Annotated in this window: 46 protein-coding genes, 3 tRNA genes, 1 pseudogene and 1 riboswitch (1 of these 51 running past the window's edge); of the genes and pseudogenes, 24 read left to right on the forward strand and 26 right to left on the reverse strand. The window is 72.9% G+C overall.

Annotated features, from left to right (window positions below):
• Positions 1-422, reverse strand: a pseudogene (locus ACFYQQ_RS00005) (citramalate synthase); the annotation flags it as partial.
• A gap of 369 nt (positions 423-791) precedes the next feature.
• Between ACFYQQ_RS00005 and ACFYQQ_RS00010 the strand changes: the two are divergent.
• The 6 genes from ACFYQQ_RS00010 to glpK all read left to right on the forward strand — a co-directional run bounded on the left by ACFYQQ_RS00010 (position 792) and on the right by glpK (position 8619).
• A complete protein-coding gene (locus tag ACFYQQ_RS00010) occupies positions 792-1043 on the forward strand; it encodes a hypothetical protein (RefSeq protein WP_355786610.1) in 252 nt (83 codons plus the stop codon).
• Positions 1044-1309: 266 nt separating this feature from the next.
• The gene (locus tag ACFYQQ_RS00015) at positions 1310-2434 is read left to right on the forward strand and encodes a mechanosensitive ion channel family protein (RefSeq protein ID WP_355786609.1); all 1125 of its coding nucleotides are present in this window, start codon (positions 1310-1312) and stop codon (positions 2432-2434) included.
• A gap of 161 nt (positions 2435-2595) precedes the next feature.
• Complete coding sequence (locus ACFYQQ_RS00020; RefSeq protein WP_388902558.1) at positions 2596-4815, forward strand: NADP-dependent isocitrate dehydrogenase; 2220 nt, start codon at positions 2596-2598, stop codon at positions 4813-4815.
• Between the two features lie 336 nt (positions 4816-5151).
• A complete protein-coding gene (locus ACFYQQ_RS00025; protein ID WP_356165974.1) occupies positions 5152-6096 on the forward strand; it encodes a TauD/TfdA family dioxygenase in 945 nt (314 codons plus the stop codon).
• A gap of 132 nt (positions 6097-6228) precedes the next feature.
• On the forward strand, positions 6229-7077 hold the full coding sequence (locus tag ACFYQQ_RS00030) for an MIP/aquaporin family protein (protein WP_355793240.1): 849 nt from the start codon (positions 6229-6231) through the stop codon (positions 7075-7077).
• A gap of 24 nt (positions 7078-7101) precedes the next feature.
• The gene (gene glpK / locus ACFYQQ_RS00035) at positions 7102-8619 is read left to right on the forward strand and encodes a glycerol kinase GlpK (protein WP_356165977.1); all 1518 of its coding nucleotides are present in this window, start codon (positions 7102-7104) and stop codon (positions 8617-8619) included.
• An 82-nt stretch (positions 8620-8701) separates the two neighbouring features.
• On the opposite strand, the gene ACFYQQ_RS00040 is transcribed toward glpK, so the two are convergent.
• The 3 genes from ACFYQQ_RS00040 to ACFYQQ_RS00050 form a co-directional block, all read right to left on the reverse strand.
• Positions 8702-8775, reverse strand: a tRNA-Pro gene (locus ACFYQQ_RS00040).
• Positions 8776-8858: 83 nt separating this feature from the next.
• A complete protein-coding gene (locus ACFYQQ_RS00045; protein WP_356237961.1) occupies positions 8859-9626 on the reverse strand; it encodes an NPP1 family protein in 768 nt (255 codons plus the stop codon).
• Between the two features lie 524 nt (positions 9627-10150).
• Positions 10151-10633: a MarR family transcriptional regulator gene (locus ACFYQQ_RS00050; protein ID WP_355795835.1), complete on the reverse strand. Its 483-nt coding sequence runs from the start codon at positions 10631-10633 to the stop codon at positions 10151-10153.
• Positions 10634-10696: 63 nt separating this feature from the next.
• On the opposite strand from ACFYQQ_RS00050, the gene ACFYQQ_RS00055 reads away from it, so the two are divergent.
• Entirely contained in the window at positions 10697-11278 is a 582-nt protein-coding gene (locus ACFYQQ_RS00055; protein ID WP_356165983.1) for an anthrone oxygenase family protein, read from the forward strand.
• Entirely contained in the window at positions 11275-12132 is an 858-nt protein-coding gene (locus ACFYQQ_RS00060; RefSeq protein WP_388902564.1) for an alpha/beta fold hydrolase, read from the forward strand. Before ACFYQQ_RS00055 ends, ACFYQQ_RS00060 begins: the two co-directional genes overlap by 4 nt.
• Before the next feature lie 50 nt (positions 12133-12182).
• Here ACFYQQ_RS00060 and ACFYQQ_RS00065 read toward each other — a convergent pair whose 3' ends face one another.
• The gene (locus tag ACFYQQ_RS00065) at positions 12183-13382 is read right to left on the reverse strand and encodes a serine hydrolase domain-containing protein (RefSeq protein WP_355787056.1); all 1200 of its coding nucleotides are present in this window, start codon (positions 13380-13382) and stop codon (positions 12183-12185) included.
• Between the two features lie 367 nt (positions 13383-13749).
• Between ACFYQQ_RS00065 and ACFYQQ_RS00070 the strand changes: the two genes are divergently transcribed.
• Positions 13750-14472 carry a DUF4232 domain-containing protein gene (locus tag ACFYQQ_RS00070; RefSeq protein ID WP_388902567.1) on the forward strand — a complete coding sequence of 241 codons (723 nt, stop codon included), beginning with the start codon at positions 13750-13752 and terminating at the stop codon, positions 14470-14472.
• 24 nt (positions 14473-14496) lie between these two features.
• Here ACFYQQ_RS00070 and thiD read toward each other — a convergent pair whose 3' ends face one another.
• The 5 genes from thiD to ACFYQQ_RS00095 form a co-directional block, all read right to left on the reverse strand.
• Positions 14497-15324 (reverse strand): bifunctional hydroxymethylpyrimidine kinase/phosphomethylpyrimidine kinase, encoded by an 828-nt coding sequence (gene thiD / locus ACFYQQ_RS00075; protein ID WP_355794922.1) that lies wholly within the window; start codon positions 15322-15324, stop codon positions 14497-14499.
• Positions 15325-15374: 50 nt separating this feature from the next.
• Positions 15375-16775 carry a purine-cytosine permease family protein gene (locus tag ACFYQQ_RS00080; RefSeq protein WP_388902569.1) on the reverse strand — a complete coding sequence of 467 codons (1401 nt, stop codon included), beginning with the start codon at positions 16773-16775 and terminating at the stop codon, positions 15375-15377.
• Positions 16765-16859: riboswitch (TPP riboswitch) on the reverse strand. It overlaps the preceding gene by 11 nt.
• A gap of 153 nt (positions 16860-17012) precedes the next feature.
• Positions 17013-20387 carry a pyruvate carboxylase gene (locus ACFYQQ_RS00085; RefSeq protein ID WP_355786727.1) on the reverse strand — a complete coding sequence of 1125 codons (3375 nt, stop codon included), beginning with the start codon at positions 20385-20387 and terminating at the stop codon, positions 17013-17015.
• 133 nt (positions 20388-20520) lie between these two features.
• Positions 20521-22335: an ABC transporter ATP-binding protein gene (locus ACFYQQ_RS00090; RefSeq protein WP_356237953.1), complete on the reverse strand. Its 1815-nt coding sequence runs from the start codon at positions 22333-22335 to the stop codon at positions 20521-20523.
• A gap of 301 nt (positions 22336-22636) precedes the next feature.
• Positions 22637-22710, reverse strand: a tRNA-Pro gene (locus tag ACFYQQ_RS00095).
• A gap of 115 nt (positions 22711-22825) precedes the next feature.
• Here ACFYQQ_RS00095 and ACFYQQ_RS00100 point away from each other — a divergent pair.
• The 3 genes from ACFYQQ_RS00100 to ACFYQQ_RS00110 all read left to right on the forward strand — a co-directional run bounded on the left by ACFYQQ_RS00100 (position 22826) and on the right by ACFYQQ_RS00110 (position 26390).
• Entirely contained in the window at positions 22826-23353 is a 528-nt protein-coding gene (locus ACFYQQ_RS00100) for a DUF309 domain-containing protein (protein WP_356166007.1), read from the forward strand.
• A 100-nt stretch (positions 23354-23453) separates the two neighbouring features.
• Entirely contained in the window at positions 23454-24224 is a 771-nt protein-coding gene (gene cobF / locus ACFYQQ_RS00105) for a precorrin-6A synthase (deacetylating) (RefSeq protein ID WP_388902572.1), read from the forward strand.
• Between the two features lie 57 nt (positions 24225-24281).
• Positions 24282-26390 carry an MDR family MFS transporter gene (locus ACFYQQ_RS00110; RefSeq protein WP_388902574.1) on the forward strand — a complete coding sequence of 703 codons (2109 nt, stop codon included), beginning with the start codon at positions 24282-24284 and terminating at the stop codon, positions 26388-26390.
• Between the two features lie 24 nt (positions 26391-26414).
• On the opposite strand, the gene ACFYQQ_RS00115 is transcribed toward ACFYQQ_RS00110, so the two are convergent.
• The 4 genes from ACFYQQ_RS00115 to ACFYQQ_RS00130 form a co-directional block, all read right to left on the reverse strand.
• Entirely contained in the window at positions 26415-27158 is a 744-nt protein-coding gene (locus tag ACFYQQ_RS00115; RefSeq protein ID WP_388902576.1) for a cobalt-precorrin-6A reductase, read from the reverse strand.
• A 59-nt stretch (positions 27159-27217) separates the two neighbouring features.
• The gene (locus ACFYQQ_RS00120; protein WP_356166019.1) at positions 27218-27991 is read right to left on the reverse strand and encodes a sulfite exporter TauE/SafE family protein; all 774 of its coding nucleotides are present in this window, start codon (positions 27989-27991) and stop codon (positions 27218-27220) included.
• Between the two features lie 846 nt (positions 27992-28837).
• The gene (locus tag ACFYQQ_RS00125; RefSeq protein WP_355792855.1) at positions 28838-30346 is read right to left on the reverse strand and encodes a long-chain fatty acid--CoA ligase; all 1509 of its coding nucleotides are present in this window, start codon (positions 30344-30346) and stop codon (positions 28838-28840) included.
• Between the two features lie 67 nt (positions 30347-30413).
• Positions 30414-31601 (reverse strand): thiolase family protein, encoded by a 1188-nt coding sequence (locus ACFYQQ_RS00130; protein WP_388902580.1) that lies wholly within the window; start codon positions 31599-31601, stop codon positions 30414-30416.
• Between the two features lie 273 nt (positions 31602-31874).
• Here ACFYQQ_RS00130 and ACFYQQ_RS00135 point away from each other — a divergent pair, with 273 nt between their 5' ends.
• The gene (locus tag ACFYQQ_RS00135; protein ID WP_388902583.1) at positions 31875-32213 is read left to right on the forward strand and encodes a DUF3140 domain-containing protein; all 339 of its coding nucleotides are present in this window, start codon (positions 31875-31877) and stop codon (positions 32211-32213) included.
• Positions 32214-32221: 8 nt separating this feature from the next.
• Complete coding sequence (locus ACFYQQ_RS00140; protein WP_388902586.1) at positions 32222-32872, forward strand: endonuclease; 651 nt, start codon at positions 32222-32224, stop codon at positions 32870-32872.
• 56 nt (positions 32873-32928) lie between these two features.
• Here the strand turns inward: ACFYQQ_RS00140 and ACFYQQ_RS00145 are convergent, their stop codons facing one another.
• Both ACFYQQ_RS00145 and ACFYQQ_RS00150 read right to left on the reverse strand, forming a co-directional pair.
• A complete protein-coding gene (locus tag ACFYQQ_RS00145; RefSeq protein WP_355794977.1) occupies positions 32929-33282 on the reverse strand; it encodes a hypothetical protein in 354 nt (117 codons plus the stop codon).
• 93 nt (positions 33283-33375) lie between these two features.
• Positions 33376-33741, reverse strand: coding sequence for a hypothetical protein (locus tag ACFYQQ_RS00150; protein ID WP_355794979.1), 366 nt, complete (start codon positions 33739-33741; stop codon positions 33376-33378).
• A gap of 142 nt (positions 33742-33883) precedes the next feature.
• Here ACFYQQ_RS00150 and ACFYQQ_RS00155 point away from each other — a divergent pair, with 142 nt between their 5' ends.
• Positions 33884-34420 carry a hypothetical protein gene (locus ACFYQQ_RS00155; RefSeq protein ID WP_355794981.1) on the forward strand — a complete coding sequence of 179 codons (537 nt, stop codon included), beginning with the start codon at positions 33884-33886 and terminating at the stop codon, positions 34418-34420.
• A 328-nt stretch (positions 34421-34748) separates the two neighbouring features.
• On the opposite strand, the gene fusA is transcribed toward ACFYQQ_RS00155, so the two are convergent.
• The gene (gene fusA / locus ACFYQQ_RS00160) at positions 34749-36836 is read right to left on the reverse strand and encodes an elongation factor G (RefSeq protein WP_388902590.1); all 2088 of its coding nucleotides are present in this window, start codon (positions 36834-36836) and stop codon (positions 34749-34751) included.
• Between the two features lie 472 nt (positions 36837-37308).
• Here fusA and ACFYQQ_RS00165 point away from each other — a divergent pair, with 472 nt between their 5' ends.
• The gene (locus tag ACFYQQ_RS00165; protein ID WP_388902593.1) at positions 37309-38988 is read left to right on the forward strand and encodes an FAD-dependent monooxygenase; all 1680 of its coding nucleotides are present in this window, start codon (positions 37309-37311) and stop codon (positions 38986-38988) included.
• A 526-nt stretch (positions 38989-39514) separates the two neighbouring features.
• On the forward strand, positions 39515-41413 hold the full coding sequence (locus tag ACFYQQ_RS00170; protein WP_388903370.1) for an NAD-binding lipoprotein: 1899 nt from the start codon (positions 39515-39517) through the stop codon (positions 41411-41413).
• Positions 41414-41470: 57 nt separating this feature from the next.
• On the opposite strand, the gene ACFYQQ_RS00175 is transcribed toward ACFYQQ_RS00170, so the two are convergent.
• The gene (locus ACFYQQ_RS00175) at positions 41471-41995 is read right to left on the reverse strand and encodes a GNAT family N-acetyltransferase (RefSeq protein WP_388902596.1); all 525 of its coding nucleotides are present in this window, start codon (positions 41993-41995) and stop codon (positions 41471-41473) included.
• Between the two features lie 290 nt (positions 41996-42285).
• On the opposite strand from ACFYQQ_RS00175, the gene ACFYQQ_RS00180 reads away from it, so the two are divergent.
• Positions 42286-42933, forward strand: a complete 648-nt coding sequence (locus ACFYQQ_RS00180) for an HAD family hydrolase (protein ID WP_355790263.1) — start codon at positions 42286-42288, stop codon at positions 42931-42933.
• Between the two features lie 80 nt (positions 42934-43013).
• Here the strand turns inward: ACFYQQ_RS00180 and ACFYQQ_RS00185 are convergent, their stop codons facing one another.
• Positions 43014-43661, reverse strand: coding sequence for a type III effector protein (locus ACFYQQ_RS00185; protein ID WP_355790266.1), 648 nt, complete (start codon positions 43659-43661; stop codon positions 43014-43016).
• A 147-nt stretch (positions 43662-43808) separates the two neighbouring features.
• On the opposite strand from ACFYQQ_RS00185, the gene ACFYQQ_RS00190 reads away from it, so the two are divergent.
• Together ACFYQQ_RS00190 and ACFYQQ_RS00195 are read left to right on the forward strand one after the other, a co-directional pair.
• Positions 43809-44240 (forward strand): Hsp20/alpha crystallin family protein, encoded by a 432-nt coding sequence (locus ACFYQQ_RS00190; RefSeq protein WP_355790269.1) that lies wholly within the window; start codon positions 43809-43811, stop codon positions 44238-44240.
• Positions 44241-44413: 173 nt separating this feature from the next.
• The gene (locus ACFYQQ_RS00195; protein WP_355790272.1) at positions 44414-44860 is read left to right on the forward strand and encodes a DUF2267 domain-containing protein; all 447 of its coding nucleotides are present in this window, start codon (positions 44414-44416) and stop codon (positions 44858-44860) included.
• Positions 44861-45023: 163 nt separating this feature from the next.
• Here ACFYQQ_RS00195 and ACFYQQ_RS00200 read toward each other — a convergent pair whose 3' ends face one another.
• The 3 genes from ACFYQQ_RS00200 to ACFYQQ_RS00210 form a co-directional block, all read right to left on the reverse strand.
• A complete protein-coding gene (locus ACFYQQ_RS00200; protein ID WP_355794645.1) occupies positions 45024-46469 on the reverse strand; it encodes a glyceraldehyde-3-phosphate dehydrogenase in 1446 nt (481 codons plus the stop codon).
• A 140-nt stretch (positions 46470-46609) separates the two neighbouring features.
• A complete protein-coding gene (locus ACFYQQ_RS00205; RefSeq protein ID WP_356166054.1) occupies positions 46610-47056 on the reverse strand; it encodes a hypothetical protein in 447 nt (148 codons plus the stop codon).
• Between the two features lie 97 nt (positions 47057-47153).
• A complete protein-coding gene (locus tag ACFYQQ_RS00210; RefSeq protein ID WP_356237946.1) occupies positions 47154-48539 on the reverse strand; it encodes a serine/threonine-protein kinase in 1386 nt (461 codons plus the stop codon).
• Between the two features lie 392 nt (positions 48540-48931).
• On the opposite strand from ACFYQQ_RS00210, the gene ACFYQQ_RS00215 reads away from it, so the two are divergent.
• A complete protein-coding gene (locus tag ACFYQQ_RS00215; RefSeq protein ID WP_355787513.1) occupies positions 48932-49477 on the forward strand; it encodes an isochorismatase family cysteine hydrolase in 546 nt (181 codons plus the stop codon).
• Positions 49478-49508: 31 nt separating this feature from the next.
• Here the strand turns inward: ACFYQQ_RS00215 and ACFYQQ_RS00220 are convergent, their stop codons facing one another.
• The 3 genes from ACFYQQ_RS00220 to ACFYQQ_RS00230 form a co-directional block, all read right to left on the reverse strand.
• Positions 49509-50501, reverse strand: coding sequence for a helix-turn-helix domain-containing protein (locus tag ACFYQQ_RS00220; protein WP_355787510.1), 993 nt, complete (start codon positions 50499-50501; stop codon positions 49509-49511).
• 137 nt (positions 50502-50638) lie between these two features.
• Positions 50639-54373 carry a S8 family serine peptidase gene (locus ACFYQQ_RS00225; RefSeq protein ID WP_355787507.1) on the reverse strand — a complete coding sequence of 1245 codons (3735 nt, stop codon included), beginning with the start codon at positions 54371-54373 and terminating at the stop codon, positions 50639-50641.
• A gap of 652 nt (positions 54374-55025) precedes the next feature.
• Positions 55026-55099: transfer RNA gene (locus ACFYQQ_RS00230), tRNA-Pro, on the reverse strand.
• Positions 55100-55260: 161 nt separating this feature from the next.
• On the opposite strand from ACFYQQ_RS00230, the gene ACFYQQ_RS00235 reads away from it, so the two are divergent.
• Together ACFYQQ_RS00235 and ACFYQQ_RS00240 are read left to right on the forward strand one after the other, a co-directional pair.
• On the forward strand, positions 55261-55971 hold the full coding sequence (locus ACFYQQ_RS00235) for a transketolase (protein ID WP_388902604.1): 711 nt from the start codon (positions 55261-55263) through the stop codon (positions 55969-55971).
• Positions 55972-56093: 122 nt separating this feature from the next.
• Positions 56094-57011 (forward strand): transketolase, encoded by a 918-nt coding sequence (locus ACFYQQ_RS00240; RefSeq protein ID WP_355789430.1) that lies wholly within the window; start codon positions 56094-56096, stop codon positions 57009-57011.
• Between the two features lie 40 nt (positions 57012-57051).
• Here ACFYQQ_RS00240 and ACFYQQ_RS00245 read toward each other — a convergent pair whose 3' ends face one another.
• Entirely contained in the window at positions 57052-57411 is a 360-nt protein-coding gene (locus ACFYQQ_RS00245) for an MmcQ/YjbR family DNA-binding protein (RefSeq protein WP_355789427.1), read from the reverse strand.
• Between the two features lie 165 nt (positions 57412-57576).
• Here ACFYQQ_RS00245 and ACFYQQ_RS00250 point away from each other — a divergent pair, with 165 nt between their 5' ends.
• Positions 57577-57671: the beginning of a VOC family protein gene (locus ACFYQQ_RS00250; protein WP_355789425.1), read on the forward strand. The gene runs 649 nt beyond the window's last position; the window shows 95 of its 744 coding nt (coding positions 1-95); the start codon lies at positions 57577-57579; the stop codon falls past the right edge of the window.

The raw sequence follows: 57671 nt of genomic DNA on the forward strand, positions 1-57671 counted from the left end.
TCGCGCACCATCTCCAGGTTCTCCTCCAGGGTGGTGCGCAGCGCCAGCTCGACATGCCGGTCGTGGGACTTCGCGACGAGGGTGATCACCGGGGCACCCGAGTCGAGCAGCGCCTGCACCTGCCGGTCGAGTGCCGCCTCGGCTCCGGGGCGGCGGGTGCAGCCGAAGGCCACGAGCCGGGCGTGCCGGAAGTCGATCTCCTGCCGGGCACGGGCGAAGAACTCCGTGTCCCGGGGACTCGCGCCGGGCCAGCCGCCCTCGATGAAGCCCACGCCGAAGTCGTCCAGGTGCCGCGCGATGGCCAGCTTGTCCGCGACCGTGAGGTTGATGCCCTTACGCTGCGCGCCGTCGCGCAGCGTCGTGTCGAAGACGTGGAACGAATCGTCGAGTCCGCGGTCGCGTCCGCTCGGGCTGCTGCTCATGATCGGGCTCCTGTAGGGGATCTCGGTCCACCGGTACGACCCGGCCCGGCATCCATCTATGCGCCCTCGCGCTCGCTTCCCGGTCGAGGATGAGCCGCGTGGCAGGCCGGGGCGCGGAGGCATGTGCTCGTGCGCCACGGGGGCGGGCGGGTGCCCGCGCGGCTCCGGTGCGCGCCGAGCCGCCGCGGATGGCGTGCGCCTGTGTCCCTAGCCACTCCCTCGCGTCCGGTCAACTGACGTATGACATACGTCCACTGACGCTCCGTCATTGTTCGAGTGCTTCTCGTTCGCGGGCGTCCAGGGTGGCTGGCGACACCGGTGTCCTCGCTCCCGCCTCTGGCGCCCTCGGCCGCAACCGTCTGGAGAGCCATGTCTCCTCGTCCGTCCGTCTCGGAGTCCGTCGTCGAGGGACGTTCCGGAGAGTCCGGCGACCGGTTCGGTGGTCCCGTCCTCGACGCGCTCCCGCGCGAGGCCCGTTCACCGCGCGCGGCCGACGAGTTCACCGCACGCCCCTGCGTGCCGATCGCCCAGCTCGTGCGCCGCAGGTCCCGGCATCGGCTGCGGCTCCTGCGCCGGGACCTGCGGCGGCGCTTCCTGCACCCCTCGGCCGTGGAGAAGTGACGAAGGCGGCCGACCAGGCGTGACCGATCAGGCGTGCGTGAGACGAACTCCCCCGCCGTGACCTCGGCATGCGTGCGGGGTCAATGGCCGTTTCCCGTGGGCCTGGTGACGGTCGTACGCCCGGATGCGGCAGGATGAGCGGTCGTCCCGGACGGCGATCCACCGTCCGGCGTGACCGTGCATTCCCCGGATTCGAGCAGGTGGCAAGTGACGACACATCACACCGGGCCCGCGAGCCCTTCCCTCGGCCGCACGGGAGGCGACCGGTGAACCGAGCCCTCACCGTGGACGATCTGGTCGTCGCCGGAATCGCCCTGGCCGCGGGCCTCGCGACGGCCGTCCTGCTGCGGATGCTGCTGCGCTGGCTGGGCAAGCACGCCCTGCGCACCCGCTGGAGCGGCGACGACGTCATCGTCGACGCGCTGCGCACCCTGGTGCCGTGGGCGGCGGTGTCCGCGGGCGTCGCCGCCGCGGCCACGGCGCTGCCCCTGACCACGTCGGTCGGGCGGAACGTCAACCGTGTCCTGACCGTGGTGCTCATCCTGGTCGCGACGATCACCGCGGCCCGCGTCATCACGGGTCTGGTCCGCAGTGTCGCGCAGTCCCGGTCGGGAGTCGCGGGCTCCGCGACGATCTTCGTCAACATCACGCGGGTCGTGGTGCTGGCGATGGGCTTCCTGGTCATGCTGCAGACCCTGGGCATCTCCATAGCCCCGCTGCTCACGGCCCTCGGCGTGGGGGGTCTCGCGGTCGCGCTGGCACTTCAGGACACCCTGGCCAACCTCTTCGCGGGCGTCCACATCCTCGCCTCGAAGACGATCCAGCCCGGCGACTACATCCGCCTCAGCAGCGGCGAGGAGGGCTACGTCGTCGACATCAACTGGCGCAACACGACCGTGCGCCAGCTCTCCAACAATCTGGTCATCATCCCGAACGCCCAGCTCGCGGGCACGAACATGACCAACTTCACGCGTCCCGAGCAGGAGATGACGCTCCTCGTGCAGGTCGGCGTGGGCTACGACAGCGACCTGGAGCACGTCGAGCGGGTGACCACCGAGGTGGTGGCCGAGGTGATGACGGAGATCACCGGCGCCGTCCCGGAGCACGAACCCGCCGTCCGCTTCCACACCTTCGGCGACTCGCGCATCGGCTTCACCGTGATCCTCGGCGTGGGCGAGTTCAGCGACCAGTACCGGATCAAGCACGAGTTCATCAAGCGGCTGCACCGGCGGTACCGGGACGAGGGCATCAGGATTCCGGCGCCCACCAGGACGGTCGCGCTCCAGCAGGGCGCGTCGGCGCTGCCCGACTCGGTCGGCCCCGACACGGTGCTGCCCGAGTCCGGCCCCGGCATCCCGCACCAGCGCGAGGCGCGCACGCGGCTGCCGTAGAGCCCCGGCCGGGGGTGTCCCGCCGGGGTCCGGCGTCCGGCGGCGGGCCGCCGCCGTCCCGGGTCCCGGTGGGCGGACGGGCGGCAGGGTCCTGTCGAGTGGGGGCCGGTCACGAGGTATCTTGATGTCGAGCAATGTTGCAGACGTGGAGCGGAGCACCGGTGACTGACTCGACCATCATCTATACGCACACTGACGAGGCCCCGGCCCTGGCGACCCATTCGTTCTTGCCGGTGGTCCAGGCATACGCGTCGCAGGCCGGTGTCACTGTGGAAACCCGTGACATCTCGCTTGCCGGGCGCATCATCGCCCTCTTCCCCGAGTACCTGGAGGAGGGGCAGCGCATCCCGGACGCCCTGGCGGAGCTCGGTGAGCTGGCCAAGACGCCCGAGGCCAACATCATCAAGCTGCCGAACATCTCGGCCTCGATCCCGCAGCTGAAGGCCGCGGTCGCCGAGCTGCAGGAGCAGGGCTACGCGCTGCCGGCCTACCCGGACGACCCGAAGAGCGACGAGGAGCGGGAGATCCGCGCCCGTTACGACAAGGTCAAGGGCTCCGCCGTGAACCCGGTCCTGCGCGAGGGCAACTCCGACCGCCGCGCCCCCGCCTCGGTGAAGAACTACGCCAAGGCCCACCCGCACCGCATGGGCGCCTGGACCTCCGAGTCGAAGACGAACGTCGCCACCATGGGCGTGGACGACTTCCGCTCCACCGAGAAGTCCGCCGTGATCTCCGAGCCGACGGCGCTGCGCATCGAGCTGGTGGGCGACGACGGCTCCACCACCGTGCTGCGCGAGTCCGTACCCGTCCTGGCGGGCGAGGTCGTGGACGCCTCCGTGATGCACGTCGCGCCGCTGCGGGAGTTCCTCACCGCGCAGATCGCCCGCGCCAAGGCCGAGGGCGTGCTCTTCTCGGTGCACCTCAAGGCCACGATGATGAAGGTCTCCGACCCGATCATCTTCGGCCACGTCGTACGCGCCTTCTTCCCGAAGACGTTCGCGAAGTACGGCGAGACCCTCGCCGCCGCCGGACTGTCCCCGAACGACGGCCTGGGCGGCCTCTACAAGGGCCTGGAGGCGCTGCCCGAGGGCGCCGAGATCAAGGCGTCCTTCGACGCGGAGCTCGCCGAGGGCCCGGAGCTCGCGATGGTCGACTCCGACAAGGGCATCACCAACCTGCACGTCCCGTCGGACGTCATCGTCGACGCCTCCATGCCGGCGATGATCCGCACCTCCGGCCACATGTGGGGCCCGGACGGCCAGGAGGCCGACACCCTCGCGGTCCTCCCCGACAGCAGCTACTCCGGCGTGTACCAGGTCGTCATCGACGACTGCCGCGCCAACGGCGCCTTCGACCCGGCGACGATGGGCTCGGTCCCGAACGTCGGTCTGATGGCGCAGAAGGCCGAGGAGTACGGCAGCCACGACAAGACCTTCGAGATCCCGGCCACCGGCACGGTCCGCCTCGTCGACCAGGCCGGGAACGTCGTCCTGGAGCAGACCGTCTCGGCCGGCGACATCTTCCGCGCCTGCCAGACCAAGGACGCCCCGATCAAGGACTGGGTCAAGCTCGCGGTCACCCGCGCCCGCGCCACCGGCGACACGGCCGTCTTCTGGCTGGACGAGACCCGCGCGCACGACGCCCAGCTGATCGAGAAGGTCAAGCGGTACCTGCCCGAGCACGACACCGAGGGCCTGGACATCAAGATCCTGTCCCCGGTCGAGGCGACCGCGTTCTCCCTGGAGCGCATCCGCCGCGGCGAGAACACGATCTCGGTCACCGGCAACGTCCTGCGTGACTACCTGACCGACCTGTTCCCGATCCTGGAGCTCGGCACCAGCGCCAAGATGCTCTCGATCGTGCCCCTCATGAACGGCGGCGGCCTCTTCGAGACGGGCGCCGGTGGTTCCGCCCCGAAGCACGTGCAGCAGCTGGTCAAGGAGAACTACCTGCGCTGGGACAGCCTGGGCGAGTTCCTGGCTCTGGCGTCCAGCTTCGAGCACCTCGCGACGACCACGGGCAACGCGCGCGCCCAGGTGCTCGCCGACACCCTGGACCGCGCGACGGCCTCGTTCCTGGAGAACGACAAGTCGCCGACCCGTCGCGTCGGCGGCATCGACAACCGCGGCAGCCACTTCTACCTGTCCCTGTACTGGGCCCAGGAGCTGGCCGCGCAGACCGAGGACGCCGACCTGGCCAAGGCCTTCGGCCCGCTCGCCGAGACGCTCGCCGACAAGGAGCAGACGATCGTCGACGAGCTGATCGCCGCGCAGGGCAAGCCGGCCGACATCGGCGGCTACTACCAGCCCGACGTCTCCAAGGCCTCGGCCGTCATGCGTCCGTCGAAGACGTGGAACGAGGCGCTGGCGATCCTCGCCTGACGCACCTTCGCGGACCCGCGGGTCCGCAGCGCCGCCCCGGCCGGGTCCTCCCGGCCGGGGCGGTGGCGTTCCGGGGGCCGGGTGCCGACGCGGGGCGCGCGGCGCTGGGCGGGGCTCGGCGGCGCGGGCCCGGTGGTGGCGGGGCGCAGGTCCGGCGCCGGCCGGTCGGGGTCGGCGGGCCGCTCCCGGCGTACAGGGCGCCTACGCGTACGGCCTGCGGACGGGGCGTCCACGCGTACGCGTTCGACCGGGCCGGGCAGGGTAGCGATCACGTGGGCTTCGGCCCGACGACCGGGGCGCACCTGTGCCCGGGGACACGACGGAGCGGAGACGGACGTGACGACGGACGCCGGTATCGAGGTGCGGCCGGCCTCGGGCCACACGGGGGCGGAGATCGGCGGCGTCGACCTCGCCGGGCCCTTGGACGACGCGGTCGTCGCCGCGATCCGGGCGGCCCTGCTGCGCTGGAAGGTGCTCTTCTTCCGGGACCAGCGCCTCGACCACGCCGCCCATGTGGCGCTCGCCCGGCGCTTCGGCGAGCCGGTCACCCTGCGCTCCCGCGGCAAGGCGTCGCCCCCGGACTTCCCGCAGGTGGAGACGACGGCCGACCGGCTGGAGCTGGCCGGCCGCTACGGCATGGACCGCGACGAGTGGCTGGAGCGGCGCCGGCACACCCTGCTGCGGGGGTGGCACTGCGACCACGGCGCCCGGATCGACCCGCCGGCGGCGACCGTCCTGCGCGCGGAGACCGTCCCGCCGTACGGCGGCGACACCACCTGGTCCAACCTGGCCGCCGCGTACGCGGGCCTGTCCGAGCCGGTGCGGCGGTTCGCCGACGGGCTGCGGGCGGAGCACCGGCTCGGCGTCGGATACCGGCCGCGAGCGGACCAGGACGCCTACGTCCGGCACCTCCAGGACCATCAGGTCGCCTCGGTGCACCCGCTGGTGCGCGTGCACCCGGAGACGGGCGAGCGGCTGCTCTTCGTCAACGGTTACTACGTCGACCAGATCCTGGACGTGTCCCGCGCGGAGAGCCTGCGCCTGCTGGAGATGTTCGTCGAGCAGGCGACCCGCCCCGAGTACACGGTCCGCTTCCGCTGGGAGCCCGGCAGCGTGGCGTTCTGGGACAACCGGGCGACGGTGCACCTCGCTCCCGCCGACACCGGGCACCTGGATTTCCCGCGCGTCCTGCACCGGGTGATGCTGGCGGGCGACGTCCCGTACGGCGTCGACGGCAGGCCCTCCGAGGCGTTGACCGGCTCCCCGCTGCACAGGTCCTGACACCTGCTCCGTATGCCCTGAACGGGGCATATTTTCCTTATTGTGCGCTTACCGGGTGATCGTTCTATTCTGTGCGAGTAGGGCTCGGACAGAACGACGGCCGGCCCCGTGCCGGTGGGAAGCGGGCTTTCCATGGCTGAGCGATTCAAAAGGCTGGGGCTGGCCGGTGAGATGTCGGCCGAGTTCCTCGGCACCATGGTTCTCATCCTCTTCGGGTGCGGCGTGGTGGCCCAGGTGGTCGCCGGCGGCGCACTCACGACGCCTCCGGGCGGTCTCGGCAACCACGACAGCATCGCCTGGGCATGGGGCCTCGGCGTCACCCTCGGTGTCTACGTCGCCGCACGGCTGAGCGGCGCCCACCTCAACCCGGCGGTCACCGTCGCGCTGGCCACGTTCAAGGGCTTCCCGTGGCGGAAGGTCGCGCCGTACGCGCTGGCGCAGACGGCCGGAGCGTTCGTGGCCGCCCTCATCGTGCGCTGGAACTACACCGAGGCGCTGGCGAAGGCGGACCCCGGACACACCATCAAGACACAGGGCGTCTTCTCGACCCTTCCGGCGAACGGCAACCCGAACCTGCCGGTCCACGAGTGGGGCGCCTTCCGCGACCAGATCATCGGCACCGCCATCCTGCTGCTGCTGATCCTGGCCATCACCGACCTGCTCAACACACCGCCCGGCGCGAACCTGGCCCCGTTCATCATCGGTCTGGTCGTGGTGGCGATCGGTATGGCCTGGGGCACCAACGCGGGGTACGCGATCAACCCGGCGCGTGACTTCGGGCCGAGGCTGGCGAGCTTCTTCACGGGCTACGGCGGAGCATGGCGAGATCAGTACGGGAATATCTACTTCTGGGTCCCGATCATCGGTCCGCTCATCGGCGGCCTGCTCGGCGCGGGCATCTACAAGTTCCTGATCGGCCGGTTCCTGCCGACGGCCGAGCCGGAGCCGCCCGGACGCGTCCCCTCCCCCGACGAGTCCTGACCCCCAAGAAGGAGGCGAATCCCCATGGCGGACTTCGTCGGCGCGGTGGACCAGGGGACCACCAGCACCCGATTCATGATCTTCGACCACGCCGGGAACGAGGTGGCGAAGCACCAACTGGAGCACGCGCAGATCATGCCCCGGTCGGGCTGGGTCGAGCACGATCCGGTGGAGATCTGGGAACGCACCAACTCGGTGATGCAGAACGCCCTGCGGCACGGGAACCTGTCCCCCGACGACCTGGCCGCGATCGGCATCACCAACCAGCGGGAGACCACGGTCGTCTGGGACCCGCGCAACGGCCGCCCCTACTACAACGCCATCGTCTGGCAGGACACCCGCACCGACTCCATCGCCGCGGCCCTGGAGCGCTCGGGCAAGGGCGATGTCATCCGCCGCAAGGCGGGGCTGCCCCCGGCGACCTACTTCTCCGGTGGCAAGATCCAGTGGATCCTGGAGAACGTCGACGGGGTCCGCGAGGCGGCCGAACAGGGCCACGCCCTCTTCGGCAACACCGACGCCTGGGTCCTGTGGAACCTGACGGGCGGTCCCGACGGCGGCATCCACGCCACCGACGTGACCAACGCCAGCCGCACCATGCTGATGGACCTGGAGACCCTCGACTGGGACGACGAGCTGCTGGGATTCTTCGGCATCCCGCGGGCCATGCTGCCCACCATCAGCCCCTCGTCCCACCGGGAGGCGTACGGCGTCACCCGTACGTCCCGGCCGCTGCGTGCCGCCATCCCCATCACCGGGGTGCTCGGCGACCAGCAGGCGGCCACGGTCGGGCAGGTCTGCTACGCGCCGGGCGAGGCGAAGAACACCTACGGCACCGGCAACTTCCTGGTGCTCAACACCGGTACCGAGCTGGTCCGTTCACAGCACGGGCTGCTCACCACCGTGGCGTACCAGTTCGGCGACAGCCCGGCGGTGTACGCCCTGGAGGGCTCCATCGCGGTGACCGGCTCCGCGGTGCAGTGGCTGCGCGACCAGCTGAAGATCATCAGCGACGCCGCGGAGAGTGAGACCCTCGCCAGGACGGTCGAGGACAACGGCGGCATCTACTTCGTGCCGGCGTTCTCGGGACTGTTCGCCCCGTACTGGCGCTCCGACGCGCGCGGCGCGATCGTCGGTCTCGCCCGGTACAACGACAACGGGCATCTGGCCAGGGCGACGCTGGAGGCCATCTGCTACCAGAGCCGTGACGTCGTCGAGGCGATGGAGCAGGACTCCGGAGTCCACCTGGACGTGCTCAAGGTCGACGGCGGCGTGACCGCCAACGACCTGTGCATGCAGATCCAGGCCGACGTCCTCGGCGTTCCGGTCAGCCGCCCCGTCGTCGCGGAGACCACCGCGCTCGGCGCCGCCTACGCGGCTGGGCTGGCCACCGGCTTCTGGCGTGACACCGACGAACTGCGCACCCACTGGCAGGAGTCGAAGCGCTGGGAGCCCCAGTGGTCCGACGACCGGCGCGCGGAGGGCTACGCGGGCTGGAAGCGGGCGGTGGAGCGCACGCTCGACTGGGCCAAGGTCGAGTAGCGGGACCACGCCCGGCGGGCACGACGGCGGAGGCCGTACCGGAATCTTCCGGTACGGCCTCCGAACTGCGACTTCTCAGAAGTCGGGACGACAGGATTTGAACCTGCGACCCCTTGACCCCCAGTCAAGTGCGCTACCAAGCTGCGCCACGTCCCGCCGCGGTTCCCGTGGTCTCCCACGTGATCGCGCAGGTGAACCCTACCGCACACGGGCGACCGGTCCCGGCCACGGCCCGCCCGTCAGGCGTTGGGGTCGAACGCGATGCCCGCGGGTTTGGCCTTCTCGAGGTGGTAGTTGAAGTTGCCGTCCTTGAGGCCGAAGACGGCGCTGCCCCAGTTGGCCTGGCTGATCCTGTCGCGCAGGCCCGCGGGGTAGCCGTTCCAGCCGACGAGGCTCGGGAACCGCCAGGTGTGGTAGTGGTTCTCCGGCGGTTCGTCGTTGGAGTTGGCCGGGCGGAAGCAGTGCGTGCTCAGGCCGTCCTTGTGGTAGACGACCTTGGGATGGGTCCCGTCCCAGCGGATCTGGTCGCGGCCGTAGACGCTGAAACCGCCGTGCGCCGAGGTGGAGACGTACTGCGCCTGGTTGTTCTGCACCCAGACGACGACGTGCTCCCAGTCATGGCGGTGTCCGCCGAGGCTGCTGCCGGCCACGGCCTGGTCCTTCTCGAAGTAGAGGCCGTACATGATCGCGCACCAGCCGTTGTTGCACTTCTCGCGCGAGTAGCCGTTGGTGTTGTCGAGGTCCCAGGAGTCGCGGCACTGCCCGTTGAGGGCGCCGGAGGGGTTGAGGCCGGGGTTCAGGGTCCCGTCGGGGCCGATGGCGGGCGTCGGGTAGCAGCCGTCGGTGTCGTAGTCGAAGGCCGGCTGGAACGTCTGCTCCAGACCGTCCGCGTTGGCCGGCAGGGCCCTGGGCGGGTCGGCGAGGGCGCTTCCCGGGAACGCCACGACCAGCGCCAGCGCGCTGCCGAGGATCACCGAGACTCTGCGGGTGCGCGAGCTTTTCTTCACTGCGTCCTCCTGGTCGACCGCGGCGTGGGGGTGGTGCGGGCGGTCGTATTGGCATGCCCAGGACAGCTTTCCGGGGCGTCACCGAAAACACCAGTGTCGACAGGTGTCGGAGTGATGAAGGATCAACCAATGCCGGAAGCACGCGCGTTGGCGAGCCGGACGAACCAGCCGAAGCCGTCCGGCCGACCCCGGCGGGGTCGGCCGGACGGCGGCTGCACGACGCACCGGCGGCCAGGGAGGCATACGGACCGCTCCGCCGTCCCACAGGGCCACCCGTACAGAGCCCACGGCGTCCACGGCGAGGGCCGACCGGAACCGGACGGGCGACCCCGCCGAGGACGGCGGACGGTGCGGGGGCGACGGACGAACCGCCCGGCGCGGGCAGACGAGTCGGCTGGGACCGGACGGGCCGGCCGCACAGTTGCGAGAGACGAAAGGACCGGGGAGTCGGGACAGGGCGGCGGAACCAGGCGCACTCCCCGCCGAGTTCAACCCGACGACCAGGGGGCGACCAACAACATGTCTCAGCGGGCGGCCAGTTCGTCCGTCGCCTCGCCGCCCGCCGCCGCGGTGCGGCTCAGGAAGTCGGCGAGCAGCCGCAGTTGGCTCTCGTCGTAGTCGGCGCAGATCTCCTCGACCGCCGAGGTCATCCCGGAGTAGAGGCCGATGATCTCCGCGTTCCGCTCGCGCAGGGGCCGCAGTCGGGTGGCACGGCGGTCGTTCGGATCGCGCTCGCGGGCGATCCAGCCGCCGCGCTCCAGGCGGTCGAGGATGCCCGTCAGGGTGGCGGGATGCAGACCGGCGAGCCTGGCGAGCGCGCTGGGGCCGATCGGACCGTGCCGGTTGATCAGGTCGAGACAGTCGACGTCGACCGCCTTGAGCTCCAGCCGCGCCCCGACCTGCTGGTTGAGCAGGGAGAGCTGTACCCCCAGCGCCCGGAGCGACTCCCTGATCTCCCCGCTCAGCCGCCGGTGCTCGCGGGCGCCCTCGGGTCCTACGGAACTCATATGTTACGCTCCTCGTAATATCGGGTCCGCGAAGGACACGGTACTCCGACGGGAGTGTGCACCATGATCACGGCTGCGGGCACGACCGGACACGAACGCACGACACGGGCACTGCGCCTCGCGAGCCTGCTCTTCTCGGGTGTGTTCGCCGGATTCCTGGTGGCGGTCCTCGTCCTCGAACTCTCCCTGCGGCGCTTCGACGGGGCCGTCTACACCCAGGTACGGCAGGTCGAGCTGGTCCGCCTGGACGACCTCGCGTCCGGCACCCTCCTGCCGGCGCTGCTGATCACGGCGACCCTGACCGCGATGGCGCTACGGCCCCGGGGTCCCGCCCTGTGGCCGACGGCGACGGCACTCGTCCTGCTGCTGAGCGTGCTGGTCACGACGCTCGTCCTCAATCTCCCCGTCAACGCCGACCAGCTCGACTGGCAGGTGCAGGCCCCGCCCGCGGACTGGGCCGACGTGCGCGACCGCTGGCAGCTCGCCCACGCCGTCCGCACGGGCGCCGCCCTGGCCGCCTTCGGCCTGCTCTCCTGGGCGGCGATGAGCAGCGCCAGCACCGGTCACCGGCCCTCCGCGCCCCCGTCGCCGGCGCAGGTGCCGGGAAAGGCGGGCCCCAAGCGGGTCATGGAGGAGAGCGCGTGACCGAGATCGAGCTGTCCTGCGGGACGATCGCCTACGAGGACACCGGTGGCGACGGGCCTGTCGTGGTGCTGCTGCACGGGCTGCTCATGGACGCCTCCCTGTGGGACGGGCCGCTCGCCGACCTGTCGGCCGACCACCGGTGTGTGGCGCCGACACTCCCCCTCGGCGCGCACCGTCACCCGATGCGGCCCGAGGCCGACCTGTCGCTGCCGGGGGTGGCGCACCTGGTGTCCGAACTCCTGGACCGCCTCGATCTGCGCGATGTCGTCCTGGTGGGCAACGACACGGGAGGGGCACTCGTCCAGTTGCTCCTGGCCGACGGGGCGCCCCGGGTGCGGCGGGCCGTCCTCGTCTCCTGCGACGCCTTCGACAACTTCCCGCCGGGGCTCACCGGCAGAACGCTGCTGCTCGCCGGCCGGCTCCCGCCGCGGATGTTCGGGCTGTTCATGCGGCAGCTGCGGCTGAGGGCTGTGCGGCGGCTCCCGGTCGCGTTCGGGTGGCTGACCAGGCGCGGGGACGCCGCCACGGCGCCGTGGGTGCGTCCGGTGACGGAGCTGTCCGGGATCCGCCGCGACGCCGTCCGGCTGCTGCGCGCGGCGGCGGCGGACACCGGCTTCCTGCTCGCCGCGGCCGAGCGGCTGGCCGGTTTCGAGCGACCGGTGCTGGTGGTCTGGGCGGCCGAGGACCGGGTGATGCCTCCCGAGCACGGGCGGCGCCTGGCCGAACTCCTGCCGCGGGCACGGCTGGTGGAAGTGACGGACAGCTACACGCTCGTCCCGCTGGACCAACCGGAACGGCTCGCGCGGCTGATCCGGGAATTCAGCCGGTCACCCGGCACACCGCCGAGCCCGTGACACCGCCCGGCCGTTCGATCCGGCCGGGCGGCGATGCCGGTACCGGTCCTCTAGCTCGGGGGGAGCGGACGGGCGTAGACGTTCTTCGGGGTCACGATCTCGGTGATCGCGCGGGCGACGAGGGTGGACGGCTCCTGCCCGCCGACCGTGATGTCGGTGTTGATCATGACCACGAGGGTGGCCTTCTTCGACGGCAGGTAGACGGTCACCGTCTCGTAGCCCGGGATGGAGCCGTTGTGCCCGATCCAGCCGTCGGACTTGAAGATGCCGAGGCCGTAGGTGGTGCCGGGGTGGCCGGTCGGCAGCGTCTTGAGCCGCTCCGCCTGGAGCCGCGGGCTGATCAGCTCACCGGTCGCGACGATCTTGGCCCAGCGGTGCAGGTCGTGCAGGTTCGAGATCATCGCGCCCGCCGCCCAGGCCCAACTCGGGTCCCAGTCCGTGGAGTCGGCGACCTCGCCGCTCAGGGTCTGGTTCGTGTACCCCCGCGGGTGCGGCTCGGGGAACTCGGAGCCCTCCGGGAACAGCGTGTGGCGCAGGTGGGCCGGGCGCAGCACGCGGCGCTCGATGACGTCGGCGAGGCGGTGGCCGGTGACCTTCTCGATCACCAGGCCGAGCAGGATCAGGTTGCTGTTGTTGTACTCGAACTTCTTCCCGGGCGCGAAGGTGTTCTTGTGCCGGTAGCCGTACTCGAGCAGCTCCTCCGGGGAGAAGTAGCGGTTGGGGTCGCTCATCAGGTCGTGGTCGAAGTCCGGGTCGTCGCTGTACGGGTACAGGCCGCTGCGCATCTCGGCCAGGTGCCGCAGGGTGATGCGGTCGCCGTTCGGTACGCCGTCGACGTAGGCGGAGATGGGGTCGTCGAGGCCGATCCGGCCGTCGTCGACGAGCTTGAGCAGCGCGGTGACCGTGAAGGTCTTGGTCTCGCTGCCGATCCGGACGAACTCACGGGTGGTCATCGGCTCACCGGTGTCGATGTTGGCGAGGCCGGTCGCGCGGACGTAGCTGCCCTTGCCCGGCATCCACAGGCCGACGACGACGCCGGGGATCTCGGCCGCCCGGCGGACCTTCTCGACGGCCTTGTCCAGCCGGGCGGTCAGTTTCCGGCCGAGTCCGTCCGGTGGGGTCCTGTCCTTGTCGAAGCGGTCGGCGACCACGGCGTGGTCGGCCGTGGCGGGGATCGCGGTCATGGGCGCCAGGATGGACGCCACCAGCAGCGATGCGGCGAACAGGCGGCGGGAGGGGGTACGTCGCACAGGGGACCTCTTCCAGGTCGGGGGTTCGAGGGCAACGTCCCATCCGGACCCGGGGGCGGAGGTCCCGGCCTGGTACGCGTCCCTTCGAGTCCACCCGTTCGGCGCCACCGGATTCCGGCGCGGCTCCGGGCCAGGTCAGGCGCCCGGGGTAAGTGCTCAGGCGGTTGCCGGGGTTCTGTGCAGGCGGGGGTGTGCCTACCGCTTCGCCCGGCCCGTACGTGCGCGGGCCCGTAGGCCGATTCCGCGAACTTCCCGGGGCCGGGGTGCGTCGGAGCACGGTGACGGGGCAGAACGCGTCGTGGCGCGTGCGGTGGACCACCACGGTCGCCGCGTGCCGTGAGTGCGGTGCGACCCGAGGAGTTGTGGCATGGCGACCTTCCTGCGTGACGGCACGGACCGGCCGGGCGCGGCCCGGGCCCGGCGTACGCCCGCCCGCTTCCGGGTGCCGGCGGCGCTCGCGGGCCTCGCGTTGCTCGGGCTGCTGACCGGCTGCGGCGGTGACGACGGCTCGAGCGGTACGCCGACGAAGGCGTCCGGCACGGCCGGAACGGCTTCCGGCACACCCACCTCGGCCGCCGGTTCGAGCGGCCCGACGAGTCCGGGCGGGGACGCGACGCCGACGGGGGCGGGCCGTACCTCATCGTCCGCTCCGAGCCCGGTCGGGAGCGGCACTCCGGGCGGCCGGTGCCACACCTCCGAGCTGCGCGCCTCGGTCGGGGACAACGACCCCGGCGCCGGGCAGGAGAACTTCCGCGTCGTCCTGACCAACGGCTCCTCGCGCACCTGCACCGTGCGCGGCTTCCCCGGCGCGGCCTTCGTCGACGCGTCCGGCAGGCAGCTCGGCCCCGACCCGAAGCGGTCGTCGGAGAAGCCGAGGACGGTCACCCTGGCGCCGGGGCAGAGCGCCCTGGCCGGTCTGACCTTCTCCAACCCCGGGATCAGCGGCGCGAAGACCGCCGAACCGGACGCGCTCCTGGTCACGCCGCCCGACGAGAAGGCCTCACTGCGGGTGCGGTGGACGCACGGCGAGGTGCCCGTGTCCGGCAACGCCTCCACGGTCTCCCTGACGCCCCTGCGCACCGGCCCCTGACGTACACCCCGGGTCCGGCTCGGGTCAGCGGTTCTCGCGCAGCCGCCAGCCGTGGTCGACCGGGCCCAGACCCGCGCCCAGCGGGAAGCCCGCGGCTATCGCGCCCGTGACGTAGTCCTTCGCGCGCCGCACCGCCTCCGGCACGGGCAGCCCCTGCGCCAGGCCCACGGCCACCGCGGAGGCCAGGGTGCAACCGGTTCCGTGGGTATGGCGGTTGTCGTGGCGGGGCGCGCGCAGCCAGTGCTCCTCGGCGCCGTCGGTGAGCAGGTCCACGGCCTCGCCGGGCAGGTGCCCGCCCTTCACCAGGACCCAGCGCGGCCCGAACGCCAGCAGCCGTTCGGCCGCCTCGGACATGCCCCGTTCGTCCGTGGCGCGGACACCCGTGAGCTGCGCGGTCTCGTCCAGGTTCGGGGTGGCCACCGTCGCCACCGGCAGCAGCGCGGTACGTACGGCGTCCAGGGCCTCGTCCGCCAGCAGGCGGTCGCCGTGCTTGGAGACGCTCACCGGGTCCACGACCACCGGCGCGGCGGTCCCCGCCAGCAACTCGGCGACCAGGCGCACCAGTTCGGCCGAGGCGAGCATGCCGGTCTTCACGGCCTGCACGCCGATGTCGTTTACGACGCTGCGGTACTGCGCGCGCACGGCATCGGCCGGGAGCTCCCAGGCGCCCTGGACGCCGACGGAGTTCTGCGCGGTGACCGCGGTCAGCACGCTCATGCCGTGCGCGCCCAGCGCGAGCATCGTCTTCAGGTCGGCCTGGATGCCCGCGCCGCCGCCGGAGTCCGAGCCGGCGACGGTCAGGACGCGGGGCGGCGCGAGGGACGGTGCGGCGGGGCCGGTGGAGGGAGTCATACCTGGTTCTCCGTACGGGGAAGGGGCGTGCGGCGGCGGGGACGCCGGGGTCAGCGGCGGGCGCGCAGGCGCAGTGGGGCGTACACCACGAGGGCCGCGGCGAAGGCCACGGGGTAGGCGAGGTCGGCGCCGTGCAGGGCCTTGGCCACCGGGCCGACGTACAGGCTGGTGCTCATGAACGGGACCGCGGCGGCGAAGGCGGCGGCGAACGCGACGAGCGCCGGCCACCACGGCCGCGGGCGGGCCTCCTCGGCGGCGAGGTCGACCGGTGCGCCGCTGCGGGCCCTGCGGCGCACGCTCCAGTCGACGGCCACGACGGCGACGAACCCGGGGATCCAGTAGCCGACGAGGAGGAGCACGTTCTGGAAGCGGGCGGTGGTGTCCGCGGCGTGCATCCAGAGCACGAGCGGGAACCCGAGCGCCGCGGCCAGGGCGGCTGCGACGGGACGCGGCAGCCGTACCCCCATGGTCTGCAGTGCCAGGGAGCCGCTGTAGTCGTTCATGGCGTTGCTGCACAGGGCGGCGAGCGCCACGGCGAGCAGTCCGAGGGCGCCCGGTACCCCGCCGCCGAGCAGCGCGTCGACGCCGTGGGCGGTCTGGTCGGTGAAGACGGACGCGCCCCACAGGCCGAGCGCCTGGACGGCGACGAAGGAGACGGCGAGACCGAGCAGCGTGCACCGGAACATCCGGGGCCGGGACGCGGAGCGCGGCAGGTAGCGGCTGAAGTCGCTGGCGTAGGGGGCCCAGGACAGGGCGAGGCTCAGTGCGACGGCGCAGGTCAGGACGAAGGCGCCGGCGCGGTCGGCGCCGTGCGCGGTGGCCGTGGCGAGGCGTGGGTCACCGGTCGCCAGTCTGGCCGTGAGGGCGAGGAAGGCGGCGCCGAGCGCGAAGGTCATCACGGTCTGGAGGCGGTGGATCGCCTCGTACCCGAGGACGCCGAGCGCTCCCTGTGCGGCCATCACGACCAGGACGCCGAGCCAGAACGGCCGGCCGCAGAGCTGGGCCAGCGCGTCTCCGCCGAACAGGCCGATCAGCGCGTCCCAGGCGATCGACGACAGCCACTGCAAAGCGCCGGGCAGTACGACGGCGGGGCCGAACGCGAGCCGGGAGAGCGGGAGTTGGGCCGCGCCGGTCTGGCTGCCCCAGGTGCCGAGGAAGGCGGTCGGTACGGCACCGAGGAGGGTGCCGAGGACGACGGCCGCGAGCGCGGTGGCGAAGTCGAGGCCGAGTGCGGCGCCGACGGTGCCGGTGAACACCCCCGTCATGGTCAGGTTGGGCGCGAACCACACGGTGAACAGCCGCCCGGGGCCGCCGTAGCGGGCGTCCTCGGGAACGGGCGCTATGCCCCGCGCCTCGACCCGCAGGTCACCGGGGGCCGCGGGCATCCGCCCGTCGAAGGCGCCCTGCGGGCCTGCGACGGCCACCTCGCCACGGGCATGCGGCAACGACATGAGACATCCCTCCGCCAGTCCTAACTGGTTCAGGTTCGACGGGTGTGATCTCAGCCCTCGTGCGGGGCACCCCGTGTCCGGTTGTGCGGGACAGGATAGCCACAGGGGTGGGGGGGGGGGGGGGGCCGGGGGGGGGGGGGCGGGGGGGGCCCCCCCCCCCCGCGCCCCCCCCACCCCTGTGTCACGTGCGGCGGAGCGGCCGGACGGGCCTGGCTGCCGGGTCCGGTGGGTCGGGGGTCAGGCGATCTCGACGAGCAGGTCGCCGCCCTCCACCTGCTGGATGCGGTTGATCGCGAGCCGCGACACCTTCCCGGACTTCGAGGCGGTGACCGAGGCCTCCATCTTCATCGCCTCGATGGTGGCGACCGTGGCGCCCGCCTCCACCTCGTCGCCCTCGGCGACCGCGAGGGTCACCACTCCGGCGAACGGCGCGGCGACGTGACCGGGGTTGGCCCGGTCAGCCTTCTCCGTCGCCGGGATGTCGGAGGACACAGCGGTGTCGCGTACCTGGATCGGCCGCAGTTGGCCGTTGAGCGCGGACATCACGGTCCGCATACCGCGCTCGTCGGCCTCGCCGACCGCCTCCAGCTCGATGAGCAGCCGCACGCCCGGTTCGAGGTCGACCGCGTACTCCTTCCCCGGGCGGAGTCCGTAGAAGAAGTCCTTGCTGTCCAGCAGGCTGGTGTCGCCGTAGGTCTGGCGGTGCGTCTCGAACTCCCGTGTCGGGCCCGGGAACAGCAGCCGGTTCAGGGTCGCGCGCCGGTCCTTGGCGAGGCCCTCGCGGTCGTCCGCGGAAAGCTCCTCCTGCGGCTTGGGGGCAGCGCGCCCCTCCAGCGCCCTGGTACGGAACGGCTCGGGCCAGCCGCCGGGCGGGTTGCCCAACTCGCCCCGCAGGAAACCGATGACGGAGTCGGGGATGTCGAACCGGTTCGGGTTGGCCTCGAAGTCCTCCGGCGAGACACCGGCGCCGACCAGGTGGAGCGCGAGGTCGCCGACCACCTTCGAGGACGGCGTGACCTTCACCAGGTGACCGAGGATGCGGTCGGCGGCGGCGTACATCGCCTCGATGTCCTCGAAGCGGTCGCCGAGACCCAGCGCGACCGCCTGCGTGCGCAGGTTGGACAGCTGCCCGCCGGGGATCTCGTGGTGGTAGACCCGCCCGGTCGGCGAGGCCAGGCCCGCCTCGAAGGGCGCGTAGATCCTGCGGACGCTCTCCCAGTACGGCTCCAGGTCGCCCACGGCCTTCAGGCTCAGCCCGGTGGGCCGCTCGGAGTAGTCGGTCGCGGCGACGATGCCCGACAGCGACGGCTGCGAGGTGGTGCCCGCCATCGACGCGACCGCTCCGTCGACCGCGTCGGCGCCGGCCTGGATCGCGGCGAGGTAGGTGGCGAGCTGGCCGCCCGCCGTGTCGTGGGTGTGGATGTGCACCGGCAGCTCGAACTCCCGGCGCAGCGCCGAGACGAGGGTCGCCGCGGCCGGGGCCCGCAGCAGGCCCGCCATGTCCTTCACGGCCAGGACGTGCGCGCCGGCCTCGACGATCTGCTCGGCCAGGCGGAGGTAGTAGTCGAGGGTGTAGAGCCGCTCGGAGGGGTCGGACAGGTCGGAGGTGTAGCAGAGGGCGACCTCGGCGACGGCCGTCCCGGTCTCCCGTACGGCGTCGATGGCGGGCCGCATCTGCCCGACGTCGTTCAGCGCGTCGAAGATGCGGAAGATGTCGATGCCGGTGGCCGCGGCCTCCTGCACGAAGGCGTCGGTGACCTCTGTCGGGTACGGGGTGTAGCCCACGGTGTTGCGGCCGCGCAGCAGCATCTGCAGGCAGATGTTCGGCACCGCCTCGCGCAGCGCCGCCAGCCGCTCCCACGGGTCCTCGGCGAGGAAGCGCAGCGCCACGTCGTAGGTGGCGCCGCCCCAGCACTCCAGGGACAGCAGTTCGGGCAGGGTCCGGGCGACCACGGGCGCGATGGCGAGCATGTCCTTGGTGCGGACCCGGGTGGCGAGGAGCGACTGGTGGGCGTCGCGGAACGTGGTGTCGGTGACGCCGATGGTCGGCGATTCGCGCAGCCGGCGGGCGAAGCCCTCGGGGCCGAGCTCGACCAGGAGCTGCCGGGAGCCCGCGGGCGGTTCCGTGGCGGGCACCACCGGGATCTTCGTGCCGGGGTCGACGGACTCGGGGCGCTCGCCGTGCGGCTTGTTGACGGTGACGTCGGCGAGGTAGGTGAGCAGCTTCGTGCCGCGGTCGGCGGAGTGGCGTGCCGTCAGCAGGTGCGGGCGCCGTTCGATGAACGACGTGGTGACGCGGCCGGCGCGGAAGTCCGGGTCGTCGAGGACGGCCTGGAGGAACGGGATGTTCGTGGCGACGCCGCGGATGCGGAACTCGGCCACGGCACGCCGGGCCCGGCCGATCGCGGTGTCGAAGTCGCGGCCCCGGCAGGTGAGCTTGACCAGCATGGAGTCGAAGTGCGCGCTGATCTCCGTGCCGGCGTGGGTGGTGCCGCCGTCCAGCCGGATGCCGGAGCCGCCGGGCGAGCGGTAGGCGCTGATCCTGCCGGTGTCCGGGCGGAAGCCGTTGGCCGGGTCCTCGGTGGTGATACGGCACTGGAGGGCGGCGCCGTGCAGGGTGACCGTCTCCTGGGAGAGACCGAGGTCGGCCAGCGTCTCACCGGCGGCGATGCGCAGCTGGGCCTGGACGAGGTCGACGTCGGTGACCTCCTCGGTCACCGTGTGCTCGACCTGGATGCGCGGGTTCATCTCGATGAAGACGTGGTTGCCGTCCCGGTCGAGGAGGAACTCCACGGTGCCCGCGTTGCGGTAGCCGATCTCGCGGGCGAACCGGACGGCGTCGGCGCAGATCCGCTCGCGCAGCGCCGGGTCGAGGTTCGGCGCGGGCGCCATCTCGATGACCTTCTGGTGGCGGCGCTGCACCGAGCAGTCACGCTCGAACAGGTGGATGACGTTGCCCTGTCCGTCGGCGAGGATCTGCACCTCGATGTGCCGGGGCTCCACGACGGCCTTCTCCAGGAAGACCGTGGGGTCACCGAACGCGGACGCGGCCTCCCGCGAGGCGGCCTCGATGGACTCCCGCAGCTGGGCCGGGTCCTCGACACGGCGCATCCCGCGCCCGCCGCCGCCCGCGACCGCCTTGACGAACACGGGGAACCCGACGTCCTCGGCGGCGCGGACGAGTTCGTCGACGTCGGTGGAGGGCGCAGAGGAACCGAGGACCGGCACACCGGCCGCGCGGGCCGCCGCGACGGCACGCGCCTTGTTCCCGGTCAGCTCCAGCGTCTGGGTGCTCGGCCCGACGAAGGTGATGCCCGCCTCCTCGCAGGCACGGGCCAGGTCCGGGTTCTCCGACAGGAACCCGTAGCCGGGGTAGACCGCGTCGGCTCCCGCCCGGCGCGCGGCGCGGACGACCTCCTCCACGGAGAGGTAGGCCCGCACCGGGTGTCCCGGCTCGCCGATCTCGTAGGCCTCGTCGGCCTTCAACCGGTGCAGTGAATTGCGGTCCTCGTGGGGGAAGACGGCGACCGTCCGGGCGCCCAGCTCGAAGCCGGCGCGGAACGCTCGAATCGCGATTTCACCTCGGTTGGCGACCAGCACCTTGCGGAACATTCGGGATCCCTTCAGCCTGCTCGGTGACGCGCACCATGGTGTCGGCCCTGCCCGCTCGGCGCCATGTGAAGCGGCCCACTCCGCTTCTGTGAGGCAGGCCACTCCCCCGCTCCGGGGCGCCGGGATCGGCGGTTCAGAGCAGACCGGCGCGGGCGGGGTCGTCGTCGAGGAAGCCGCCCGACTGGTGCTGCCAGAGCTTGGCGTAGGTGCCCTGCGAGGCGAGCAGCTCCTGGTGGGTGCCCTGCTCGACGATCCGCCCGCGGTCGAGGACGACGAGCCGGTCCATGGTGGCGACGGTGCTGAGCCGGTGGGCCACCACGAGCGCGGTCCGCCCCTCCATGAGCCGCCACAGCGCCTCCTGGACGAGCAGCTCGCTCTCGGAGTCGAGGGCGCTGGTCGCCTCGTCGAGGAGCAGGATCGGCGCGTCGCGCAGGATCGCCCGGGCCAGGGCGACGCGCTGGCGCTGGCCGCCGGACAGCTTGACGCCGCGCTCGCCGACCATGGTGTCGAAGCCGTCCGGCAGCGCGTCGGCGAACTCGGTGACGTGCGCCGCCTCGGCCGCGCGCCTCACCTCGGCGTCGGTGGCGTCCGGCCGGGCGAAGGCGATGTTGTCCCGCAGGGTGCGGTGGAACATGGCCGGGTCCTGCGGCACGTAGGCGAGCATGCTCCGCAGGTCGGCCTGACGCAGTCCGGCGATGTCCTGGCCGCCGATCAGGATGCGTCCGCCGTCGATGTCCGTCATCCGCAGCAGCAGGCGCGTGAGGGTGGTCTTGCCGCCGCCCGACCGGCCGACGAGGCCGACCTTCGCCCCGGCGGGTACGGCCAGGTCGAGGCCCTCGAAGAGGGGCGGGGCGCCGGCGTGGGCGAACGTGACGCGCTCGAAGCGGACGTCGGCGGCACGGGAGCGCAGCGGCTCCGGGCGCGGCGGGTCGAGCACGGTCGGCGGAGTCAGCAGCAGCTCGGTGAACTGCGCGGCCTCCGTCATCGAGCTCTCCAGCCGCCGGTAGATCTGGTTGAACTCGAACATGATCCGTGTCGCGTTGCTGTAGTACGTGAAGACGACCACGACCGCCTCCACACCGAGCCTGCCCCCGCCGAGCGCCACCGCCAGCAGCAGGCCGAGCGCGTTGGTCAGCACGGACATCGGGGCGACGAGCGTGTCGATGCGCAGGTTGCCGTAGTCCCACGACCGCAGTGTGAGGCGTCGTGACTCCGCGACCCGGGACCGGTGCTCGGCGGCCTCGCCCTCCTCGGCGGCGAAGGCGCGGACCGTGTCCATGTTCATGAGGCTGTCGGCGACGTGTCCCGACACCCGGGCGATGGCCTCCTCACGTCGGCCGACGAGGGCCTGGCGGCGCCGGATGAGGGGGGCCACGCACAGCGCCGTCACGGTGATCATGACCAGGAGGCCCACCACGAGCAGCGGTTCGTAGCCCCACAGCACCACCGAGCCGAAGATCAGCGGCACGAGACTGCCCACGACCGAGAAGGTCAGCGTGTCGACGCCCTCCTCGAAGCGCGAGGCGAAGCTCAGCACCCGCTTGGTCAGCGACCCGGCGAAGTTGTCGTGGAAGAACGCGGCGTCCTTGGCGAACAGTTCGTCCATGCCGACGACGTACAGATGCTCGATGCCGAGGGCGTCGAGGCGGTTCAGGCAGTGCAGGCCCAGCCGCCGCAGCAACTCGGCGAAGAGCAGGACGCCGGCGAAGCCGAGCACGTACGGCAGGGCCGAGCCGAGGCTGGTGCCGGCGTCACCGGCGAGGCGGCCGACGAGCTTGGCGACGACCAGCGGCGCGATGTAGTTCGTACCGATGTTCGCCAGCGCGGGCAGCAGCATCCCGGGCACCGCAAGCCATCGCAGCCGCGCCAGTTCCCGCCCGTAGAACCGCAGCGCGAGGGCGACCGCGCCCTTTTCCGGCGGATTCCCGCGCGACGAAGTCGGTCCCATTGCACCCCCGTGCTGTCGGACGGCTCGCCCGGGCCGGCCCGGCGGGGGCGGGGTGCGGTCGCGGCGTCCCCGCACACCTCGCGCCGCGCCGGTGCGGCATGCGCGTTCGGGCCGATCAGGAACGGCAGTGTCCCGCGGCGGCGGAGGAGGAGTCCAAGGGGTTTTCCGGCCGGGAGGGCGCCGCCCGCGGTTTCAGGCCACGCTCCGGCCCCGGGGGCGGACCGGTCACCGGTGTCACACACGCCCCGGACAAAACAGACCAGCGGGCCCGCCATATCGGCAGGCCCGCTGGTCGACACCGTCGGGACGACAGGATTTGAACCTGCGACCCCTTGACCCCCAGTCAAGTGCGCTACCAAGCTGCGCCACGTCCCGGTGTGTCCTCCGCGGTGGCCCGCGGAACGACGCGAACAGAACTTTACCGCACGTCGGCGGCTGGTCCGAAGGGGGCGCGGGGGCGGCGGCCGGCCCCGGGCGGGACAATCGGAGGATGACCGGGACTTCTGAGGGGCGGACGGACGACGGGCGCGACCGGGACCCGGAGGGTAGGGCGCGCAACGCCCGGCCCCGGGACGGGCTGGGCCGCCCGCTGCCGTACGGCGCGGACGGCGTGGAACGGCAGCCGGAAGGCGTCGTGCGCAGCCCCGCGGAGTCGGTCGGCGAGGCGCAGGCACTGCTGGACGCGGGCAAGCCGTTCCACGCGCACGAGGTCTTCGAGGACGCCTGGAAGTCGGGCCCCGACGACGAGCGCGCGCTGTGGCGGGCGCTGGCCCAGCTCGCGGTGGGCCTCACTCACGCGGCGCGCGGGAACACGACGGGCGGTGCCCGGCTGCTGCGGCGGGGCGCCGGGGGCATCGAGCAGTGGGGCGCCGACACCGGCCGGGCCCGGCCGCACGGAATGGATCTGGCGCATCTCGCCGCGTGGGCTCGGGAGTTGGCGGGTGTCGTGGAACGGGACGGGCGGCCCGTCGACGCCGGGGAGTGGGCGCCGAGGCTGACCGGGGCCGCGTCCCGGTAGACCGTCCGCGGCCGCCCGCGGACGCCTCCGCCGCTGGAGGCGGGCCCGCGGGCCGGACGCGGTGCGGGGGCCGCCGGAGGCGTGCGGCAGACTCGGGGCCGTGCGAAAGATTCATGTCATCGGAATCGGGGCGGGCGATCCCGAGCAGCTGACCCTGCAGGCGGTCAGAGCACTGAGGAGCACGGACGTGTTCTTCATCCTGGACAAGGGCGAGGTGAAGTCCGACCTCGTCCGGCTGCGCCGTGACATCCTCGACGCGCACGTGCCGCCGGGGACGTACCGGCTGGCCGAGGCGACCGATCCGGACCGCGACCGGGCGGCCGGGGGCGCCGCGTACTCCCCCGCCGTCGGGGACTGGCGCAGCGCCCGCGCCCGGATCTACGAGCGGCTGATCGCCGAGGAGCTGGGCGAGGACGAGACCGGCGCCTTCCTGGTGTGGGGCGATCCCGCGCTCTACGACAGCACGCTCGGCATCCTGGAGGAGATCCTCGACCGGGGCGCGGTGACGTTCACGTACGACGTGGTGCCCGGCATCAGCAGCGTCTCGGCGCTCGTCGCCAAGCACCGCACGGGACTCAACCGGGTCGCGCGGCCGGTGCAGATCACCACGGGGCGGCGGCTCGCGGAGGGCTTCCCCGAGGGCGTCGACGACGTCGTGGTGATGCTCGACGCGCACCAGACGTTCCGCGAGTACGCCGACGAGGACATCGACATCTACTGGGGCGCCTACATCGGCACCCCGGACGAGATCCTCGCCTCCGGTCCCCTGGCCGAGACGGCTCCGCGCATCGAGCGGCTGCGCGCGGAGGCCCGGGAGCGCAAGGGCTGGATCATGGACACGTACCTGCTGCGCAGGCGCCCTCGGGAGTAGACACCCGGGCGGATCTCCCCGCATGCACGGGCCGTACCCCGGTGTGAGGGTGGCCCTGTGACGACCACGACGGAATCCGCACCGCCCACCGCTCCGGAGCCCGCTCCCCCGGTCCTGGACAAGCGGCGCCGCAACGTCGTCTTCGTGACGATCATGCTGGGTGTGCTGCTGGCGGCGCTCGACCAGACCATCGTGGGGACGGCCCTGCCGACGATCGTGTCGGACCTGGGCGGCGCGGAGCACATGTCGTGGGTCGTCACCGCGTATCTGCTGGCCGAGACCGTCTCCACGGTCCTGGTCGGCAAGTTCGGCGATCTCTTCGGCCGCAAGGTGGTCTTCCAGGCGTCGGCGGTCGTCTTCATCACCGGCTCGTTCCTGTGCGGCCTGGCCGCCAACATGACGATGCTGATCCTGTGGCGGGGGATGCAGGGGATCGGCGCCGGCGGGCTCATGGTCACGGCGATGGCGCTGATCGCCGATGTGATCCCGCTGCGGGAGCGGGGCAAGTACCAGGGCGCGATCGGCGCGGTGTTCGGGGTGGCCACCGTCGTCGGGCCGCTGCTGGGCGGGCTGTTCACCGATCACCTGTCGTGGCGCTGGGCCTTCTACGTCAACGTGCCCATCGCGATCGCCGTGGTCGTCGCGGCCGCTCGGACGATCCCCGCCGTGAAGTCGGCGCTGCGCCCGGTGATCGACTACCTGGGCATCGCCCTCGTCGCGGCCGGCGCGAGTGCCCTGATCCTGGCGACGAGTTGGGGCGGCAACCAGTACGCGTGGGGCTCGGGCGTCATCATCGGCCTGTTCGTGGGCGGGTTGATCGCGCTCGGCCTGTTCTGCGTGGTCGAGACCCGCGCCGCCGAACCGATGCTGCCGATGCGGCTGTTCGGCAATCCCGTGTTCACGGTCTGCTCCGTCCTCAGCTTCGTCGTGGGCTTCGCGATGCTCGGCGCGCTGACCTATCTGCCGACCTATCTCCAGTACGTCGACGGCGACTCGGCGACCGTCTCCGGGGTGCGCACGCTGCCCCTGGTGATCGGATTGCTCATCGCGTCGGTGTTCAGCGGCAACGTGGTCAGCAAGACCGGGCACTACCGGGTGTTCCCGATCGTCGGCTCGCTGGTGATGGCCCTCGGGCTGTATCTGCTCTCGCTGATGGGGTCGGACACCGGCGCCTGGCTCGCGTCGCTCTACATGTTCGTCCTGGGCACCGGGATCGGCCTGAGCATGCAGGTGCTGACGATCGCCGTGCAGAACACCGTGGAGTACTCCGACCTCGGCACGGCGACCTCGGGGGTGACGTTCTTCCGCACGCTCGGCAGCTCCTTCGGCACCGCCGTGTTCGGCACCGTCTACACGAACGCGCTCACACCGAACCTGCGGGAGGGCGTGAAGGCCGCGAGCAGTTCCGCGGGCGCCGACCCGGCCGTCGTGGCGCGGGCCGCCCAGAGCCCCCAGGGTCTGCACGGGCTGCCGCCGCCGGTGGCCGAGCCGGTCGTCCAGGCGTACGCCGACACCCTCCACACCGTCTTCCTGTGGGCGGTGCCGGTCGCGCTGCTCGGGTTCGTCGTCGCCCTGTTCCTCAAGCAGGTGGAGCTGCGGGACAGCGCCCGCAGGGGTTCGACGGACATGGGCGAGGGCTTCGCGTCGCCGTCCACCGCGGATTCGCAGCTGCTCCTGGAGGCCACCGTCGGGAAGATCATCGGCGGTACGGAGCTGGACACCGCGCGCCGCGTCGTGCTGGAGTCCGACACCCGTCTCGACGTCGCGGGGGCGTGGGCCGTGATGCAGGTCGAGCTGTTCACACGGATGGTCGGCCACGCCGGGCTCGGGCTGATCGCCGCCCGGCGCCATCTGCCGCCGGAAGTCCTCGTGCCGGTCTTCGACCGGATGGTCGAGGAGGGTTATCTCACCCGGCACGGTTCGCTGTTCTCCCACACCGAGGCGGGCCGGCGCGAGGCGGCCGTCATCAGCCGGGCGTGGGGCGACTGGCTGGCGGAGCGGGTGGAGCGGGACCACGGCCGTCCCTCGGGCGCGGATCTGCGGGCCGCTGTCGACACCATCGCCAAGCGGCTTCTCGCCGAGGACCTGGCCACCGGCCTGCCGGGACCGAACCGGGCCCTGGCCGCCACCGGTGCGCCGGACGCGGCGAAGGCGCCCGTTCCCTAGGGCGGCCCCGTGGTCCCGCCGGGTCTACGGGGCGAGGCCGAGGCGGTCGAGCGCGGCGGCCACGTCGGGCACCGCGAGGACGCCCTCCGGCAGCGGCGGACGGCGTACGACGACGACCGGCACGCCGAGTTCGCGGGCGGCGGTGAGCTTGGCCGCGGTCGCCTCTCCCCCGCTGTCCTTCGTCACCAGGACGTCGATGCGGTGCTCGCGCAGCAGCGCGGTCTCGCCGGCCACGGTGAACGGGCCGCGGGCCAGCAGTACCCGCGTCCGCGGCGGCATCGGCGGCCCGGGCGCCTCGACGGACCGGACGAGGAAGTGCAGCGCGGACAGCTCCGCGAAGGCCGCGAGGCCCAGCCGGCCCGTGGTGAGGAAGACGCGGCGGCCGAGGCGGGGAAGCGCCTCGGCGGCCTCGGCCAGGGTCGCGACCGGGTGCCAGACGTCGCCGGGGCCCGGAGTCCAGCCCGGACGGCGCAGGACCACGGCCGGGACGCCGGTGGCCGCCGCGGCCCGCGCCGCGTTCGCGGTGATGCCCGCGGCGAAGGGGTGCGTGGCGTCGGCCACGGCGGCCACGTGGTGCTCGCGCAGCCAGGCCGCGAGTCCGTCCGCGCCCCCGAACCCGCCGACACGCACGTCTCCGTCGAGGGCCCCCGGCCGGGACACGCGCCCGGCGAGGGAGGTCGTCACCCGAACTCCGGGCCTGTCGGCCAGGCGGGCGGCGAGCTCGCGCGCCTCGGTCGTGCCGCCGAGGACCAGGATGTGCCGGGACATGCCGACGAGCGTACGGGGGCGAGGGGTCCGCTTCCGCGCCCGGTGCCGTCCGGCACGGGTCAGCGCAGCAGGAGCTGGACGCCGCCGACGATCGTCGCGGCGATCACGAGCTGCTCGAACAGCCGCTGGTTGATGCGGTGCACGGCCCACTTGCCGAGCAGGGCCCCCGGCACCACGAAGGCCGCGAGCGCCGCGTCGAGGAGCAGCGAGTGCCCGTCGATCAGGCCGAGCCCGACGCTGAAGGGCACCTTGGAGACGTTGACGATGAGGAAGAAGAACGCCGAGGTGCCGAGGAAGCCGAGCTTGCGGAAGCCCGCGGAGAGCAGGTACAGCGACATCACGGGACCGCCCGCGTTGGCGACCATCGTGGTGAAGCCGCCGAGGACCCCGTACGAACGGGCCTTGATCCGGCCGGTGCGCGTGGCCACGGAGTCCGGGTCCTGGTCCGGGCCGTCCGCGCGGCGGCGCCACAGGGTGACCGCCGCCATGAACAGCAGGATGGCGCCGATGGACGTCCGGACCACCCCGTCGTCAGCCCACACCAGGAACAGCGTGCCGAGGACGACGCCCGCGGCGACCGCGGGGAACAGCCGCCACAGCGTGGGCCAGTGGGCGTGCCGCCGGTAGGTCAGGACGGCGAGGACGTCGCCGACGATCAGGATGGGCAGGAGCACGCCGGTGGAGGCGCGGGCCGGCAGGACGGCGGCGAAGATCGCGAGGCTGACCGTGTTGGCCCCGCTCACCGCGGTCTTCGAGAAGCCGACGAGCAGGGCCGCCGCGGCGAGGGCGGCGAACTCCCAGAGGGATATGTGCCAGAGCGTCATCGTGTTCATGCGGGGACCGATGCTATGCCCACCTATCCCGCCGGACGGGGGCGGGCCGCCGGGGGACCCCGGAACCGGGGGCGGCGGGCCGCGGGCCCCCTCTGCGCGAGGGCGGGCGAAGAGGTCCTCGCCGGGACGGCGGACGGCGCCTGGCCGGGGCGGCGGGACGGCTCCTCGCCCGGGAACCAGTGGATCTCCCCGCGTGGGAAGCCCCGCGGGTGGCCCGTCGCCGGGGCGGTGGACCGCTCCTCGCCCGGGGCTCGGCGGACGCTCCGCGTGGGTGGCCGGCGGACGAACCTCCGCCGGGAGGCGGCAGGCGCTCAGCGCGGCGGACGCCGGGCAGCCCCCGCGGACGCCCCGCGCGGGGAGTCGCGCGGACGCTTCCTCGCCGGGGCTGCGGACGCTCCCGGCGTGCGGCGTCCCGCCCGACAATCCCCTGCCGGAACACCGCACAGCCCCTTGCCCGAGGCTCGGCGGACAACTCCTGGGAATCCGGCGGACGATCCCCCGCCGGGAGGCGATAGACGCTCACCGCGCCGGACGCCGGACGGCTCCTCGCCGGAGGTCCGGCGGACGCCCCGCGCGGGGAGTCGCGCGGACCGCTCCCTCGCCGGGGCGGCGGACGGCCCCTCGCCCCGGGGGTGCGGACGCTCCCGGCGTGCGGTGTCCCGCCGGACGATCTCCCCGCCGGGAGGCGGCAGACGCTCACCGCGCCCCGCGAGGGAGTCGCACGGACGCTTCCTCGCCGGGGCGGCGGACCGGTCCTCGCCCCGGGGCCGGCATCCACCCCTGTGTACGGGACCTGGCGGCCATCGCTCGCCGAGGGGGCGCCGGACGTTCGCCGTGCCGGGTGGGTCAGCTCGCGTAGCGGGACCGTAGCTCCCGCTTCAGGATCTTCATGCTCGGGCCCAGTGGCAGTTCGTCGGTGAACTCCACCCGGCGCGGGTACTTGTGCCGGCCCAGGTGCTCCTTGGACCACTCGGTGATCCCGGCGGCGTCCGGCGTGGCCCCCGGCTGGGGGACGACGACCGCGCAGACCTCCTCGCCGTGCAGTTCGTCGGGCAGGCCGATCACCGCGACCTGGGCCACCCCGGGATGGCGCATGAGGACCTCCTCGACCTCCCGCGGGTAGACGTTGAAGCCGCCGCGGATGACGACGTCCTTCTTGCGGTCGACGATCCGCAGGAACCCGTCGTCGTCCTTGGTGCCCAGGTCGCCGGTGCGGAACCAGCCGTCGACCACGGCCTCCGCGGTGGCCTCGGGCCGGCCCAGGTACCCGGAGAAGACGTTGTGCCCGCGGATGACGACCTCGCCGAGCTCCCCCGGCGGCAGCAGTTCGACGCGGCCCTCGACCTCGGCGCGCGCGATCTCCACGTCCACACCCCACAGCGGGTGCCCGATGGTGCCGGCCCGGGTGCCGAACAGGGGCTGGTTCACGGTCGCGGTCGGCGAGGTCTCGGACAGTCCGTACCCCTCGTAGATCTTCGCGCCGAAGGCCTCCTCGAAGCGTTCCAGGACGGCGACCGGCAGCGAGGCGCCGCCGGAGATGCACACCCTGAGGTCGGGGAGCGCGTCCATGGAGCCGGCGACGGCGGCCAGCGCGACGAACATCGTGGGGACGCCGTGGAAGGTGTTGACGCCCTCCTTCACCATCAGCTCGACGGCGCGCGCCGCGTCGAAGCGGGGCAGCAGGACGAGGGTCGCGCCCGCCCGCCAGGTGGAGTTCATGGAGACCGTCTGGCCGAAGGCGTGGAACAACGGGAGCGCGCCGAGGGCGATGTCGTCGGGCCGGATGTCGTTGGCGTCGAAGGCGTTGACGGTCGCGTTCATCACCAGGTTGAAGTGGCTGAGCACGGCGCCCTTGGGGACGCCGGTGGTGCCGCTGGTGTAGAAGACGACGGCGGGGTCGTCGGCCTGGCGGGTGACGTACGACGGCAGCGGCTCGGCCCGTGCGGCGAGGTCCTCGAACTCGCCGCCGAGGGTCACGGCGGGCACGCCTGTCGCGCGGGCCGCCGCCGTCCCGGTCTCGGCCTGAGCCGGGTGGCACAGCAGCAGGGTCGCGCCGCTGTCCTTCAGGACGTGCTCGACCTCGTCGGCGGACAGCAGCAGGTGGACGGGGACGACCACGCCGCCCGCCGCCGCGATCGCGTAGTAGGCCTGCGGGAACTCGGCGGTGTTGGGCGCCATGAGCGCCACCCGGTCCCCCGGCCGTACGCCGAGCCCGGCGAGGGCGCCGGCCTGGGCCAGTGCGCGCCGCCACACCTCGGCGAAGGTGAGACGCAGGTCGCCTTCGACGAGCGCCGTCCGGTCGGGGCGGCGGCGGGCGTTCTCGGCGAGGATCGCGGCGAGGGACAGGGTTGCCATGGAGGAGTGCTCCGTTTCCGTGCTGGTGCGGCTCTGGACCAGGTCGTTCGGTGCGCGGTGCGGTCGCTCAGGCGCGCTCGACGAGCACCGCGCTGCCCTGCCCGACACCGACGCACATCGTGGCGAGGCCGCGGCCCGCGCCGGAGCGCCGCATGCGGTGCAGCAGGGTCGTGAGGATGCGGGCGCCCGAGCAGCCCAGGGGGTGGCCGAGGGCGATCGCGCCGCCCGTCGGGTTGACGAGCTCCGGGTCGATGCCGAGCCGGTCCACGCAGGCCAGGGCCTGGGCGGCGAACGCCTCGTTGAACTCGGCCTCCTCGATGTCGCCGACCGTCCAGCCGACGCGTCCGAGCGCCTTCTCGGTCGCGGGCACCGGCCCGATGCCCATGACGTCGGGGTGGACGCCGGCGGAGGCGCCGGCGACGTACCGGCCGAGGGACTCCAGGCCCAGCTCGTGCAGCGCGTCCTCGCTGACGAGGAGGAGTCCCGCGGCGCCGTCGTTCATCGGCGAGGCGTTGCCCGCGGTGACCGTGCCGCCGGGGCGGAACACGGGCTTGAGCCGGGACAGCTTCTCGTACGAGGTGTCCTCGCGGACGCACTCGTCGGTGTCCACCACGACTCCGTCGGGCCGGGTGACGGGCAGCAGCTCGGCGTCGAAGTACCCGTTCTTGCGGGCGTCGGCGGCGCGCTGGTGGCTGCGCAGCGCGAACTCGTCCTGGCGCTCGCGCGGGACGCCGTACCGCTCGGCGACCTCCTCTGCGGTCTCGCCCATGGAGAGCACGCCGTGCAGGTCCTTCATCGCCGGGTTGACCAGGCGCCAGCCGAGCCGGGTGTCGACGGTCTCGATGCGGTGCGGCAGCGCCTCGTCGGGGCGGGGCAGCACGAAGGGGGCCCGGCTCATGGACTCGGAACCGCCGGCGAGCACGACGTCCGCCTCGCCCGCGGCGATCGTGCGGGCCGCCGTGGTGACGGCCTCCAGGCCGGAGGCGCACAGCCGGTTGACGGTGGCGCCGGGCACGGTCTCGGGCAGCCCGGCCAGCAGGGCGGCCATGCGGGCGACGTTGCGGTTGTCCTCGCCCGCCTGGTTGGCGGCGCCCCAGTAGACGTCGTCGATCCGGGCCGGGTCGAGGGCGGGCGCGTCGGCGATGAGGGCGCGCAGGACGGCCGCGGCGAGATCGTCGGGGCGGACGGCAGAGAGGGCTCCGCGCAGCTTGCCGATGGGGGTGCGGCGGGCGGCCGCGAAGTGGACGGGACGCACGACAGGACTCCTGACGGACACCGGACTATGACGAGGACCACATTAATTAGCACTGCTAGTTTTGGACTATAGACCGCGGCCCCGGCACCTGGGAAGACCTCCCGGGAACCGGCCCCGACGGTACAGGCCGGATTCGATCAGGTCCGGTTTCCGCCCATCCGTCCTGGGCACCCGCGCGGGAAAGCGGCACCGGATGTCCCCGGCCGGGGACCGGCAGCGCGGCAACCGGAACCGCGCGCACGGGAACACCGGCCCGCCCGGAAGGAGCGCACGATGACCGACGCCCTCGAACTCGACGCCCTGTGGGAGGAGTTCCACCGCGTGGTGAACATGACCTCGCAGGAACTCGCCGCGTGGCTGCGGGTCCGCGACGCCGACGAGAACGCCGAACCGCTCCCGGAGCACGCGGGCACACCGACCGGTCAGCACGTGCTCGCCATCCTGCAGAAGCGGCGCACGGATCTCACGGACGACGACGTCCGCGTCATGTACGAGGTCGTGGACACCGTCACCGCCGAGACCGAGGCGGAGAAGGAGCCCCTGGCCGACGACGAGCGACGGCGCCACCGGCTGATGACCCTGGGGCACGACGCGCTCAGGTCGCCGCAGTGAGGTGAGCCGTGGACGACAGGCAGCGCCGCGTGACCGAGGCACTCGTCGCCTCCTGCGGCCGCACGTACGCCGAGGAGGCGGGCATCACGCTGCGCGACACCCCGCGGCCGCTGTACCGCACCCTCGTCCTGGCCTCGCTGCTGAGCGCGCGCATCCGCGCCTCCGTCGCCGTCGCGACCGCCCGCGCCCTGTACGACGCGGGACTGCGCGACCCCCGCGGCATGGCGGAGTCGCCCCGGCGGCGACGGATCGACGCGCTCGGCGCCGGCGGCTACCGGCGCTACGACGAACGCACCGCGACACAACTCGCGGACGGCGCACGTCTGCTGACGGAGCGTTGGGGCGGTGACCTGCGGCGCATGCGGGACGAGGCCGACGGCGACCTGGCGAGACTGCGCACGCTCCTGCGGGAGTTGCCCGGGATCGGGCCCGCGGGCGCGGACATCTTCCTGCGCGAGGTCCAGCGCGTCTGGCCCGGGACGGCGCCCTACGTCGACGCGAAGGCACTGTCCGGCGCCCGGCGGCTCGGCCTTCCGGAGGACGCCGACCGCCTCACCGAGCTCGCCGGGGACACCGAACCCGCCGTCCTGGCCGCCGCGTTGGTCCGCGCGGCACTGGACCGACGGGTGGCCGAGGACGTGCTGGAGGCCGCGGAGTGACGTAAGGGCGAGAGCGTCGTGGACGCCCTCGTCGAAGGCGACGGAGGCCGGGAGAACTATGTGGCGCGGGCGCGGCCGGGCAGCCGCGTCACCGCCGCGAACACCGCGAGGGCGACCAGGGACGCCGCGGCGAAGACGGGGTAGGCGGCCCACGGCGAGTCCTCAGAGCCGAGACCGGCCTCCCGCGCGAGAGGGAGGACGGACGTGCCTGCCGCCACGCCGGCGGCGAGGGCCCACCAGCCGTGCCGCACCTTCTCGTCGATGGCGTCGGCCATCCCGAGCATCGCGATGACGACCATGAAGTCCACCGCGTCGCGCCAGCCGGCGGCCGCCACGCAGGCTCCGTACACCAGGTCGAACAGCCAGACCCGGGCCAGCGGGACGAGGGGCGCGGCGCTGCGCGGGGTCACGTCATGACGTCCTCGGCTCATGTTGGGTGGACGCCCGACCGGGGCACAGGGTTGTACGGTGCCGGGCGATCCGCGCGCGCCGACCGGCGGGCGTCAGCCCCGTTGTGCCGTGATGTGGCCGATGACCTCGTGGAACTCCGTGGTGGGCGAGAAGTCGACGTACTCGCAGTCCTCCAGGGCCTCCGGAGCGTGGCCGGGCGCCCAGTAGAACGCCTGTCCGGCCTCGTAGGTCTCCTCGCCGTCCGCGGTGCGCATTCTCAGGCGTCCCTTGAGCAGGACCCCCCAGTGCGGGCACTGGCACAGATCGCCGGGCAGGCCCTTGAGGGCGGGCGCCATGTCCGTGCCCTTCGGGAACCGCGCGTACGCCACCGACATGTCGCCACCGATCTCCCGCGTGCGCAGTTCCACTCCCCCGCCCTCGATCGCGACGGGCGTCTCGCTGCGTGTCGTGGCCGTCATGGCTCCTCCTCCGCCGGCCGGGTCGTCGGCCGGACCTGGGAAAACTCCGCCTCTCCTCCAGCCTGCGCCCGGGGCGTGCGGGGCGCGACACAGGAACGCCGGACCTCCGGGTCGTACCGCGTGACCCGGGTACTCGGCGCGCATGACCACCGACACTCCCCCCTCGCCCGCCGTCCGCACCCGCGGCCGGAACACCCGCACCGAGCTGCTCGGCATCTACCTCAACGACCACCTGAGCGCCGCCACCGCGGGCGCCGAACGCGCCCGGTACATGGCCGGGTCCCTGCACGGCTCGGTGCTCGGCGCCGCCGTGGAGCCGGTCGCCGCGGAGATCGCCGAGGACCGGGCGGCCCTGCTCGACGTCATGCGGCGGCTCGACGTGCCCGTCCGGCGGTACAAGGTCCTGGCGGGCCGGCTCGGCGAACGGCTGGGCCGCCTCAAGGCCAACGGCCACCTCGTACGGCGTTCCCCGCTCAGTTCCGTGCTGGAACTGGAGGCGCTGCGGCTCGGGGTGGAGGCCAAGGCTTCGGCGTGGCGGCTGCTGCGTCTGCTCGCCGAGAGCGACGAGCGCCTGGAGGCGCGGCGGTTCGACGAACTCCTGGAGCGCGCGACCCGCCAGCTGAGCACTCTGGAGGCGCTGCGCGTCCAGCAGAGCAGGACGACGTTCCGGTCCGCCTGACCGGGCCCCGTTTTCCGGCCGCCTGACCGGGGCGCGGTTCTCCGGTCCGTCTGACGGGGTCGCGGTGTTCCGGTCCGTCTGACGGGGTCGCGGTGTTCCGGTCCGCCGGAAGGGGGCGAGGCCACGGGACCGGCTGTCGCCGACGCGCGGGTCAGCGCCGCGTCGACGCCCTCGCCGGGCGGGGGACGGAGGCCGGCGTCCGCGGGCTCACGACGCCCGGTGACGCCGGCCTCACCCGCCCGTGGGCGGACCTCCCGGCCACCGGCCACCGGCCACCGGCCACCGGCAGGACGGTCCCGCCCCTCTGCGGGGCGGGACCGTCCGCGCGTCACCGGGCCGGTGTCGCGCGAGGCGCCGGAAGCGGGGCCGGGGCGTATCCGGCGGGCCGGGTGGTGAAGACTCCCCGGCCCTGGGTACGGCTCCGCAGCCGCGTCGCGTAGCCGAACAGCTCGGCCAGCGGCACCGTGGCCGCGATCACCGCCGCTCCCCCACGTGTGGTGGAGCCGCCCACCCGGCCCCGGCGCGTGGCCAGGTCACCCAGCACCCCGCCCACGGCGTCGCCCGGGACGGTGACCGTGACGTCGGCCACCGGCTCCAGCAGCCCCATCGTGCTCGCCCGCAGAGCCTCCCGGAGCGCGAACCGGCCCGCGGCACGGAACGCCGTCTCCGAGGAGTCCTTCACGTGCGTCGCCCCGTCGGTCAGCACCACCCGCAGCCCCGTCACCGGGTGACCCGCGAGCGGCCCCTCCGCCAGCGCGTCACGGCAGCCCGCCTCCACCGCGCGCACGTACTCCTGCGGCACCCGTCCGCCGACGACGGCCGACCGGAACGCGAAGCCCGTCGCGCCGGCGTCGTCGCCGTCGAGCGGTTCCACGTCGAGGACGACATGGGCGAACTGGCCCGCGCCGCCGTCCTGTTTGACGTGCCGGTACACCAGCCCGCTCACCCCGCGTACGACGGTCTCCCGGTACGCCACCCTCGGCCGACCGACACGGACGTCCAGACCGTGGGCGCGGCGGACCTTCTCCACCGCCACCTCCAGGTGCAGCTCGCCCAGGCCGGACAGCGTCGTCTGGCCGGTCTCGGGGTCGGTCCGGACGACCAGCGAGGGGTCCTCCTCCACCAGGCGGGCCAGAGCCGACGCCAGACGGTCCGTGTCCGTGCCGGTGCGCGCCTCGACGGCCGCGGAGACCACCGGGTCGGCCACGGTCGGCGGTTCGAGCACCAGGGGCGCCTCGGCCGCGCACAGGGTCGATCCGGCGCGGGTCGTCTTCAGGCCGATCACGGCGACGATGTCACCCGCCACCGCGCGGTCCAGCCGCACGTGCCGGTCGGCCTGCACACGCAGGACCCTGCCGACGCGTTCACTCTGCCGCGTGCTCGCGTTCCACACCGTCTCTCCCTTCCGGATCGTTCCCGAGTACAGACGCAGGAACGTCAGGCGGCCCATGTCGGTCGCGTTGACCTTGAACGCCAGCGCCGCGAGCGGTGCCGCCGGATCGGCGGCCCGTTCCTGCTCCGTGCCGTCCCAGGTGCCCCGCGCCGCGGGCACGTCCAGCGGCGAGGGCAGGTAGGCCACCACGGCGTCCAGCAGCGGCTCGATCCCGCGGTTGCGGTAGGCCGAGCCGCACAGCACGACCACGCCGTCACCGCTGCGGGTCAGGTCGCGCAGCGCGGACGCCAGCGTGGCGGCGGACAGGGCCGACGTCGCGCAGAACTCCTCCAGCGCGAGCGGATGCAGTTCCGCCACCGCCTCCTCCAGCAGCCTGCGCCGCCGCCGCGCCTCGTCGAGCAGGTCCTCCGGCACGGGCCCCTCCGCGGCCGTGTCCTCGCCGTCGGCCCAGACCAGGGACCGCATGCGCAGCAGGTCCACGACACCGGTGAAGGCGCCCTCCGCGCCGATCGGCAACTGGACGGCCAGCGGGGCGGGATGGAGCAGTTCGCGGATCGACTCGACCGCCGCGTCGAGGTCGGCGCCCACGCGGTCCAGCTTGTTGACGAAGGCGATGCGGGGAACGCCGTACCGGTCGGCCTGCCGCCACACCGCCTCGCTCTGCGGCTCGACGCCCGCGACGGCGTCGAACACGGCGACCGCGCCGTCGAGCACCCGCAGCGAACGCGCCACCTCGTCGGCGAAGTCGACGTGGCCCGGGGTGTCGATCAGGTTGATGCGGTGTCCGTCCCAGTCGCAGCTCACGGCCGCGGCGAAGATGGTGATGCCCCGGTCGCGTTCCTGGGAGTCGAAGTCCGTGACGGTCGTGCCGTCGTGGACCTCGCCGCGCCTGTGCGTGGCGCCGGTGAGGTAGAGGACCCGCTCGGTGACGGTGGTCTTCCCGGCGTCGACGTGGGCGAGGATGCCCAGATTGCGGACGGCGGTCAGCGGGTCGGTGAGGTGACGGTGCAGGTCGGTACGCACGGCGCGTGCCTTTCGGAGCGTTGCCGGAAGAAGGGCGGCGCGATTCCCGGACGAAGTCGCCCACGGGCGGCCCGCGTCGGGCCCCGGGACAGCGTGCGGGGGCCCGACGTGCGGGTGCGACAGGGGTGTTGACGTTCCGTCAGATCAGCGGACGTCAGGGGTTCGTCACGGGCGTCCGGTGCCGGCCGCGCAGCGGGCACCGGCCGGACGAGGACACGAGGATCACGTCGTAGCGCGACCGGGGAACGGCGGCAGTCGTGTGGCAACGCACGGCCGGGCTCCCCTCGTTCGTCACGGAGTGCGCGGCGACGGTCGGACGCGCACGGTGTGGGGCGAGTGTAGGGAGCCGGACGGTCGCGGGGCACGTGGTTTTCCGCCGCGCGGACCCCGGGTGCGGCGCGGCGCCCCCCGGCCCACCATGGACAGGGAGGGACAGGGGGTGCAGCTCGGGCCGCGCGTACAGGAGGCGTCCATGCCGCTCATCGACCACACCACCGACGTCCTGGTCGTCGGAGCGGGTCCGGTCGGGCTCACGGCGGCCGGGGAACTGCGGCGGCGCGGGGTCCGGGCCCGTGTCGTGGACCGGCTCCCGGCCCGGCTCCCGTACGCCAAGGCCGTGGGCGTCCAGCCGCGCACGCTGGAGGTCTGGGACCGGATGGGCCTCGTACGGGACGCCCTGGAGGCGGCCGTCCCCATGCGCGGACAGCTGGTGTACGTCGACGGCGCCGAGCAGGGCGCGTACGACCTCGTACTGCCTCCCGAGGTGCCGTACGGCTTCGCCGCGCTCCCGCAGTACGAGACCGAGCGGGTCCTCGAAGGGTTCCTGGCCCGCTTCGGCACACCGGTCGAGCGCGGCACGGAGCTCGTGGGGTTCCGCCAGGACGAGGACGGGGTGACCGCCCGGCTCGTCACCACCTCCGGTCCGGGCGGCGCCGAGGCTCCGGTACGGCGCGAGGAGGAGGTCAGGTGCCGGTACCTGGTCGGCTGCGACGGCGCGCACAGCGTCGTGCGCAAGGGGCTCGGTCTCGGCTTCGAGGGGGGCGCCTTCCCGGACGAGTACATGCTGGCCGACGTCGAGGTCGACTGGGACCTGCCCGCGGGCTACGGCGTGCGCTCCATGCACCGCGGACCGGACGGTGACGTCGACGACATCCTGGTGTGCATCCCGCTGCCGGGGCGCGGCCGGTACCGCGTGTCGACCATGGTGCCGCCCGCGCTCTCCACGGCCGGACGGGCCCGGGACGCGGAGACGCGCGGGGACACGGTGGCGCACGGGCTCGACGGCGGTCCGGCGCCGGGGCTCGCCGACATCCAGAAGGTGCTCGACCGCCTGTCGCCGCGACCGGTGACGGCGTCGGCCCTCCGCTGGTCCTCGGTGTTCCGCATCAGCCACCGGATCGTGGACCGGTACGGCGAGGGCCGGGTCTTCGTCGCCGGCGACGCCGCGCACATCCATCCGCCGACCGGCGCGCAGGGCATGAACACCGGCATCCAGGACGCGTTCAACCTGGCCTGGAAGCTCGCCCTCACGGTCGAGGGGGCGGCGCATCCGGCCCTGCTCGCCAGTTACGACGCCGAGCGGCGCCCGGTGGGCGAGGAGGTCGTCGGGCGTACCGTGCGGCACGCCGCCGAGGGCGTCCAGGCCGACCCGGAGGACCCGGCGACGCTGATGCTGCGCGAGGCGCAGCTCCTCGTCGGTTACCGGGGCAGCCCGATCGTGGGCTCGCCGGACCCGGCGGCGGACGGCGCGGGACCGAGGCCCGGTGACCGGGTCCCGGACTGCCGCGGCCTCACCGGCCCGATCGCGAGCAACGCGCTGCGGCTGTACGACGTGCTCCGGGAGCGTGACCACGTACTGCTGCTGTACGGGACGGGCGCCCCGGACGAGGGCTTCGACGAACTGGCCCGCGCGGCGGCCGAGTCGGCGCCGGGACGCGTGGAGAGGATCGCCGTCGTCCCGTCTGGGGACGCGGCGGCCGAGGCGGGGCGGCTTCCCGTGTACCGCGACTCCGAGGGGGAGTTCGCGCGCGGCTTCGCGGTCCGGACCCCGACCGCCTTCCTCGTACGGCCCGACGGCTACCTGGCGGCGCGGTTGCACCCGCCGACACCGCGGGCGCTGACAGCGTGCCTCGCACGGGTCTTCCGCGCGTAGGGGCCGCCGCGGTACCCGGGCCGCGCCGCCCGCCCGTCACATCGGCGCGCCTACGGCCGGCGCCAGATGTACCACCCCACGACCAGCGCGATCAGGATCGCGACGAGGACGAACGCCCAGACGGTCGGAGCGCCTTGGTAGGTGCCGTGGTACGGGTAGGCCGACATGCCCGTACGGGTACCCGCTCGCGCGCCGGACGTGCCCACCGGCCGCGGCGACCCGGCCACCCTTCGGACCGGGTCCGCGCCGCTCGCGGGGACGCCTGCCCGAAAGAATGAATCGCCTCCCGAAAGCCGCGTGTCCCGGTGCCGGAGCAAGCACTGTGCGGAGCGGATCTGCCGGCGGCGCACTGCCCGTCGGTGCGGCGTCGCGTCCGTGCCGACGGGCCGGGTGACGTGGCGAGTGCGGTACGAGGCGAGGGGTGCGCGTGGGCGGAGACCGGCCGGAGGAGCGGCGACGGGTGTCGTTACAGGACCGGGCGCGCTACCGGTTCGACCGTACGCTGGCCCGCAGCACCGGTTCCCTGATGGGCTGGCTGGTCGTCAGCTGCCTGGCCGTCGTCGTCCCGGTGAGCGCGCTGCTGGTGTGGACGGATCCCGGCGCGCCGCGTTCGCTCTCGGGCCGGCTGACGGCGGTGTGGCGGTCCAGTGCGGAGACCCTGCGGCTGGGCGCGGTGGACGGTACGCCGCCGCGCATGCTGCTCGCGGCCCTGCTCGGGCTGGTCGCCCTGCTCTGCGTGTCGACCCTCGTCGGGGTCATCACGACCGGTCTGGCCGAGCGGCTCGCGGAGCTGAGCCGGGGCCGCTCGACGGTCCTGGAGGAGGGCCACGCCGTCGTGCTCGGCTGGTCGGACCAGGTGTTCACGGTCGTGGCGGAGCTGGTCGCCGCGCAGGTCCCGCGCCGGCCCCGGGCGGTGGTCCTGCTCGCCGACCGGGACAAGACCGAGATGGAGCGGGCGCTGGCCGCTCACGTCGGCCCGCCCGGCCGGACGCGGCTGATCTGCCGCAGCGGCCCCGCGAGCGATCCGGCCGTACTCGCGCTGGTCAGCCCCCGGACGGCGCGCACCGTGCTGGTGCTGCCGTCAGGCGAGCCGACGGCCGACGCCGAGGTGCTGCGGACGCTGCTGGCGATGCGGGCCGTGCTCGGGGAGGGCGCGGAGGGGCCGCCGGTCCTCGCGGCGGTGCGGGACGACCGGTACCGGGCGGCGGCCCGGCTGGCCGCCGGGCCGCGGGGCACGGTCCTGGACACCGACACGGTCACCGCCCGGCTGATCGCGCAGTGCGTGGGCCGTCCCGGCCTCTCCCTCGTCCTGCGCGACCTGCTCGACTTCGCCGGTGACGAGTTCCACCTCGCCGACGCCGACGCGTTCCACGGACGCCCCTTCGGCGCGGCCCTGCTGGGCCATGCCGATGCCTGCGTGGTGGGGCTGCTCACCCCGCGGGGCCGCGCGCTCCTCAATCCGCCCGCGGACACCGTGGTCGCGCCCGGGAGCCGGCTGATCGTCCTCACCCGCGACGCGGAGGCGGCACGCCCGGAGGACTGCCGGCACCTGGTCGAGAGGCCGGTGATCGCGACCGTACCGCCGCCGCCGGAGGACGCCGCGCACCTGCTGCTGCTCGGCTGGAACCGGCGGGCGCCCCACGTCGTGGACCAGCTGCGGCGCACGGCACGGCCGGGTTCCGTGCTCGACGTGGTGACGGACCGGGCGGTGCCCGCGCCGGCCCGGGAGCCGGAGCCGGAGCCGTCGGGCGCCTCCCGGCTGTCCGTACGGTTCCAGTCCGCCGCCCTGTCGCGGCCCGAGACCCTGCTCGGACTCGACCTCACCCCGTACGACGGGACGGTCGTCCTCGGACCCGACCCGGGCGACGGACCGGACCGCCCGGACGACCGGACGCTGGTGACGCTGCTGGCCCTGCGGCTCCTGGAGGAACGCACCGGACGGCCGCTGCGGGTGGTCACCGAGCTGACCGACGACCGCAACCGGCCGCTGGCGCCCCTCGATCCCGGCTCCGACGTCATCGTCAGCGGTGAGCTGACCGGCCTGCTCATGGCGCAGATCGCGCAGAACCGGCATCTGGCGGCCGTGTTCAATGAGTTGTTCTCCGCCGACGGCAGCACGATCTGTCTGCGGCCGGCGGGGCACTACGTCCGCCCGGGGAGCGTGACCACGTTCGCGACCGTCGTCGCCGCCGCGCGCGACCGGGGCGAGTGCGCGATCGGCTACCGCCGCCACGACCGGAGGGCGACGCCCCCCGACCACGGGGTCCGCCTCAACCCGCCCAAGGCGGAGCGACGCGAGTGGACCCCGGACGACCAGGTCATCCTGGTCGCCACGGACCCACCGACCCCGCCGCCCCCGGACGCCCAGCTCCCGACCCCGACCCAGGAGGACGCCCACGGCTCACCGCCGCGAACGCGGCAGTGACCGGCCTCGGGGGCCGGACCGACCTGCCCGGCGGCGTCTGCGCGCGCGTGCCTGCGGTCAGTCCCAGTCGGCGTCCACGTAACCGAGGCGCCGGTTCATCTCGATGGCGGCCGTGTTCTCCGGGTGGTGGACGGTCCGGACCCGGTCCACCCCGCACAGACCGGCGAAGCGCATGCCGTACGTCTTCATGGCGATCGAGAGTCCCCGGCCTCGGTAGGGCCGCGTGACACCGGTCATCTCGTTGAAGACGCAGCCGGCGCCACGGCGGTCCGAGGTAGCGGCTAGCCCGCACCAGGTGTCGCCGTCGAGCGAGATCACGACGCCCCTGGGGTCGTAGGAGGGAACCTCGATCCGGTGCCGCAGGTACGCGTCGAAGGTGTGGAACTCGCCGCGGCCCGGGATGTCGGCGGAGCACTCCTTGTCGAGCTCGTAGAGCGCGCGCCGGTGGGCCGGGGTGTCGCCCAGCTCGGCCAGCGTCGTCAGCCGGAGTCCGGCGCTTCGGCAGCGCTCCACGTACGGCGCGAAGCGTGCCGCGTCGAAAGCACGCGTGTCGAGTTCCAGCTTGACCCAGTCGACTGGCACCGCGGGTCCCCTTCGGTAGAGAAAAGAGTCCGGACGTGACGTCCATTGAAGGTGCTCGCCGACTCGGCAGGCCGGGTGGGGGCAACTCGCCGGTTTGCGCGCTCCCTTGGAGGCGAGGGACGCGGAGGCCGGCCGCGGGTACGCCGGCCGATCGTCCGGGCGAGCGCGGGCCGACGTGTCTCCGGTCGTCGCGGCCTTCGGCGTCCCCGTCGAGCGGGGCGACCCATCGGGCCTCGGCGTGCGCGTCCGCGTCGGGGACAGAAGTGGCTTGTCAGGTTAGGGTCTGCCGCATGCGCCTGGCCCTTTTCGACCTGGATGGAACCCTGGTCGACCGTCGTTCCGCGTTCGCCGATGCCGTCGCGGACCTCACCCGCACGCACGGCTACGGGCCCGACGTCGAGCACTGGATGCTCACGCACCTCGCCGACCGGGCCTGCCCGGAGGACTTCGCCCGGCTCCGGGAGGTCTTCAACCTGGACGAGTCCGCCGCCGGACTGTGGCGCGCGTACATCGACCGGATGACGGCCGCCGTCACCTGCCGTCCCGCCGTGCTGGACAGCCTGGCCCGTCTCCGGGACGCCTCCTGGACAGTCGGGGTCGTGACGAACGGGCCGTCCGACATCCAGCGCGCCAAGATCCACGCCACCGGTCTCGCCGACCTGGTCGACGGGATCGCGGCCAGCGGCGACATCGACGTCCGCAAACCGGACCCCCGTCTCTTCGAGCTCGCGGCGGCCCGCTGCGGCACCCAGCTCTCCCGGGACGACTGGATGATCGGCGACGACCCGGAGAACGACATCGCGGGCGGATACAAGGCGGGCCTCCAGCCCATCTGGGTCCGCGGCATGACCTGGCCCGACGATCTCGCCGTCCCCCACCACAGCGTGGACGACGTCACCCAGGCGATCGACTACCTGCTCACGCACTCCGCCGGCTGACGGGACGCGACGGGCCGGAGCGAGAGGGGCGACCGGTCGGGTCGTACGCCCCCACGGGCGCCACCCCCCGGGACCTGGCCCTACGCCCCGTCGGAGGAACGCCGGCGGTGTTCGGGCTCGCGCATCTCGCGCGTACGGCGGCCGATGTCGCCGACCCGGTCGGCGAGGTCGGGATGCGCCCCGCGCAGATGCGGTCCCGTCGCCGTGAGGGGGCCCAGCAGACGGGCCGGATCACTGTGCCCCAGGGCCGCGTGGAGGTCGGACAGCGCGCCCTTCGCCGCCGCGGGCAGGTCGGGCAGCGCGGTGATGGTCCCGGCGAGCTGGCGCAGGGCGGCCGCGTGGTCGTGGGCCCAGGACGCCACGGAGCGGTCCGCCGCGCGCCGGTCACGGGTGGCCCGTACGCGCTGCTCCTTCGTCGTACCGGCCTCCCCGGGACGCACCCGCAGGTAGCGCCGCTCGGCCGCCTGGCGGCTGGAGACACCGAGCGGGTGGGCGAGGTCCGCCCAGCTGGCACCGGCCTCCCGGGCCGTCTCGATGAGACCCGGTTCCCAGCCGGCGAGCTGCTCGCGCACCTCGCGCAGGAGCAGCAGCGCCGCCATGGCCTGCTCGGGGTCGTCGGTCGAGGAGGCGTCGGCGTCCCGGGCCGTCCGCATGGCCTGCGCGATGGCCTCCAGCGCGGCGGCCGCCGCCAGGAAGGAGGCCGGGGCCGGCGTTCCGTCGTCGTTCATCGCCTCTCCTTCGTCTCGGTCAGGCCCTCGTCAGGCGCCGTCATCGACTGGATGACATCTCGCTTGTCGTCGGATGGATGACATGCTACAACGGAGTCAGGTGAAGCGCATTGGCAGCAACTGCCTGAACCTCTGGAGGTGTTTCCCGTGTTGATGCGCACCGACCCGTTCCGTGAACTCGACCGGCTGGCCCAGCATCTGATGGGTCCGGGAACGTGGTCCCGCCCCTCCGCGATGCCGATGGACGCCTATCGCGACGGCGACGAGTACGTGATCGCCTTCGACCTGCCGGGCATCGACCCCGACGCGCTGGACATCGACGTCGAGCGGAACATGCTGACCGTGCGGGCCGAGCGCCGCCCCATCGCGCGCTCCGAGAACGCGCAGACGGAGCTGTCCGAGCGCCCGCTGGGCGTCTTCTCCCGCCAGCTGGTCCTGGCCGACACCCTGGACACCGAGCACATCACGGCCGACTACGAGGCCGGCGTCCTCACCCTGCGCATCCCGATCACCGAGCGGGCCAAGCCCCGGAAGATCAGTGTCCGCAGCGCCGGGCAGCGCAAGGAGATCGACGGCTGAACCGCCGGCCGGACGCCCACCGCCCCGGGGCGGTGCCCCAGCGCCCCGCCCCGGCCCCGGCCGCACGGGTCACCTACACGTGCGGACAACCGGCCCACGTCGGCCATCTCTCCACGTCAGGCATCGGCTCACGTCAGACATCGGCTCACGCAAGGAAAGACGTCGCACCTCACATGACCCTCCTCTCTCCCGCACCCGCCGCCCCGGCCGCCTCCGCGGCAGGCGTCACCTTCGAGCAGATGCTGGAAAAGGTGCGCTACGAGGGCGCCTACCCCACCCGCCGCCGGGCCGAGGACGTCGCCCGCCGCGTCCTCGAGGCCCTCGGCCGGCAGCTGACGGGTGACGAGCGCGTCGAACTCGCCGCCCGGCTGCCCCGCGAGGCCGCCGCCTTCCTCGCCTCGCAGATCCCCTCCGGCAAGCCGCTCACCGGCTGGGGCTTCGTGAAGGACCTCGCCGAACGGACCGGCGGCTCCCCGGCGACCACCCGCTGGGACACCGGCTCGGTCCTCGGGGTCGTCGCCCGCCTCGCCGGCGACGACCTGACCTCCCGGATCATCCGGCAACTCCCGGACGGGTACGCCCTGTTGTTCGGGCGGGCCCAGCTCGTCCAGGCGGCCTGACGGACCTCCCGGCACGGACGCCCGGCATCCGCCGGGCGCGCATCCCGCCCATGACAGCCGTACGCGGCGCCCCTCCCCCGACCGGGAAGGACGCCGCGTACGGTTGTCGCCGTCTGCCGCCGCCGTGCCGGCCGGCACGGCGGCGGAGTCGGCCGGCCTCGGCTCAGCTCACGGTGACCGGGTACGTGGGGTACTCCACGCCGGACACGTGCTGGACGACGCGGATGACCTGGCAGGAGTAGCCGAACTCGTTGTCGTACCAGAGGTAGAGGATCGCGTCGTCGCCCTCGACCTTCGTGGCACCGGCGTCCACGATCGAGGCGTGCCGCGAGCCGATGAAGTCGCTGGAGACCGCGTCGGGAGCGCTGATGAAGTCGATCTGGCGCTTGAGCGGCGAGGTCAGCGACACGTTGCGCAGGTAGTCGAGGACCTCCTCGCGCGTGGTCTCGCGGGCGAGGCGCAGGTTCAGGATCGCGATCGAGACGTCCGGCACCGGCACCCGGATCGAGCTGCCGGTGATCCTCGCCTTGAGGTCGGGCAGCGCCTTCGCGACGGCGGAGGCGGCCCCGGTCTCGGTGAGGACCATGTTGAGCGGCGCGGAGCGACCCCGGCGGTCCGAGTTGTGGTAATTGTCCAGCAGGTTCTGGTCGTTGGTGAACGAGTGGACGGTCTCCACGTGGCCGCGCAGGACGCCGTACTCGTCCGCCATCGCCTTCAGCGGCGGGACGATCGCGTTGGTGGTGCAGGACGCGCAGGACAGGATCTGCTCGTCGGGCTTGATCGTGTCGTGGTTGACGCCGTGCACGATGTTGGGGACGTCACCCTTGCCCGGCGCCGTCAGGACGACCTTGTCGATACCGGGCCGCAGGTGCTTGGACAGGCCCTCGCGGTCCCGCCACTTGCCGGTGTTGTCGATGAGGATGGCGTCCTTGATGCCGTACGCCGTGTAGTCGACCTCGGACGGGTCGCTCGCGTAGATGACCTTGATCTCGTTGCCGTTGGCGATGATCGTGCTGTTCGCCTCGTCGACGGTGATCGTGCCCTGGAACTGGCCGTGGATGGAGTCGCGGCGCAGCAGCGAGGCGCGCTTGACGATGTCCTGAGCGCCGCCCTGGCGGACGACGACGGCGCGCAGCCGCAGGCCGTTGCCCGAGCCGGCCTTCTCGATGAGCAGTCGGGCCACGAGGCGGCCGATGCGGCCGAACCCGTAGAGGACGACGTCGCGTCCCTCGCGGCGCTCGATCTTGTTCTCGCCCGTGGCGCCGGCGACGGCCTCGGCGGTGAAGTCCGCGACCGAGAGCCCGCGGTCGTCGGACTTGTAGGTCGCGGCGAGCATCCCGATGTCGATCTGGGACGGGCCGAGGTCCAGCGTGGTGAGGGTCTGCAGGAACGGCAGCGTCTCGGTGACCGAGAGCTCCTCACCCGCCATCTGCCGGGCGAATCGGTGGGTCTTGAGGATGCTGACCACCGACTTGTTCACCAAGGAGCGGCTGTGCAGCAGGACGGTCACGTCCCGCTCCCGGTGCAGCTTCCCGATGATCGGGATCATCGACTCCGCGATCTCCTCGCGGTTCTTCCAGTTGGTGAACGAGTCGTCGTTGACAGTCACAGGTTTATCTTTCGAGCTAGGCGGTGCTCAGATGTTAACGCTCCCGTCGTTTTGATCATGCAGGGGGTGCCCCTTGGCGGGACCGTCGTCGCCGTGCCCGGAAAACCGCAGCTCAGCCGCCCGGGGAGGTGGCGTTCCGGTCACCGGTACGGGCCCTGCCCTCGAAGGTCGGCGAGACTCAGCACCGGGCAGCCGAGCAGTTCGGTCAGCACCCGGCGCTGCTGCGGCGAGAGGGGCGAGAGGAAGACCGCCGCGTCGGCACCGGTCCGCTCGCGGAGGGCGGCGGCTTCCCGGGCCTTGCCTCCGCCGAGGAGGGTCCGCGGCGACAGCGGCAGGCCCATCTTCCGGGCCCCGCCGCGCGAGACGCCGCGCCGCTGCGCGATCCGCCCCACGACGCGTGCACCCAGCGCGCTCAACTCCCTTGCGGCGGCGTCCATTTGGGCGGCGTGATCCTTCTCCCTGCCCGAGAAGTAGCCGACGATCACGACCTCTGCGCCTTCGGTCGCGAAGTCCGCCGGCACGACCCGCACTTGGGCCTGCCGGGTGCGGGGTGCCGGGCGGCGTCCGGTACGGCGGTGTCGGTACATGCCTGGAGGCTAGAGGTGAACGCCCGCGTCTCGACAACCGATTTCTCTACGGGAGACGCACGGGCCCCGCCTTCGGACAACGGCGGTCGGCGACGGCCTACTTGGGGGCCTTGTGCTTGCCAGGCGGCGTCTTCTGCTTCTTCGGGGCCTTGTGCTGCGGGGCGGCCTTGCCCTGCCGCTCGGAGTGGGCCGGCCCGGCGGCCCGGTGGCCGGGGCCGGGAGCCTTCCGGGCGGCCGGAACGGCCGCGGCGGACGTGCCGGACCGCTTCCCGTCCCGCGCGGACGGGCTCCCGGACCGCTTCCCGTCCCGCGCGGACGGGCTCTCCGAAGCGGGCTCGGTCCGCGGGCCGGGCGAGGCGGCGGAGCTGTCCGAGGGGCTGGCACCCGGCGCCGCCGAGACGTGGTTCTCCGGGCCCGCCGCGGCGTCGGGACCGTCGGCCAGGCCGACCATCCCGGTGAGCGTGACGCCGAGAAGCGCCGCCAGCACCGCACCCGCCGTCGCCAGCGTGCGCCCGCTCACCCGGCGGCCCGGCGAGGCACCTTCGTCGGCGACGTACGCCCCAGGGCCGGCGGAGAAGGTCCGAGCCGTGTCATGGCCGTCCGGCACCTGCCCGACGGGTCCTGCTTGAGCGGGGACTCCGACGGGGGCCTCCCCCTTGCCCAGGGCCGCGAACGCGTCCGCGCAGGTGCGGGCGTCGGGGCGGTCGTGCTCGTCCAGCGCGGTCATGGCGCTCAGGAGAGCGGCCAGACCGTCGTCGAGGAAGGAGGGGAAGGCCGGGGCCCGGTGCAGGCGCGCTATCGCGGCCTCCAGCGGGGTCCCGTCGTATTCCAGTTCCCCCTTGAGGCATTCCAGGAGGGTCAGGCCGAGCGCGTACACGTCCGCGGCGGGACCGACCGTTTGGCCCAGGACCTGTTCGGGGGCCAGGTAGGCGGCGGTGCCCACGAGGGCTCCGGTGGCCGTGCGCGCGGTGCTGTCCATCAGCCGCGAGATGCCGAAGTCGGTGAGGTGGGGGGCGCCCGTCTCGTCCAGGAGGATGTTGGACGGCTTCACGTCACGGTGCACGACCCCGGCCGCGTGGACGTGGTCGAGGGCGTCCGCCAAGGCTGCCCCGAGCGCGCACACCTCGGCGGGCCCCAGCACTCCCTCGGCGGCGCGTGCGCGCAGCGTCGACCCCGCGATGAGCTGCATGACGAGATACGGGCTGCCCGCCTCCCGGCCGGAGTCGAAGACGGTGACGAGTCCGGGATGCTGGAGGCCGGCCAGCGTCACGGCCTCCTCGGTGAAGCGTTCCTCCGTCTGCGCGTCGGTGCCGGGCCGGAACACCTTGACAGCCACCGGCCTCCTGAGCCGCAGGTCGAACCCGCCGAACACGTCGGCGGCGCCGCCCTGGCCGAGGAACGAGTCCAGCCGGTAGCGGCCCGCCAGCACGTCGTTGCTCCCCAAGCGGGCGTCCGTCCGCAACGGCCATAGCTGTACCGGCATGTGCCCTCCTACGACGGACGATGTGGGACCCGGCGCGTGATCGTCGGCGATCCCGCGGCAGCCGTCCGCGTTCCCACAATGAGCCGCGCTATCCCTTTTCGGGCCGATGCCGGTGCCGGCCACCGCTCGCGCGGAGGCCGGCACCGCAGGTGCCGCACCGCGTTCCACGCTCGACGGGAGCCGGAAGGAAACTCGCGTGGATGGCGCGGACCGGGGTGGGTACCGCACAAGACCGGACCGTACGTTCGTGATCATAAAGGGAGCGAGCCGTGACCCGTCACCCGAACGCCGCACCCCCGCGCGGCCGGAGCGTGTCGAGCGGGCGGGCAGGTGCGCGCACTGCCACCGTGGGCCCAGTTCCCCGGGCCGAGGAGGATCTTGTGGATTCCGACATGACGAAGACCGCACTGGTCGTCATCGACATGATCAACACCTATGAGCACGAGGATGCCGAGGTGCTGGTCGACTCCGTCCGCGAGACCCTGCCGGCGATGCGGCGGCTGATCGGCCGGGCCCGCGAGCAGGGGGCGGACGTCATCTACGTCAACGACAACTTCGGGCGGTGGCGCTCGCACCACGACGAGCTGCTCGACGCCGCGCTGCGGGGGCCGCACGCGGACCTCGTCGAGCCGATCAGGCCGGACGAGGAGTCCCTCTTCGTCGTCAAGGCCCGCCACTCGATCTTCTACCAGACGCCCCTGGAGTACCTGCTCAAGCAACAGGACGTCGGGCACATCGTGATGTGCGGGCAGGTCACCGAGCAGTGCGTGCTGTACTCGGCGCTCGACGCCCACATCCGGCACTTCCGGGTGACCGTGCCGAGCGACGGGGTCGCGCACATCCACGCCGATCTGGCGGAGGCGTCGTTCCGCATGATGCAGCGCAACATGAACGCGGACGTCGTCCCGACCGACGAGATCGACTTCTCCAAGGGGTGACCCGGCGGGCTGGCCGCGCCTCGCCTGGCGTTCAGCCCGGGGGCACCCAGCCGTGGCGTACGGCGTGGCCGCCCAGCTGCATCCGCGTCCTGACCCCTGCCAGGTCCATGAGACGGCGCAGGTGCCGGTGGAGGGTACGGGGCGACAGCCCGAGCTGCGTGGCGACCGTCAGATCGGTCAGTCCGGCCAGCAGCAGCGCGAGGATGCGCCGGTCGAGGTCGGTCGGGCCGTCCGCGCCGACCTCGACGGAGACGTCGGCGGCGTCTCCGGGGCCTGGGAGCCGGAGCGGGTGGGCGGCGCGCCACACGGACTCGAACAGCGCGTCCAGCGCGTCCAGCAGGCCGCTGCGGTGCAGCAGTACGGCGCCGGGCTCCCCGGCCGGCGTGACGGCGAGCGGGACGAGCCCGAGGTCGGCGTCGGCCAGTACGAGCTTCATGGGCAACTCGTCGGCGACACGCAGCTGTACGCCGTTGCGCAGCGAGTCGATCGCGTCGTGGACGATGCCCGGCTCCGCCAGCACGGCCCGGTCCAGGACCGCCCGGAAGCGCACTCCCCTGCCGAGGGCCATGGGTTCGGCCGTGTTCTGGTCGGGGGGCAGGGCGACGAACGGGGCGGTGATGAAGGAGCGGACCTCCGTGCGGGCCGCCTGCTGCACCTGGAGGAAGCGATGGCGGATGGCGTCGACTCCGGTGACGACCTCGATCAGGTCGCTGATGCTGCTGCCGGTCATCGCCGCGCGGTGTTCCTCCGCGAACGTCACCAGGGCCTGCTCGGCCAGGCGCAGCCCGTCCCGGCGCTGGCCGATGAGGGCACCGAGCGCCATCGCGGGCGGTGCGGCGGTGAACCGCTCGTCCGCCGATCTGGTCGCCAGTCCCCAGTCCGCCAGCCGCGACAGGGCGTTGCCGACGTCGGCTCGCGGCAGGGCGACCACCTCGGCGAGGAGGGGGGCGGTGGAGTCCGGCCTGCCGAGGAGCGCCCGGTAGACGCGCTCCTCGTCGGGCGCGAGGCCCAGTACATCCAGCATCAGCGACCGACTCTCCTCCGCTTGCCGCAGCGGGGAGAGTATGGGCCACGGCGGCAGATCTTGAAAAGTCCCTGCTGGGAGGGCTTGTGCGGGGAAGGGCCCCGGGGAGTCGGCTCCCCGGGGCCCGACGGTGCGGCTCATCGCAGGCCGTACGCCCGGATGATCTCGTTCTCGACGCCGAAGCCGCGGTCGGTCTCGGCGCTCGCGCGGACCGAGAGGAAGCCGCCGGGCTTGCCGGCCGTCCTGAACGAACCGGTCCAGGAGCCGTGGGCGCCCCTGATCAGGGTCACCTTCTGCCAGGTCCTGCCGTCGTCGTGGGAGACGTCCAGCCGCACCCTGGTGACGGTGCCCGGGACCTTGCCCAGGTCGGACGACACCGGCTTGAGCGTGATCCGCTGCGTCGCCCGGGCCCGCACGTCGCCGTGCAGGTCCGACTCCAGCCCGTAGTCCAGGTTCAGCACCGAGAACGGCTTGAAGAAGTCCGTGTCGGTGGTGTCGGACACGAAGGTCCACTCGGTGTGGGTGCGCGTCGACAGCCGGAAGGCCTCGCCCGGCCGTTCCACGTCGAGGACGGCACGGTAGGGAAGGTTGCCCGCGGGCACCTCCTGCCACTGCATGTCCCCGCTCATCGGGTTGTCGTGGATCAGCGTGTCGCCCTGGAAGACGCGCAGGTGTGACGGGGTCTCACCCCACGGGAGGTAGCCGCCGAGCCGCTGGGTGCCGCTGGCCGAGGCCCACGCCTGGACGTTCCACGTCATGTAGTTCTGCCAGCGCGAGTTGTAGACGCCGAAGGACTCGCTCTGGCCCGGCCGGGTCAGCGGGGCGAACCAGTCCTGCCGGGTGGTGCTGCCCCGGGTGTAGGTGTTGTCGCCGGAGACCATCGTCCACGGCAGGGCCGTGTCGACGCCCTGCGTGTGGAACTCCCGCCAGACCTGACCCGGGGTCACGTACTCGGTGCGGGTGCCCGGGTGCCGCTCCCGCTCGGGGATGTTGAACGACGGGCTGAGCGTGAAGTCGGAGCGGTAGCCCTCGGCCGCACGGTCGCCCGCGGCCGCGTAGTAGCGGGCGTCGATCCGGGCCAGGTCGGCCTTGGCAGGCTCGTAGACCAGGGGCCGGTCGGGCACCCGGCCGGGGTAGTCCCGGGTCAGGTCGTAGACGTACGGCGAGTACTCGGTCTGCTTCACGGTCAGCTTCAGCTTGCCGGACCTGGCCATCGCGGCGAGGGTCCTGCCGGCGTCCCGGTGCACGGCGGCGACGGGGATGGCCGACTCTCCGACGTACTCCATGAGGGACCCGGCACCGTCGTTGACCACGATCAGCGCCTTCGCACCGGCCGCGGCCGCGGCCTCGGCGCGCTCCTGCGGCGAGACCTCGTCGCTGCGTTCGACGACGACGACTTTGCCCCTGGCCCGGATCTTTCCGTAGGCGGTCGCGGCGCCGGCGCCCGCGTGGACGACCTCCAACCGGTCCTCGCCGGTGTGCAGGGTGCTGCCGGACTGGACGAGCGTGTCGAAGCGGAGGCGACCGCCGGGCGTGCTCAGTCCGAGCTGCGGCTCGCCCTTGCGCCAGCGGGTGGTCAGGATGAACTCGCCGTGCTTCATGGGCTTCGTGGGCGCCACGTAGACGTCGTCGTACATGGGCGGCAGCACGTACGCGCTGCGATAGTCCGTGAACGGGTCCTGACCGTCGTAGTGGACGTTGAAGTCGACCTTGCGCTGCCGGTCCTCGGTGCGCTGCGGCGCCTCGGTCCGCAGCAGGCGCGCCTTGCTCGCGTCCAGCACCACCTCGGCGGAGCCGTCCTCCAGCACGGTCTCCGGGTCGACCAGCACGGCCAGCCCGGAGCGGTCCGCCTTCTCGCCGGAGACGTCGAGGTAGCCCGCGACGGTGTAGACGCCGGGCGCGGTGCGCAGGGTCGTCGAGCCCTCGACGTAGAGCGAGTACGGCCAGACGTCGCCGCCCAGGTTGACACCGACCCAGCCGGCGGCGGGCTTGCCGTCGCGGCCGACGAGCTTGATGGTCAGGTCGTAGCGCTCCTCCTCCTTGAGCAGCGCCACGGACGTGCGGGTCACCGGCTTGCCGGTGGCCGCGTCGGTGGCGGTCACCCAGCCGACGTGCCGGCCCGGCGGGACGGTGCGCGGGTCACCGGTCACCGGGACGACGGCTGTGCCGCCCGCGGAGACCGTCACCTCGGCGGCTCCCAGGGTGAAGGGGCCGCCGTCGTCGCTCAGCGCCAGGTCGAGCGTGGCGTCGTGGGAACCGGTGTTGGTGAACGTGAGTTCCTTCGTGACGGCACCGTCGCTCGGCCGGTGCGGCCACGTGTAGTTGCCGAAGAAGAGCGAGCCGGTGCCGCGGACGGGGGTGCGCACAGCCGCGGCCACGTCGAGCCGGCCGGTCCCCACCTCGTACGGCGAGTAGCCGTCGTCGAGGCCCTTCGCCGTACTCATCAGATGTTCCTTGAGCTGCGCGCCGGTCCAGTCCGGGTGCTGCTGCGCCAGGATCGCCGCCGCGCCGGCCACGTGCGGGGTGGCCATCGAGGTGCCGCTGAGGGTGCGGTAGAAGCCCTCGCCGCCGTCGGTCATCGCCTGGGAACGGGGGGCGGTGATGTCCACGCCCGGCGCCGCGATGTCCGGCTTCATGGCGCCGGAGGAGGCGAGCGGTCCAGTGCTGGAGAAGGACGCGAGACGGTCCTCCTTGTCCGTGGCGGCCACCGTCAGCGCGGCGGCCGCCGCGCCGGGGGCGGAGATGGTCTCCGGGCCGGCGTTGCCAGCGGCGATGACGAACAAGGTGCCGTATCGCTCGGACAGGGAGTCGACCAGCTGCGACATCGGGTCGCTGCCGTCCGTGGGGTAGGAGTCGCCGAGGCTCATGTTGACGACGTCCGCACCGGACTCGGCGGCCCACTGCATGCCCGCCATGACCCAGGAGTCCTGGCCGTAGCCCTCCGCTCCGCCGAGCACCTTGCCGACGAGCAGGTCGGCGTCGGGTGCGACACCCTTGTGGTCGCCCCCGGAGGCGGCGCCCGAACCGACTATGGTGCCCGCCACGTGCGTACCGTGCCCGTTGACGTCGGTGACACCCTCGTCCGGCACGAAGCTGGCGGTCGCGTCGACCAGGCCCGCGAGGTCGGGGTGTCCGGCGTCGACACCGGTGTCGAGGACCGCGACCTTGCTGCCCTTGCCGGTGTAGCCGGCCGCCCAGGCCTCGGGTGCGCCGATCAGCGGCACGCTCTCCTTCAGGTCGGGCTCGACCCGGCCGTCGAGCCACAGCTTGGCGACACCCGCGCCCAGCCGGGTGGCACCGGGCGGAGCCACGGAGGTCCAGAAAGTGCGGGCCTGCCGCTTCTTCGTGCTGAGCACGGCGGCACGGATCCCCTTGAGCTCGCGCGTCATTCTGCTGCCGCGGGGCGCCGTCGGTTCGACGGCCTCGCGCGCCTTCGTCCCGGCGTACGTCGCGATCAACGGCACCGTGGCCGACTTCGCGTCGTCGTAGCCCATCTCGATCAAATCGGTGACGTTGAAGAGCCGCCGGTCGATCCTGCCCTTGCCGAGCAGTGCCGCCGCCTCGTCCGGGACGACGTACAGATCCCCCTTGATCTGCTGGAGTTTCACGCCGCCGACGGCGCTGTCGGGCCGGTCGACATCGGCGGTCTGCCTGCCGTCGGCCGATGTTGTGACAGTGACGACGTCGCCGGTGACCAGGGTGACCCGATGGGTCGCCGAGGACTCGGCCGGCACGGCGGGCTTGCTCGGAGCTGCCTGGGCGGGAGTGTGCAGGACGACGAGGACGGATGCCAGCAGCGGTACGGCGGTCGCGGCGGCGGTCAGCCGCCGGCGTCTGAACCGGGAGGCGGAAGCCTTGGAGGGGGAGGACATGCCATGGGTCTACCGACCCGCTCACACCGTCGTGAAGGCCTGTCGGCGGCAAGTCACCGCCATGGCAAGGACTTGCCGGCCCCAAAGCACGCGAAGCCGTACGAGACCAGGCCGGCCGCGCCGACGGGAGCGGGCCGTACGGCCGCCACCGGGGCGCCCGGTGCTGCCCTGCGCGGTCCCCCGAATCACCTTGCTGTGAGATCACGGAGATCCCGTCGGGGAATTCCCGCCGTCCCGTATACCCGAAAGCAGCCGACTCCCCCGGTCGAAGGGGACGCGACGCGGGTGTCCCGACATCCTGGGCAGCCCGGTCCGGGGCGCGGCAGTACGTCGAGGCCAGTCTGTGGATCATGCCGACGGCGGGCTCGTCCCAGGCCGTCTCCGCACAGTCCCCCCGCTCCGCCGGGCCCCTCGGACTGGAGCACCACCATGAGCACACCTCGGTTCGGCGGCTCGCGCGGCGTCCTGCCCGCAGTTCCCGATCGTCACGCCCTGAGAGCTCCGCTCCTCTCCCGGCGGTCCGCGAGCCCCGGAGGCGTCCGCCGTGCCACCGCGTCCGAGCCGGACGTGGCGTGACGGCACGTCCGGGAACACACGAAAGGCCGCCCTCTCACGGATGAGAGAACGGCCTCCGACTTGCGTTACGGCAAAGTCGGGACGACAGGATTTGAACCTGCGACCCCTTGACCCCCAGTCAAGTGCGCTACCAAGCTGCGCCACGTCCCGATGCCCGTCTGACCTGGGGTTTCCCCTGGCCGAACGCGCACGGAAACAATACCGCACTCGGACCGGTGATCGCGCACCGCTTTTACGGCGCGACACACAGCGGCGGCCCGCACCCGGAGGGTGTTGACCTCAAGCTCGCTTGAGGTTGCACGATCGTCGGCATGACGATCACGACGGAGCGCGGTCACGCGCGATACCGGTACCAGGACCTGCCCGGGCTCATGGGGCTGATGACGGGCGACGAGAAGCACGGACCCGCGGCGACGTCCACCCTGGACGCGCTGTGGGTGCTCTACGACCGGGTCCTGCGCGTGGGACCGGAGCGGGCGGACGCCCCCGAGCGGGACCGGTTCCTGCTGTCCAAGGGGCACGGTCCCATGGCGTACTACGCGGTGCTCGCCGCCAAGGGTTTCGTCCCCGTCGACTGGCTCGCGGGCTTCGGCTCGTACGACTCGCCGCTGGGGCACCACCCGGACCGCGTACTGGTCCCGGGCGCCGAGATCGGCAGCGGGTCCCTCGGACACGGGCTGCCGATCGCGGTCGGCACGGCGCTCGGCCTGCGCGCCCAGGGGCTGGACGACCCGGCGGTGTGGGTGCTGGTCGGGGACGCCGAGCTGGACGAGGGCAGCAACCACGAGGCCATCGCGTACGCGGGTCCGGCCGGCCTTGACCGGCTGCACACCGTCGTCATCGACAACGCCTCGGCCAGTCATGCCCGGCCCGGCGGGATCGCTGCGCGGTTCGCGGCCGCCGGCTGGTCCACCCGGACCGTGGACGGCCGCGACCACGCGGAGCTGTACGCCGCCTTCACCGCGCCGCACCCGGGACGGCCGCACGTCGTCGTCGCCCGGGTCGAGCCCAAGAACGCCTGAGCCGACCGGTCCGGTCACCGCTCCCCCGCCCTCCTCCGCCCGGCGCGGATCGAGCGGACCGGCCACCCCCTGCCTGCCCCATGCCTACCCCTTGCCTGCCCCTGCCTGGAAGGACACATCCCATGGACACCATGCGTGACCGCTTCGCCCCCGTGGTGGGGCGGCTGCTCGACGAGGATCCGCGCGTCGCGGTCGTGCTCGCCGAGATCGGCACGGACGGCTTCGCGGAGGCCCGGCGCAGGCACCCGGACCGGGTGATCAACGTGGGCATCCGCGAGCAGCTCCTCGTCGGAGCGGCCTCGGGACTCGCGCTCACGGGGCTGCGGCCGGTGGTGCACACCTTCGCCAGCTTCCTGGTGGAGCGGCCCTTCGAGCAGGTCAAGCTCGACCTCGGGCACCAGGACGTCGGTGCGGTGCTGGTCAGCGCGGCCGCCTCCTTCGACTGGCCGGCCGGCGGTTTCACCCACATGTCACCGGGTGACGTGGCGCTGCTGGACACCCTGGACGGCTGGACCGTGCACGTGCCGGGCCATCCGGACGAGGCGGAGACGCTGCTGCGGCACGCGGTGGCCGCCGGGGACGACAAGGTCTACGTACGCCTGTCCGTGCAGTCGAACGCGCACGGCCGGCCGGTCGACGGGGCCCACTTCCACACCGTCCGGGAGGGCCGCTCCGGCGTGGTCGTCGCCGTGGGCCCGATGCTCGACGCCGTCCTCGACGCGACGGAGGGGCTCGACGTGACGGTGCTGTACGCGGCCACCGTCCGTCCCTTCGACGCGGCGGGCCTGCGCCGGGCCACGGACGCGGCGGGCGCCGACGTCGTCCTGGTCGAGCCGTACCTGGCGGGTACGTCGACAGCTGAGGCCAACGACGCGCTGGCCGATGTGCCGCACCGGGTCCTCGGCCTGGGCGTGGGCCGCCGGGAACTGCGCCGGTACGGCGGCGTCGACGAGCACGTGGCCGCCCACGGACTCGACGCGCGGGCGCTGCGGGAGCGGATCGGCGACTTCCTGGGCGTGGGCGGCGGAGTCAGCGGGTGACGGTGAGCGGGCCACGCCGCTCCCGGGCCCTGGCGTCGCGTCAGCCGGTCGCCGGGGGTCCCAACTCCGGGTAGGAGTCGAGGAGCCGGGTCGGTGCCGCCTGACGCCAGGAGTCGGCCAGGATGTCGCGCAGTTCGTCCTCGTCCTCCAGGGCGGCGAGGCGGACGCGGACCCAGGCGAAGTTGGCCTCGTGGTCGGCGATCCAGAACTTGCCCGGCTCCGCCAGGGCCAGTTCGTCGCGCTCCTCCTTCGGGCAGCGCACGGCGATGGAGGTCTCGTTCTCGGGCAGCGTGGCGAACATCTTGCCCGCGACCCGGAAGGTGGGCATGCTCCAGGCGGTCTTCTCCGTCGTGTCCGGCAGAGAGAGGGCGATACGGCGTACGTCATCGGCATCCGGCATGGACCGCACCGTAGCCAATGCCACTGACATCCACCCGTCGGAGCCGTCGGCGGCGGGCGGACCGTCGTGGCTGGTGAGCGACTCGGCCGCGGGCGGGGCCGGCCGACGGTGCGGGCGGCGGGCGCGGACGCGGTGCCGTCGCGGGCGCTGCATAGGATCACCGGCATGGCACTGCGACCCGTTCAGGTGAACATCAAGGCCGTCGATCCCTCGGCGGTCGGCGGGTTCTGGGCGGAGGCGCTCGGCTGGAGTCTGCATGA

This window comes from Streptomyces sp. NPDC005496 (assembly GCF_042872045.1).
Lineage (GTDB): Bacteria > Actinomycetota > Actinomycetes > Streptomycetales > Streptomycetaceae > Streptomyces.

Bases quoted from the DNA above. Each gene is read 5' to 3' on its own strand.
- ACFYQQ_RS00010 (WP_355786610.1), top strand. From the start codon at position 792: ATGTCTCCTCGTCCGTCCGTCTCGGAGTCCGTCGTCGAGGGACGTTCC.
- ACFYQQ_RS00030 (WP_355793240.1), top strand. From the start codon at position 6,229: ATGGCTGAGCGATTCAAAAGGCTGGGGCTGGCCGGTGAGATGTCGGCC.
- glpK (WP_356165977.1), top strand. From the start codon at position 7,102: ATGGCGGACTTCGTCGGCGCGGTGGACCAGGGGACCACCAGCACCCGA.
- ACFYQQ_RS00050 (WP_355795835.1), bottom strand. From the start codon at position 10,633: ATGAGTTCCGTAGGACCCGAGGGCGCCCGCGAGCACCGGCGGCTGAGC.
- ACFYQQ_RS00055 (WP_356165983.1), top strand. From the start codon at position 10,697: ATGATCACGGCTGCGGGCACGACCGGACACGAACGCACGACACGGGCA.
- ACFYQQ_RS00070 (WP_388902567.1), top strand. From the start codon at position 13,750: ATGGCGACCTTCCTGCGTGACGGCACGGACCGGCCGGGCGCGGCCCGG.
- thiD (WP_355794922.1), bottom strand. From the start codon at position 15,324: ATGACTCCCTCCACCGGCCCCGCCGCACCGTCCCTCGCGCCGCCCCGC.
- ACFYQQ_RS00080 (WP_388902569.1), bottom strand. From the start codon at position 16,775: ATGTCGTTGCCGCATGCCCGTGGCGAGGTGGCCGTCGCAGGCCCGCAG.
- ACFYQQ_RS00085 (WP_355786727.1), bottom strand. From the start codon at position 20,387: ATGTTCCGCAAGGTGCTGGTCGCCAACCGAGGTGAAATCGCGATTCGA.
- ACFYQQ_RS00090 (WP_356237953.1), bottom strand. From the start codon at position 22,335: ATGGGACCGACTTCGTCGCGCGGGAATCCGCCGGAAAAGGGCGCGGTC.
- ACFYQQ_RS00100 (WP_356166007.1), top strand. From the start codon at position 22,826: ATGACCGGGACTTCTGAGGGGCGGACGGACGACGGGCGCGACCGGGAC.
- ACFYQQ_RS00115 (WP_388902576.1), bottom strand. From the start codon at position 27,158: ATGTCCCGGCACATCCTGGTCCTCGGCGGCACGACCGAGGCGCGCGAG.
- ACFYQQ_RS00120 (WP_356166019.1), bottom strand. From the start codon at position 27,991: ATGAACACGATGACGCTCTGGCACATATCCCTCTGGGAGTTCGCCGCC.
- ACFYQQ_RS00125 (WP_355792855.1), bottom strand. From the start codon at position 30,346: ATGGCAACCCTGTCCCTCGCCGCGATCCTCGCCGAGAACGCCCGCCGC.
- ACFYQQ_RS00135 (WP_388902583.1), top strand. From the start codon at position 31,875: ATGACCGACGCCCTCGAACTCGACGCCCTGTGGGAGGAGTTCCACCGC.
- ACFYQQ_RS00150 (WP_355794979.1), bottom strand. From the start codon at position 33,741: ATGACGGCCACGACACGCAGCGAGACGCCCGTCGCGATCGAGGGCGGG.
- ACFYQQ_RS00155 (WP_355794981.1), top strand. From the start codon at position 33,884: ATGACCACCGACACTCCCCCCTCGCCCGCCGTCCGCACCCGCGGCCGG.
- ACFYQQ_RS00165 (WP_388902593.1), top strand. From the start codon at position 37,309: ATGCCGCTCATCGACCACACCACCGACGTCCTGGTCGTCGGAGCGGGT.
- ACFYQQ_RS00170 (WP_388903370.1), top strand. From the start codon at position 39,515: ATGGGCTGGCTGGTCGTCAGCTGCCTGGCCGTCGTCGTCCCGGTGAGC.
- ACFYQQ_RS00180 (WP_355790263.1), top strand. From the start codon at position 42,286: ATGCGCCTGGCCCTTTTCGACCTGGATGGAACCCTGGTCGACCGTCGT.
- ACFYQQ_RS00185 (WP_355790266.1), bottom strand. From the start codon at position 43,661: ATGAACGACGACGGAACGCCGGCCCCGGCCTCCTTCCTGGCGGCGGCC.
- ACFYQQ_RS00195 (WP_355790272.1), top strand. From the start codon at position 44,414: ATGACCCTCCTCTCTCCCGCACCCGCCGCCCCGGCCGCCTCCGCGGCA.
- ACFYQQ_RS00205 (WP_356166054.1), bottom strand. From the start codon at position 47,056: ATGTACCGACACCGCCGTACCGGACGCCGCCCGGCACCCCGCACCCGG.
- ACFYQQ_RS00210 (WP_356237946.1), bottom strand. From the start codon at position 48,539: ATGCCGGTACAGCTATGGCCGTTGCGGACGGACGCCCGCTTGGGGAGC.
- ACFYQQ_RS00215 (WP_355787513.1), top strand. From the start codon at position 48,932: ATGACGAAGACCGCACTGGTCGTCATCGACATGATCAACACCTATGAG.
- ACFYQQ_RS00220 (WP_355787510.1), bottom strand. From the start codon at position 50,501: ATGCTGGATGTACTGGGCCTCGCGCCCGACGAGGAGCGCGTCTACCGG.
- ACFYQQ_RS00225 (WP_355787507.1), bottom strand. From the start codon at position 54,373: ATGTCCTCCCCCTCCAAGGCTTCCGCCTCCCGGTTCAGACGCCGGCGG.
- ACFYQQ_RS00235 (WP_388902604.1), top strand. From the start codon at position 55,261: ATGACGATCACGACGGAGCGCGGTCACGCGCGATACCGGTACCAGGAC.
- ACFYQQ_RS00240 (WP_355789430.1), top strand. From the start codon at position 56,094: ATGGACACCATGCGTGACCGCTTCGCCCCCGTGGTGGGGCGGCTGCTC.
- ACFYQQ_RS00245 (WP_355789427.1), bottom strand. From the start codon at position 57,411: ATGCCGGATGCCGATGACGTACGCCGTATCGCCCTCTCTCTGCCGGAC.